Here is a 57,671-nt window from a genome sequence, read left to right on the forward strand (position 1 = left end):
TTGAGTTAATTTCATTTTCTATGTCATCCAATGATTGTGACAATCCTTCATTTTTGTATGTATTCGTAATAACGATACGGAAAAATAAATATAGTTCATCTACATCATTCAAATTCGGTCTTCTAACTGCAACGTTAGTCATGAATTCAATCTCCAATCCTCATTATGCCATTGTCAATACAACACTTTATATAATCTATTCATCATTATTCTGCAAAAACCTGCATAAATCCAACAGTATAGAAAGCTCAGTATAAATATTAATAAAATAATTTTCATGTCCATAGTTGTATGAACAGCAGGACCAAGTACCGGAAAACGGAAAACATCGAGAACAATCATAATACCAATAATTAGACAAGTTGCTGAAAAGGAAACAATCCAAATTCTCCTCTTTAATTTTAAAAAGGATACTCCTAAGGCTAGACCTAATAAGCCTGTAGTAAAAGGAAAGACAATTAGTTCACTTGGCTCAATAATAAATAATAGAAAAATAGTAAGAATATAAGAAAGTATTCCCTCACGAATAGAATAGAAAATAGCAAAAAAAATCGGTAATGTCGAAAATGGACTAATGAGCAAACCTATACCAGGAACTAGGTTTCCTGCTGCTTGAAACATGGTGGCTAATGTACTCATCAAAGCTGTAAGTACTAACTTATTCGCAAGGGACAATTTTCTTTTATGAACAAAGCTCGTATCATGTTCTATCATCAGTTGATACCAATAACGTACAAACCAATTCATCAATATCTCCCCCTAAAGATGCCTCATTCATTACTTTCTATATTATTCATACACTAGTGGTTTATGAGCTGCTTTCTACTTGTTATGAATTACTATATAATAAAAGAAAAGGCTTTTAGGGGGATAAATTGTGCGTTTTGAAACAAAATAAATTCCTTGGATTATTAAACTACGAGTGTGTATCGTATCAGGGAATAATTTCAAAAATGGTACCTTTATTAAAATCAGTTACTTTCATAGAACCGTAAACTCCTAAATATAATTTAGTTTGATTCAAATTTGTTCCTAAACTCATATAATAAGCTGCTTGCGTACCAAAATCATAATTGGTTTCAATAGCATGAAAGTCAGCATGTTTACCGTCTGTACCTGCTCTAGTATAGGCTAAAACACCCTTAATTGGAGACTGAGATTCTCCTTTCTTGGCAAAGTCAGTAAAAACAACGCTACCTGTTAAATTTGGAATTGCATTTCCCATATATGGCTGAACTCCTGTAAGTGAAGTTCCTCCAAACTTATCTGTTCTAGAATCTTTATGAAAATAACTAAGTAGAGGCAGAATACGCTTCACTGAAGTTTGTATTGTTTCATCATAATAAACTATTGTTCTCTCATCCAAAGTCTGATTCTCAGAACAATGTCGTATAAAAGAAGTAGGTAAATCCCCTTCCCATCCTCGCCACCCAAAATTGATAACCCCATCTTGATTGGGAGTTAACCTCATAAAATGCATTTGAACAAGTTCTGTAACCAATATAGGTTTATATTGAATAAATGAAAAAATAGACTCTACAATATCTTGTCCGACATTTCCGGCGTATTTGATATATTGATTATAAAACCTTTGAAATGAAATGCCGGTTATATTACGTACTCCTTTTGCAATTACTGTAAGTGTTTCTTGTATAGATAAAGGGAGTTCATTAAAGCGTGTAACTACAGGAGGGTTATTTATAAATGTATTTTTACTTACATCGATTTCAATTATTTTACCTGCTATTTCTAAATCATCTTGGCTTAAATTAAATGGATCATAACCTGATCCGCCATCTCCATTTGTAAAAACAAGTTTTCCAGTCTCAGGTGAAAAGTTTAAACTATTGACTCCGTTATGATTAAAAAATGGTCTTCTTACATTCAGTAATGTTCGTCGCTTTTGAGCTTGACCATTAGATTGTAAAGTCCATTCTTCTACTGTATCAATGTGATCATATTGCGTATTTCTATTAATCCACTTTAAATTTAACGTTTTAGGGTCACAAGGATTCGGTTTAAATTGCTCAGAAAATGCACCTGGTCCTTGAGTTCCAGCTACTGAATAATGAAGATAAAATAACCCATTTTGATAAAATTGTGGATGGAACGCAAGTCCAAGCAATCCGCGTTCATCATAACCGCTACTAGAAACACCTTCTTCAAATGTACCTAATTTAATAATAAGGTGACGAATATCTAAAAATATCTTTATAACTCCATTCCCTATGTAAAAAATCTCTCCTAATTGGGTTGCGATAAATAGTCTTTCGGTCGATTCGCCTGGAAGTATTGTTGTTTTCAATACGGTTGGTAAATTTATATTATGAACAATGGGTCGTAAACTAACTTTAACTTTTGTCAATTAACTGTACACCCCTTTTTCTTCTTTTTATAGAAGAATATGATTAGAGTAGTTCTGTTAGTATCAAATAAGTCGTATTCCTTTTTATTACAATTTTGTATATAATATAATTATAAATAATATGGGGGACGAACTATGATAATCGTACTACAAATCATCTTACCACTAATTTTCGCAGTCTATTTATTTACCCTCTATCATAACGGGACGTATGGATCAGCTTCATTCATTTTAGCAGTCATGATAGGAATTTTCGGTTTAGAGAATATCTTTCAATATGCTAGTCTAACAAATCATGCTATTTATCCATATTGGGGCAGTTTGAAGGCTGTTGTTATCGTTTTATCAGTCGTATTTCTATTTAAAAAAGGTGGTTTAACAAGGAAATATTGATTTTTAATGCGTTACATATTTTCTTGTTAAATTGCTTTTATTTTATAAAAGCAGAAATATTTATGTAAAAACACGAAGGGATGTGTTACATATGTCTATAAATATTATTTCAATAGTATCTATCATAATATGGATTTTGTTAATTATAGAACTTATAAAACCTTCAAAAGAACAGAATGGACGAAAAATAGTAACTTTAGTAACTGCTGGTTCCGCATCAACACTTATTTTGACGGTTTCATTTATTCAAAATATCCCGTTTTGGAATTGATAGTGATATAACTAACAAAAATATGTATAAATAAAAAGATTAGGATTCACTCCTAATCTTTTTATTTTTTGAGGTAACACCACATGCCCAGCAAGCTAAGGTCTTGGAGTAGCCCCTAAACAAAATTTGAAATTTTTCTAAAGTTATTTATGTGAATTTAACTCGTTTTCAGGAACATATGTGGTCCTTTTACAATTTGAATTTCTTTTTAAGCTTCTTATATTTTCTATACGAACGTCTAACAATGTTTAACATAAAATACGGTACTTTAATAGGGAAAGGCAATTTATATATGAAAGGAAAATAAAAGGTGAAATATGCCTTTTCTAGGTCTCTCCACTTACTATCTTCTTTTGTTTTTAAGAAATCAGATACATCGACTACATATCCCCTTCCTTTTTCCATCATCACATTTTTCCCGTGAACATCACAAGGAGTTAACCCTTGTTCCCTCGCATACTCTAAAGCCTCATTAATATCAAGTATTACTTGCTTAGGAATTTTAATCCCCTTATGAATAGCATCGTATAAGGTAATTTCTTTTAAACGTTTCAATACTATGAAATTTTCTCCTTTATATATAAGCTTTGAATAAGAAGGATGATTTCCGATTCTTCGGTATACTTCTGACTCTTTTTCAATTCCTTCTCCTTCTCGCACGTAAACTTTCACTACCCAATCTTTGTATTCTTTGTGCATGAATACTGCGGCATAATTACCTGTTCCTAAACACTTCCAAAGTCTAGGAATATCTTTAACTACTACAGGCTCGAATTCATCCTCACTTCTGATACTTACCTCTTTTAATAATTCGTCATTTATCAATCCCACAAAACTATTTATACTCATCATTCCCACTCCGGTTTTGCTAAAAGGGGGCCCACCCACATTTTAACGAAAATATACACTAAGCGAATTTTAGCATAAAACGAGTCATTTTTCTTCTTAAAATAAAAAGCTAACTCGTTTTATTTAAACTGTTGAATACTTAATATTTATTCCGTTATTCATAGCCAAAAACCGTACAATATAAAAATATTTCTAATTATTTTCATTTTTTCAGAGTCAACTGTATAGGGATTTTCTTAGTACAAGTTCTCTTCGTTCATTACCCATGCCAAATCTATAAAACATTGTTTAGAAGTGTAGCAAGGGTTTGTTAATGGTTCAATTCTTCTTCCACAACTATTTTTGTTAGCAAAAACTTTTATTGTTTTAATAGTCTTTTGTTTAATTCCCACAATGCTGTTTTATTGCTATCCCATTTCAAAAGCGTTACTGCTTCCTCAAAGCATAACCATTTATAATTAAAGTGTTCTTTAGATAATGATATGTTTTTTGTAGGGACTTTAACTCCAAAAGAAAATTCTTTTATTACATAAACCTCTTCTCCCCAAAGGAATCCTCCAACTACATCCTCTACTGGTAGCGAAGACACAGAATCTAATTGTATATATGGACATTCTCTTGTAATACCAGCCTCTTCAAACGCTTCCCGTTTTGCTGATTCAATAGGAATCTCACCGTCTTCTCCGCCACCAGCTATTCCTTGCCAATAACCATAATCACTTCGGTTAAAAATGGCATATTGAATAGAATCGGCAGTTTTTATATAAGGAAATATCAATACTTGATATGGCGCTCTCATTACTTAACCTCCTCTCGAAAATAAGTTTTAAATCAATATGAATAAAGAGCCGCCATCACAATTCTACATTATTAATGCAGGTTTATAATGTCGGCCCTCTATTTTTAAATAATTTTATTTTTCATAAACAGGCTTACTCTTAATAGAGGAAAAACTACTTATTCTCTGTCGAATTTGTTTAGCATGGTTTTTCATAAATGTTAGCAGTACTCCATATTATTCAATTGCGCCAGCAACGTCATAATCATTTAAATCTAATTCAATCGGTTGTCCGAGCGCTAGTTTAGCAAGTTCCGCTCCTAAGTATGGACCAGCTGTTAAACCCGAAGCCCCTAATCCATTCGCAACGAGAATTCCTTCAAATTTAGGTAGTGGTCCGATAACAGGTAAGAATCCTGGTGTGAATGGTCTGAATCCAACTCTCGTTTCAAGCATTGTAGCATTTTCTAAGCCAGGTGCAACTGCTAATGCCTTATGGAATACTTCATGTAAACCACCTGCTGTTACACGATGATCGAAACCAGTATCATTCTCATGTGTTGCACCAATTACGACATGACCATTGTCAAACGTTAAAATATATTGATCGTTTGGTGGCATAACAACTGGCATATTTTCTGTTGCTGTATTTTCAATTTGCAGATGAACAATTTGTCCTTTTTGGAATGTAACTAAGAAATTAATTCCTAATGGTTTCAAGATTTCATTCGCCCATGCGCCTGCAGTTACAATAACCTTTTCCGCTAAAATTGTTTCATCGTTTACTGTAACTCCCGTAATATGATTTCCTTCACGGACTAATATAGCATCGCCTTTTATGAAAGTTGCACCATGTTTTTTCGCAGCACTTATTAATGCATTGCGTAATAATCTTCCATTTACTCGTGCAGCACCACTAATATGAACAGAACTATATTCGTCTGATAATGCTGGGAATAATTTTTTTGTTTCTTCAGCTGATAAGCGAGTTATTTCACCAATCTCCGGGGCATCTTCACGTCGTTTATAAGCTCGCTCTTCCATTTGATCTAACTTTTTCTCGTCAGTATGTAAACTAATTGCACCTACACGATTATATCCTGTGTCAGTTTCACCGTCTTCTTCTAATTGCTGAATTAACGAAGAATAGTAACGTGCACCGCCTTTAACGATTTTATACCATGCTTTATTACGGCGCTGTGATAGCCATGGACATACAATACCTGCTCCTGCATCGGTTGCTTGCCCTAATTGTTGGCGATCCACGATAGTAACATTCGCACCTGCCTTAGCAAGATGATAAGCAGTAGACGCTCCTAAAATTCCTGATCCAACTACAATATACGATTTCATTTCAAACACCTTTTCTCTTTTGCTAATTATATAAATATAAGAACATTCCTTAGTATAATGGAAGGAATGCTTTTTTCAATGTACTCATCACAATTAATTGTTGCAGCATTGTGACTTCCTTAATCATTATTTTTTCTTCTTACGGAATAATTCAATTGTTTTGTAGCCTTGTGAAAGGATTTCTATCATTTTCTCTAGACGTTTTTCACGTGTTTTTTCTTGTTTCACAGAAAAAAGATTACGTGCCCAATCTTTTTGGTATCCAGGCGTTAAACTTTGATAAAACTTAAGTTCATTCGGATGATTAGCTAATAATGCTTCAACATCTTTAATTCGATCTGCATAATCGGCAACACATTGACTCATAGCAGATGTTTTTGTTGTTTTTTTCTTTTCACGTTTTAAACCAACAACAGTAAAGACTTCATCCATACTTACCATTCGTGCAAATTTAATATCGCTTTCTCCCACATAACCATCTTCTCCAACGTTTAATGCCGGAAACATCTCATCACGGTGAATAAACGTACTATAACGAGCATTACCTTTTTTCGGATATGCGAAGAATACGTAACCTTTTTCAATTAGTAATTCTTCATTACTAATAATAAAATTCGTTTGTTTCACCATTTCATCAAGCGTTTCTACAAATATAAAGATAGCATCGTGTTCTTTTGAGAATGCAGTTTCTTTACCTGTAAAAATGTCATAATCACTTGGTTCGTTAATAACGACCATATTTGTATACTTATTAAGTTTCAATTTATCAATAACTGACATAATAATCTTCCTTTACATTCAAAATTCATTGTACATACTTTTTCGTACTGTTCTAGTGTATTATATGTATTAAGAAAATCAAACTTTAAATCGTATTATTCTGCTGCAAAAGAACATAATTCTTTACTAGATGGGGTGGTTTTATGCCATATGTAATCCGAGATGAAGGGCTAGTTTTACAAGGGGATGATGGAAAAGAACCAATTTTTCATACATATGAAGAAGCTGAGGAAACATTAAAAACATTAACTATACCGCAGTTTCCGAAACATATTAGAAGAAAACCATTTACACCAAAAATAATAAAGATAGCCGCTTCTGAATAAGAACCGGCTATCTTTATTATTCATAACTTAATAGCAAATAAAGTATATAAAAACTCTTTATATTGATCTTCTGTAATTTCACGCTTAGTTTTTTCCCCATGAATAATTTCGGTTAAACTTGTATTCGTTAATGAAATATGGCCAGAGTTCGTCAACTTTACTGCAATTGGTCCTTTATTAAAAATAGACTTCTCATCTTCTATCACTCTTCTTTGAACATCATTTACTACTATCTCATCAATAATATGTTTATAAAAAGCATGACAAACTTTCCATTCTCCAGCAGCATCTATTCTTTCTAAAACATAATTTCCTTTATTCGTATCTTTCCGTCTCACCCGGTACGAACCATTTTTTGAAGAAACCGACTCGCCAGTAAAAGGTACAGGAACAAGAGGTACTAACGAAGCTATACCTACATCAATTAAATACTGTACATTATCATAAGTTAAAATAATTGTTATATGGCCATCCTCAAGTGCCCATGCATTTATATCGTTTTTATAAACCGTACCTAATGCCAGTTGTACATCATAGCCACAGTCTCTTAAGAAATAGTAAAAAAGAGTATTTAATTCGTAGCAAAGTCCACCACGGGAACTAGTTAAAATTTTCTCTCGTAAGTTTTCCAGAGAGATTTGATTCGTATTTCGTGCTATAACATCTAAATTCTCAAATGGTATAGTATGCGCAAACGAAAAGAGTATGGTAGGTAATTCTTCAAACGTTACATCACTACGTTTTTTAAGATTTAATCTTGTGAAAAGCTGATCTTGTAAACTTGTCATATTTAGCACCCCTTAAAAATTTATAGGTTTAAATAATATATGCTGATTGTAAATTTTAAGGGGCACTGTAACAATGTACATTTCATTTAACTGTACCGGTACAAAAATTACGATTCACATAGGAGGTGTCATTACACATGTTTTTTGTAATCACTTCTTTTTGGGGCAAATCAAAAGCTACGAATATAAATTTAATAGTTTATCTATAGGCAAATTATTACTATCACTTAAATCAACAAAATATTGAAGTTGCCACGTTTGGCTCTTTTTAGCTTGATTACTAACAGTGGTATCCCAAACAGGATAAATTCTCATTGCCATTTTCCCTGTTTGACTTTGTGTTCTCAATATTTTTTCTTTAAGAAGAATCTCTTTAGGAAAAATAAATTGCCCTAGTTTATTATCAGCAATACAAGTGATTACTAATAAATCAGGAGCAGCTTCATAAGAGAAAGCTCTATTTCGCATATTTTCATCTTTCTCCCAAAAAGAAACAAATTGACCAATTTTATTAGGTGTAACTTTTGATTTTCTAAAACGAATGGTTTTGTTATTTAAGTGGAATAAACATCCGGCATATTCTGCGTTTTGCTTTTCTTCTTTTAGATTCGTAATCATTAAGTTGTTAGGTTTGTAAACTATATTATTTAAATTTTGGATTATATTATTAAAATTGTTCAAAAAAACTCCCCCTTTATTCATCTCTTAGTTTACCACAAACATCAGTTCTTCTATATCGTATATAATTATGAACTAACTGAAATGGGGGAATTTAGCAGGATATAATTATTACTTTAATGTACTTAGTTTTTCAATTGCTTGTTGTTCAGTTGCTAAGTAAAAAATGTCATTTCCTTTATTACATTCATAAATAAAATCTTTTAAGCTTTTACTAGTATACATAGAGAAATCTCCAACAATAGCAATCTTTACCTTATAGTTTATAAACTTTTGAAGGATATCGCCCGCAAGCCGTGTTTTTAGGTCAAAGAAATCTTCACTTATTAAAGATTTATGGATAATAATATGTTTCGCATCTACCTCATTTTGAACTGTTGCCATAGTATCTAATGCAGACTGAACATCCGATATTAATACCTTATCGTTTCTAATGACCGCAATATTGATTCCATCGATTACTAATTTCTTTATTTCCATAGTCCTCCCCCTTTATAATTTACACAGTATGAGTAAAATTGTTTTACAAAACTTCGTATTAATCATAGATTAAATTAGCCACAGCTATTAAAATGGCCTCTATTTTTTGTTGTAAATATCTATTTTTTATTACTAATACGGTCAATGAAATTAATGATAGTTTCTCTTTTTTTGTATTTTTAAATATATATATATGGAATTACTTTTACTTGTTATAAAAATATTGTGGAGTAACATAACTTAACAAACTATCCAAAGTGTTAATCTCGGCATACGGTTGTATTTTGGTAGTATTCTTGATCTTCTGAGGGTTAAACCACACACCTTTTATATTTACATTTTGAGGACCAGCAATATCCTTTTCTAAGTCATCCCCAACAAATAAAGTATTTTCCGGTTGTAAATTTAACTTATTTAATGCTAGTTCGAATATACGTTTATCAGGTTTACTAAATCCCACTTCTTCAGAAATAATGATTGTTTCAAAATACCTATTTAAATTCGTGTTAAATATTTTAGCTTTTTGCCTCTGAGTTGAGCCATTTGTTATAATTCCAACTTTAAAGTGCTTCTTTATTTGATTTAAGAAATGAATAGTATTTTGGTCTATTGAAAAACATCTAGGGAAATTATTATTCCAAAAATCTTGGATGTAATTGCGTGGCAATCTATACTTCGGCGTGAATTCATCAAACAATGATTCTAAAACTGTCGTTTTATTACTTATGCCATATTCTCTTTTATCGTATTCTTTGAATTTCTGTAACATGTTGCTTTTAGCCGCACCATCTACATTTTCATAACACTTTTCTAAAACAATTAAAAATAATGCCTCTACTGCTTTATCCCTATCAAGTAATGTATCATCTAAATCAAACAGCATCGCTTTATAACCCATCAAATCATTTCACAACCTTTCTAAATCTCTCCAAGTTTGTACCTTTAAACTTTTGGTTTAGCAAGAACATTGTTATGTAGTGATTAACGATTAAATAGAAACTAGATGAAAGAAATCCAAAGTTCTCGGCGCACACTCTAGTATTACAGTAGCTTCTTCTATATTGAAATTCCCTTTCCTCTTTTGGTAAAGAAGCAAAAGTATATTTTCACAAATTTTAAGAAGCTACATACAATTCACATTAGTATACATTAGTTTTTCGTAAATATTAATCGTACATCAATTCATACGATAAGTTTTTTAAAACAATTATTTCTCCATAAAAAAGTAATATAGCTAATAATATTTTTTAGTAGTAAACGTCCTATGAAGTTTACTACTGTATCTCCACATAAACTCCAGATAGTACGGCTATAATGACTACCAGAGGTGATATTATGAAAAACTATCATATTCTCGTGGTAGAGGACGATCAAGAAATTCAGGAATTAATTAAACAATTTTTAATGACACAGCATTATACAGTGGTAGTCGCTTCAGATGGACTAGAGGGTATGACACAATTTAATAAGCAATCATTTGATTTAATTCTTCTAGATGTCATGATGCCCAATCTTAATGGGTTTGAAGTTTCTAAAATGATTCGAAGTCAGTCAAACGTACCAATTATTATGCTAACTGCGTTGGAAGAAGAGGAAGATCAAATGAAAGGATTCGACCTTGGGATCGATGATTATATAACAAAGCCCTTTTCATTTCATGTTTTGATTAGACGAGTCGAAGCTGTACTTAGAAGAAGTTATGATAAAAATGTAAATAATCATTTGATATTTAAAGAAGTGCGTATCGATGTGGATGCATATAGAGTATATGTAAATGACGTTGAAATTATATTAACGACAAAAGAGTTTGAAATTCTACAACTACTATTTCAAAATGAGAGAAAAGTACTTACAAGAGAAAATATCGTAGAGAAGGTTTGGGGGTACGATTATTTTGGAGAAACACGAATAATTGATACACATATTAAAAATCTACGTAAAAAATTAGCTATCCCTTATATTAAAACAATAAAGGGTATTGGTTATAAAATTGATGAATAGTATTGTGAAACTCATGAAGATGAAGCAAATTACTTACAAACTCTTTATGACTACATCTCTCATTTTGTTATCCTTTGCAGTATTGATTTATTTAACTTTATACTTCTTTCTCCCTACGTTTTATGAGCAATATAAAACAGATCAACTTCAAACAGGGATAAACGAAATCATTGATAAATCTAAAAATCTTACGTTTCAAAATGCGATACCACTTTTTGATGAATACGCAAAAAAAAATAATGCGATGCTTTATCTTCAAAATAAAGAAGGAGTAATTATTTACTCTCCTTCATTTTCTTTTATTCAAAGTGGTACGCAAAAAACAGTAGTTACTAAAGCAACACGATTCGAGAATGCAAGTACCCTTAGCAATTCATATAACGCTACGAAACCAATTCAATTTCAAGATGGTAGTTTAACGCTTGTAGTGTTTGCTACATTTCAACCGATTGATGAAGCTTCACAGGTTTTAGTACGCTTTCTCCCCTATATTAGTATCATTGTGCTCGTTATTGGTATAGGGAGTGCTTATTTTTATTCCAGGTTTATTACAAAGCCACTTATTTATATTAATGAAGGTGCACAAAAGATGGCAAATTTAGATTTCTCCGAAAAAATTGAGGTTCGCTCTACAGATGAGTTAGGAGAATTATCTAATAGTTTGAATGACATGTCTATTAACTTGCAACAAGCTATGTTTGATTTAAAAAAAGCAAATGAACAATTAAAAAATGATATTGAAAAAGAAAGAGAAATAGAAACAAAACGCAGAGAGTTTTTTGCGATTGTAGCACATGAATTAAAGTCCCCTCTTACTGTAATGAAAGGATACTTAGAAGGAATGATATACAATATTGGCCCTTATCAAAATCGCGATCAATATTTAAAGAAGAATCATCAAATTATTGAAAGTATGGAACAATTAGTTCGTGAAATTTTAAGCGTATCGAAATTAGAACAACACACCTTCAAACTAAAAGTAGAGAAAGTTAATCTTTCAAAATTAATAGGGACAATTACAAAAGATCTCGAATTTTTTGCTTCTCAAAAAAACATCGAAATAATAAAAGAAATTGACTTTGGCCTTGCTATTTATACAGATTGTGCCCTTTTAGAAAAAGCATGTAAAAATATTGTCCATAATGCGGTTATGTATTCACCACATAATGAAAAAGTCTATATAAAGTTAAGTGAGGATTCTAAACAAAGTCAAATCGAAATGCAAATTATAAATACAGGTGTCAATATTAAAGATGAAGAGATACAACAAATTTTCAAACCATTTTATCGAATTGAAAAATCAAGGAATCGAAATACTGGAGGAAATGGTTTGGGGCTATATATTGTTAAACAAATTCTTGAAACGCTAGATATAAAGTATTCAATAAAAAATATGGAACATAGTGTACAATTTTGCATGAGTATTCCATTATCTAAACACAAAAACAAACAAACTCTCCTTTAAATAGGACGAGTTTGTTTGTTTTTGTGGTAAGTATAAACTTATTAACAGGCTTTTCGTTTAATGATATATATTGCTTCTTAAATGGTAATTATCATAAGTGGTGACAAACTGTATTCAATTTACATATTTATCTTTTACTATAACAGCAAAAACGAAATTCCGCTTAGCAGCAAATTAGATTCTCTTATTTGAGATGCATTTCATCTATGAAACTGAAAAGGAAGATGAAAAATGCATATTTCCCTCCATTTTTCAGATTAATTTAAAATTCTTTTATGGTAAGCTATATGTAAAGATTAAACATAAAACATAAAGGATGATTCGTATGCAAATAAGAGCACAAGTAAGTGAATATAACTCCTATTATGCAACGTATACCAACTTGGTATCAGACGGAAATATCATACATATTCTAGAACAACAAATGAAGGAAACGAATCTCTTATTAAAGGAAATTTCTGATAGTGAGGGACTTTTCCGGTATGCTCCTACTAAATGGAGTATAAAAGAAGTAATGGGTCATATAGCAGATACAGAACGGATTATGGCGTATCGATTGCTATCAATCGCTCGAGGCGAGACAGCAGAACTTCCAGGCTATAATGATGATATGTATGTTCTTAGAGCTGCTTTTGATAAGCAATCTATGCAAGATCTTCTTGAGAATTTAATAGTTGTTCGCCAATCTACCCTGTATTTACTTAGAAGCTTAGATAAAGAAGCTTGGTCACAAAGAGGAAATGCGAATAATTCTGAAGTTACAGTTCGTGCATTAGCATACATCATTGCTGGTCATGAGCTTCATCATCTTCAAATTATAAAAGAACGTTACCTTGGTTCTGATTTATATCCAGCAACTTAACATTTGAAGAAAATGAGTCCTATTTATGTAGGGCTCTTTTTCAGTATTTATAACGGATTAGTGCTTAGAACCATGGTGATTAAATGCATTTATTTATAAAGTCCACCACATAATATATATGCTATCCCCTTTTATTCTGTACATGAATTTCTTTAGGTTGATATACTACAAACTCAATATATCTGGAAAGGTGATGATATTATGTATGAACAGCAAAATAATAGAGATAGAGATCAAAAAATGATGTTTTCTATGCAGGGAGTTCCCTCAAATAAAATTAACATGAATCAATTACCTAAATGGATTAGAATTTTTGGCTATTGTGTGTTTGGTTGGATAATAGTATTTAGTTTAATTATGATTGTAGGTTTAATTCTGCAATAACTATGTGTGATTATCCCATGATATAGGTAACCAATTATAATAAAAAGAACTTGTAGAATATCATACAAGTTCTTTTTCAAATATTATTAAAACGGGAACAACAAACTATTTTAACATTCAGTACAGGGAGACCATTTTGGTTATGGCTTGATTTTATTATAAATCAAATATAAGCTTTTGAAAGAGATAGATTTTGAAAATTATGTGAATTGAACAGTTATGATGTTTATATTAGATTTCATTTACGACCAACTTCTTCTTACTTAAATACACTGCACGATCTGATTTTTTAGCAACCTCCTGTGAGTGCGTCACAACAATAATGCATTTATTCTCTTTATGTGCAAGTTCTTGAAACAGTTCTATTATATCCATTGCGGTTTCTTCGTCGAGGTTTCCTGTCGGCTCATCTGCAATTAGTAAATCAACATTACACGATAGTGCTCGAGCAATTGCTACACGCTGTTGTTGTCCACCGCTTAGTTGCAGGACGTTTCGTTTCGCTTCAAGTTCTGTGAGTCCTACCCTCTCTAATAATTCTAATGCTCTTGCTGTTTTATTTTGCACTTTAACACCTGTAATTTCCATTGCTGTTAAGACGTTTTGAAGAGCGGTCATATAGGTAATTAAGTTATAAGATTGGAAAATTACAGATACATTTTGATTACGGTATCGATCCAAACCAATTTTTCTAATATCTTTGCCATTATACAGTACATAACCATTTTTAGGGACATCCAGTCCACAACCTAAACTTAGAGTTGTGGTTTTACCAGATCCAGATGGTCCTAAAATCGTGTAGAAATGTCCTTTTTGAAAAGAAAAGTTAACATTATCTAGTATCGCTACATTTTTTCCATTACTTTCATAATAATAATCCAAATTTTTAAACTGTAAAATCGTCTCCATATCGATCCTCCTCATTCATCTTTTAAAAGAATTTGTTTTGGGTTTAAACGTAGAATAGATAATGCTGGAAGAAGCGTTGCTATTATAGCAATAGCTAGTCCAATTCCACCCATTTTCCCTACATCTTCTCCTGTTACACTTACATCAATTTTATCAATCGGATCTTCTTTTTGATTTTGTAGAGTACCACCAGATCCAGCCATCATTACAGTACCATGTTGCGAGGTATCTGTTTCTTCGCTTGCAGTAGCTATTTCATTCGAAAGTAAATTATCCCCGATATATTGAGAAACTTTAGCTCCTGTTGTTATGGATAATCCAAATGCTAAAATAGCGACACATACTACTTCTACTACGAACTGTGCCATCAGTTTCCACTTTTTCTCTCCAATGGACAATAGAATTCCCATTTCTTTACGACGTCCTTTAATTGATAGCATAATGATTAATCCTAAAATAATCGCACCTGCAATCGATACAATATAAATAATCATTTGAGAAGTCGAAGAGATATTTTCGATAGGACCAATCATTTGCTTGTACAATGAATCATGCGCATCTAATTTATAATAATTAAAATCAATATTAGATTTTTTTGCTTCTTTTTTAAATGCATCAATATATTGTGGGTCATTCAAGAAATACACGACTTGAACACTACTTATACCTTGATCCACTTCTAATTTTTTCATAGTTGAATGTGGCATATATAGTTTATTAGCCGGATCCATTATAGGAGGAGCCTGTTGACTCATTGCTTGCTCATTGGTTTCGTAAATACCGATAATTTCAACCTCAAGGGTTTCCTTCTTATCCCCTGATTGTACTTTAACTTTGTCTCCTACTTTCAAATTGTTTAATTCCGCTAATCGTTTTTCCATTAAAGCTACATTCTGATTCTTCATTTGCTCTGTAATTGGTTTTCCATCAATGATTTTACTTTTTCCGTTTTTAAAGCTTTCTTGTAATGCAGTCTTGCGGACTCCCTCAATCATAAAAGAAGCATTCATATCTATTTCTGTACCAGAGCTTGAACCGCCTCGCACAGCCGCTATTCCCGCTTTACCTTTACCTTCTTCTCCTTCTGAAGCTCCTACTAGTTTAAGTCCATCAGAAATACCGAAAGTGTTAGCTATGTAATTATAGTCTTTTACATACTTGGACTTCGCTAATTGTTCTGTTTCTTTTGTATCGAGCTGCGGCGGACTTGGCATTTCTCCAGTTTCCTTAGCTTTTTGACCTAATTTGTCGAAATCAAGACCTAAAGTAACATCTGCACCAAGTTTTTTTCTCGCAGCATCCGCTGCTTTTTTTGACGCATTTTGGATTGTAAAACCTGAAAGAACCAAATTTGTAACAATCAGAAAAACTGCCATCAAAATTAATGATGTTCCTATCCTTTTTTTCATACTGAGAATTGCTCGTTTCATAAAATTCATTTTTTCTTACCTCCTTGATATCTTGTATTCTATATAGGTTATCTAGAGTTTATATGGAGCTAATCGGTAGTTTAACTAGAGATATAAGGAGTTTATGTGTAGTTATTTACCTGTTTCAGAAAAGCTAGAACACAAATTCAAAAACGCAGCCGTTTTTGAATATTGGTAAGGAGTTATTCCGTTTAATAAATTTATATAAAAGAAAAGGTTAAGATTAATTTAATGTATGTAGCACAAAAAATATTTACTGTGTAATTTCTATACAATAAATATAGAGAAACCTATTTGGATATCTATAATAGGGATTTTAATATAGTTACTGTATCTCATACAAATCACGTCACTTTAAAAGGTGCATCTTTTAATACGAAAATAAGCAATTTAATATTCTCTTATATGAATAATAATATTAAATTGCTTTTTAGATTTTAGTATAATTTATTTATAGTTTTATTTTATTGCAAGCTTTATAATATGATATGCAAATTTATCACCTACTATTAGGAAAAGAGAATATTTTATAATTAATTTACACCATAAATTTTGTCCATGTTTTACACAATATGTATTTTGGAGGAGGTTAATTTGATTTTTTCAAAACTCATTGATCGGTACGCCTTATATGATTTACACAAAAAAAGAAGTGTAGCGTTTCAGTATACTTCCCTTTCTAACACTTCATTAAATATAAAGGACATAGAATCTTTTTATAAAGTAAAACCATCACATATTCATTTTGACATTAAGCATTCAAAACAGGAAAAGGAATACATGGCTGGGCAATTCAAATATAAAAGCTCAGTTCAATCCGGTGATTCACGCAACGACTCTGTAACTGGGGAATTATTCTTACATAAAAATGAAAATGCACCTCATGTTATCTTTGTTCACGGTTGGAGAATGGATTCTAACGAACGTGTGAAAAGAATATTCCACGATCATATGACCAGCCTGAAGTGGAATATGTATTATTTCACTCTACCCTATCATTTTGAAAGAAAACCCGATCAATCCTTTTTCAGTGGAGAGTATATGGTAAGTGCAAATATTGAACGAACAGTACAAGCAACTAGACAAGCGGTAGCTGATTTACGAGCTTTGATTAAATGGATTAAAGCAAATAAAAATGGTCCCCTGATTCTAATAGGAATTAGTTTAGGTGGATTTATTACTAACTTAACCTCTCTTGTTGAAGAAGAAATTGATGTGTTAGCATCCATTTTCTATGCAAATCGACTCTCTTATTCAATTTGGAATACAACTCCAGGTAAATTTATTAGAGAAGACTTGGAACATCATGGTGTAACGTATGATGATTTAATAGATTATTGGAAAATCACTGAACCGAGTCAAGCATTACCAAAAGTAAAAAAAGAAAATATTTTATTAATTTCAGGTAAGCACGATCTATATGTGCATTCTGAGGATACAGACTACTTGTGGAAATCTTGGGAAAGGCCTACACGATATATTTATACATGTGGGCATGCCGGGATAGTTCTTAAACGTAAAAAAATTGCAACTGATACTATTAATTTTATTCAGAATCGATTGAACTCCCCACATTTATCCAATGACAGGTCTTAAATTGTGAGATTACTAAGTAAGGGGTAGTACCAACATTCGTACACTAAGATTCTTTCAACATAAAGATTGTTGATAACTTGTACGTGTCAGTATGCTGGTGTTACTTTAAATACAAAGAGCATGTTTTAAACAAATGATAATAACATGCTCTAAACTTATCTATTTATTTTTATTTCTTACAGATATCTATAGATAATATTGAAACATCCCATGTATTAAAAAGTGTTCCCTGCAGTGCTTTTATGTATCGATCTGCTGACTTCTGAACAGCAAGGTCCACATGCTTTGACACGACTCGATGAAAAGCATTATAAATACGGTTGAATGGTAGCCCTTATACTATATCCGTCAGCTATTTTACTTTACTAGCAGTGGATGTAGATAACTGTACATGAAACTCACTCACTGACAGTTGGCAATCACTTGAAAAATATCACCTGTTAGCAAAATGTCTTAATATAATTTCCACCTTTCCAGTGTAAAACAGTTCTTCCTTTAAAATGACCTCCAAGACGATTTAATGTAATGACATTTGTTAATTCAAAAGACTCACATACTTGTATACTCAAAATCCCTTTGATTTGTTTTTTGATGGTAAAACATGTTTCTCTACTCTTTCATATAGAGTAAGCAACTTCTTGATAGAAGAAAATTTCGGTACTAACCAATACGAAAATAACGCTGAAACACATCCTATTAAAGCCCCTATTGCAACATCAAAAGGATAATGAACTCCTACCCAAATACGAGAGATCGCTACACAAAATGCAAGTATAAGCCATAACCACCCAATCTTTTTACGAACAAGCCAAAATGAAAAACAAATCGAAAAAAAGAGAATCGTATGGTCACTAGGAAATGAATTATCTATAGCATGATTGACAAGTTTATTAACATCAGGCAATACTGCAAACGGTTGATAATTCAAATGAAATTTCCCTGCTATTTTCCCGATTACCTCAGCAATTACAAAAGCAACCAGCGCTTGAATAACCATCATTCTACTTTTTCTGGACCCAGTAAACCAATAAGCTAAAATAATTAAAGCAAAAATATATACCATATATTCTGCCAAAAATACCACGGCTGAGTTTAGGAATGAATATTGTTTACCTAAATCATTAATTGCTCGAAATATATCAATATTAAATTGAGAAAAAGACATTTCAAATCCCTCCTTTTTAGTAAGGTGTTTTACTGATTTCCATATACTTTCATTACATAAATAGTTTTGGTTATTGTATCTATCTAAAAATATCAACCTCTTATGACATCACTTTCTTCTTTTTCACTTTAATAAAAAAAGAAAAAGGAAAACATCGAACTTTCTTACAAACATTCATGCATTCTTACATTTTTGTCATTTTCTTGTCATTTTGTAAATAGGTTCATCGTCTTGCCTTTTGCTACTTTCAAGAACTCTTATATCTACAATTATGGAAACCCTAATTTCACATGAAAAAGAGAAGAACCTTGGTGAGTTCTTCTCTTTTTGTTTATTGAATTGTAATATAATTACAGTATGTGAAATTATATTATTTTAACTTTAAAACAAATGAACTTAATGCAGGAACTTTAATTTTATTGTCATGGACAACATAAAGTGGTTTACTTCCCGCCTGCTTCCCGTCTACTAGTACTTTCCAAGGCCCTTTCGATGGAAGTGTTATTTCAACCGCTTCTCTATTTGCATTGTGAGCCACTGTAAAGTATTCATGTTTATTCCCCTCTATTATATAAGCTACAGTATTTTTTGGAGCATCAATAAATGATACGTGTGTTTTTATTTGCTCTGCAGATGTCATTCGAAAAGCTGAGTACTTTTTGCGTAATTCTATTAAACCCTTCATATAATCTACTTCATTATTAAACGTTGCACGGCGCAGCCAATCCATCTGGTTAATTGAGTCTGGAGATTTGTAACTATTATGATCACCGTATTTCGTCCGCATAAACTCTTGCCCTGCATGTAAAAATGGAATTCCTTGTGATGTTAATAAAATCGAAGAAGACAATTTGTGCATTTGTGTTCGCACTTCATCGCTGTCACCTGGATTAGTTAACTCAAGTTTATCCCATAATGTATGATTGTCATGTGCTTCCACATAAGTTAGCACCTGCTCTGGATCTTGATAGGTAGACGAATTTGTATCGTAGTCAATACCTGCCGTAATACCTTTTTTAATACGATCTTCCATGTTTTCCTTTCCATTTATAAAACCATTTTCTTTTTCCTCAAATACACTACCTTTTAACCCATCACGTATATTATCGTTAAAATGAGCAATCCCTTTCATTTTCTCTGCATTTTTTTGATTTGCTTTCAACTCAGCTGCAAGAGGTGTATTTAAATCCCAGCCTTCTCCATGCAGTATAATAGAAGGGTCAATTTGATTCACAGCTTTACGTATTTCATTCATCGTTTCATAATCATGAATACCCATTAAATCAAAACGGAATCCATCTAAATTGTATTCTTTTGCCCAATATGTGACGGACTCTACCATAAACTTCCTCATCATTTTTCTTTCTGAAGCAGTATCATTTCCTACACCGGTTCCATTTGCAAATGTTCCATCTTCATTGTAACGATAATAATAACCTGGAACTAACTTATGGAAATTAGATTCAGCAGCGTTATACATATGGTTATATACTACATCCATCACCACTCGAAGATTATTATCATGTAGTGTTTGAACCATTTGCTTTAATTCAGTTATTCGCACAGTCGGCTCATAAGGATTTGTAGAATAGGAGCCTTCTGGAACGTTGAAATTTTTAGGATCATATCCCCAGTTATATTGTGGTTCATTTAAAGTCTCTTCATTTACAGAAGCATAATCAAATATCGGTAAAAACTGAACGTGAGTAACACCAAGATCCTTTATATGATCAAGTCCTGTTTTTACACCTTCTGGCCCTTTTGTTCCTTTTTCTGTTACACCTAAATACTTCCCTTTCTGTTTAATACCACTTTCAGGTTGAATGGAAAGATCGCGTACATGTAACTCATAAATAATAGCATCTTCCGGATTTTTAAATTTTGGCTTTTTGTTTGCTTTCCATTTTTTCGGATTTGTTTCTTCTAAATTAACGACTGCACCTTTATCCCCATTTACAGAAGCAGCACGCACATATGGATCAACCGCTTCAGTCCACTTATCACCAATTTTGACCTTATACGTATAAAAGAGCCCTTTTTGGTTCCCTTTTAGTTCTGCTGTCCAAGTTCCCTTTTCACCTTGTTGCATGTTTATTTCAGTACCTATTTTATCGTTCCATTTTTTATATGTAACTAACTTCGCTTCGCTTGCAGTAGGAGCCCATAAACGGAACTTTGTATGTTGCGGAGTATATGTATTTCCTAAATCGTTACCACCATAATAAAATAAATTATCAAATTCTTCGCTACGAATGACTTTACCAATTTCAGTATTCGTATCAGCTAAGTTTTCTATTTTAACTTTGTATGTTTGTTTTAAATCAATTTTCTGTTCCGTAATTATTTTGACCTTATTAGTAATATCGCCACTGTTTATATCATAAGGAGTAATATTCTTAATTTTAATGCCTTCAATTTCAATTTTCTTTTCCTTAATATGAAACGGGACATTAGTCGTTACAGTAATTTCATGGAAACTATCAATAGTTGCTTTTTGAATTGAGAGATCCGATGAAGGCTTAGAGTTATATACTTTTTCATCACCCGAAAGGATCCATACTTCAGCACGACCGTCCTTTATATTTTCAATCCAACGATCCCCACCATCTTTTTCCCATTCATTTGTTCGAACTATAAATCCTACACGATTATAGTCACCGTCTATTTTTATCTTAGCGTATTTTCCAAATTCATCTTCACCAGTAAATTGATAAGATGTACCATTTGCATTTTCTCCCCATAACCAAAGATTCCAGTCTTTTGTATTTCCAAGCTTTTCTTTGTAATGAATGATAATTTCAGTTGTTTTCGAATTTGAAACTGCCTTCACACTCTGAAAGGAGAAAACAGATGATAACATAACGATTAAAGTAAGTAATAAAACTGTTTTGTTAATTAATCTTTTTGTAATTTGCATCACATACACCCTTTCTTCAAATATTACTAACGATTTATTATGCTTACACTGAATAACACTGCTTAAATTAATCTAGAAATCTCTTTTACTTCACCTCCATATCGGCTATTTTCACGTATGTATTTCAATGACCTTTTAATACGAAAACGTTTGCATTAGTACTTAAAAAAATAGATTTGTTTATGCCTTCATATATTTGTAAATACTAAAAGATCAGGGAAAACATTTTAAAGCAATCGTTTGTTATCGCTTTCATTTTATAGACTTTCTATCAAGAGGTCAATATATTATTAATTTTCTGTTTTTATATATTTTAAACCTTATTTATTTGTCACAACTTCTTACAGATAAAGTGCCTCATTATTGCTTAGTCAGTTTATTTTCAACGATACATTGCCACGTAAAAAACAGCTAATATCCTTAAAATGACATTAGCTGTTTTTTATAATGTATTAATATATGAATGATAACTATATTTCTAAATTACTTAATTTTTGCTGCATCAAATGCTTTTTGAACTGCTTGAACTTCAGCTGTATTCGCACCATATTTATTAGTTGCCACTCGAATACATGCTGATCTCAATTCTTTGAAATTAGAAGTCATGTTTAACTCATCTGTATTTGCATAATAGAAAATATCAAACATTTTATCTTCACCAATTCCTTTAACAGTTACTCCGTTATGAGTTCCGCCTTTTGCAATCAGATACGCAACTTTATTAATAATACTTGAATTAAAATGAACACCGCCTTGATCCCATCCATTAAAATCGTTAAATTCACTGTAATCATCTGGATAAGGCACTCCAAGTGAAGATGGAACAGAAGCTGGGTTTTCCATATCACGGAAAACAGATCCCGTTTGTTCTCCCATTGTCCAGTTAAAGTTTCCATTATTTACGTATTTCTCAATAGATGTTCCCATAATATCAGATAGCGCCTCATTAATCGCACCGGATTCCCCGTAATATTCAAGATTAGATTCGCTAGAAGTAACAGCATGTGTAAATTCATGTCCAGCTACGTCATATGCTTTAACAATAGGATCGCCATATACAAGCATACTTCCATTATTAGCACTTAATGCATTCTGCCAATTTTTCGGATCATTCGTCTCTTCAGAATCCCAAGCGTGTACAACTGAAACTACCTTTTGTCCCTTATTATCAAAGCTATTACGCTTGTATTTATCTTTATAAAAATCAAATACTTTTGTTGCTAAGTAATGAGCACTTACTGCTTTTGGATCGTTAAATGTTGCCGAAGTACTTGTCGCTAATGTACCAGGATAATAGCTTTCTTCTTTAGTAATATCTCTGTAATTCACATCATATGTTTCAATGCCTTGCCCTCTTGTATAATCAGCAAGAGCATATTTGCCATTACTTTGTTTAGAGATACCAAATGAACGATTAATACCTAAATCATCTTTTCCTGTTCCGGTTAATGATGTAAGACTGCTTTGTTTACTTTTCTTTAAAGCTCCAACTAGTTTTTCACTTGCTTTTAAGTTAGATTCTTTTACCATATTTTTTAACATATCACCATTTTGTGCATTTACTAAATAAGTACCAGAAACATAGTTTGGTGTTGCAGCTTCGAAGGTAACTTGGTATGCATTGCTAGCTTGTCCATTATTTTCATCAACAAAAATAACCTCTTTAACTTCTGGCTCAGAAATAAACTTGATATCGTTCCCGTATTTCGTATAAATATATTGTTTTGCTTCATCTTTTGATAGATTAATAGTTTTTTTCAATTCTTCTTGTTTTAAATTTTGCGCGCTATCGCCTGAAACACTTTTAATAACACCCTTATTATCTACGTGTGCAGTTAATTGATGTCCATATACTTCTTTTCCTTCGTATGTTTGCTGCATACGCACAAGTGTAGTTCCATCATACGAACCACGTTTTTGAAGGACTTTATAATCTACTCCTGCTTCTCCATTGACTTGTTTTTGGGACAGAGCTTGTTCTGTTTTCTCCTTAAGTGCATCCTTTACTACATTTTCTGGTGCCTTTTGTGACGGCTGTGTAAGTTCACCCGAACGGAACGATTCCTCCTGAATTTGAACTTGTAGTTGATCTGTTTCCTCTGCATGACCTACCCCGTATGGTGCCACAGCTGTTAAAGCTAATCCTGTTGTTAATGCTACCTTAGTTAATGTCTTTTTGTTTTTCATTATTTCACCTCGTATAATTTTTGAAATAGAAAGCTTGTACAAAGTATACTGTCTATTAATGTCTAAAAAAAGAGAAAATACACAATTTATGTAACATTATGCAAAATTACATAAATTGTTGTCAATATTATAAATAATGAACGGAACACATATGTACATTAATTTGAATAAAAGAGAGTCCTTATAGGTGCTCACCCAATTGGTTAGTTATTAATTATCTATATTCATTGTAATAAAAGTATACTTACCTCTAAATAACAACATAAAAACCCACTCTTTACTATTGTAAGAGTGGGTTTAATGTTATTAAAATAACAATTACTATAAGAAATTTTATAATTTATATTTTTTTAGTAATCCTACTAAGTTTTTTGTAAAATTCACCTTTTGTCTTTACATGATTAAACTGATTTGGATTAATATTTGCTTTTTGTGAGAGTAATATAATCTCTTCTTTTGAAATTGAGTCTTTCGTATTTATAGATGCTATATTTGTGTATTTTCCGTCTTCTGTTTTTGGAATTTCTAAAATCCCTTTATTCACAAGATCAACTACCGCCTTATGCTCTGAAGAATGTAAATCTACACCAGTAATTTTCCAATTATGCATAACTTTTGGTGTGTATACACCGTTCTTTACCTCTTTTAAATATGTAATAGCAAGGTTACGAATGGTTCCGCCTGTTTCTCCAAATGCATTCTCTTGTTTAGATGACCAAATTTGTTCAAACTTACGCCCCTCTAAAGCTCCACCTTTTGCCTGAAGAGCCTCCATTCTATATGCATTCATTCCCAACGTCATAACATCGCTCATTTTGATTGGTTTGTTTGTACGAATAGAGCGTAAATTTGTAATTCTGCTTCCATATGGTTTTGTTAAGTCAATTTCGTATTTTACGCCTCCAAAGAAATCGTTCGTACTGTATTTAGATGCACGGCGGGTTTTATCAAAGCTAACGGTTACATCTCCGACACGAGATGAGTTAAAATATCCTGCTGCCCATTCCATATAGTCTTTTAAATCTTTTCCAGAAATCTTATATACTGTAATTTCTCCCAAGGCATATTGGTAATTGTACGCAATATCTTTTTTCTTAATAGGGCCTGTATCTAAACGGGCATAATCATTATCAATTTGATGGGCTACTACATCTGCTTTACTGTAGTAGAGCATAACTTCATGAAAGAAATCTGATAAAGGTGTTTCTTGAATCTGAACACTTGGAATACCCTTTATTTCATTTTCAGGAACAAGATTTCTACCCTTTAATTGAGCGACTACAACATTTGCATCTCCTCTCGCATATTCGTGAAAAGGTGTTAATGTTTCTTCAAGTGTAGGATCGGATAATATCGTTGTCCCATCAGCATTTTTTACAGGTATAGCGGTAGCAGTTTTATTTTTTAAAGCCAACTTCCCATCTTGCTTTGTAAAAGTAAGGTCAATACGTGAAATATGTGTTCCATATTTATCTGGTTCTGTAATAATTACGCCATTTACAACTTCTTTTTTTACAAGTTTATGCATATGAGCCGCAAAAATAGCACTTAGTTCCGGACAAGCATTTGCAATATCTTGAACACCAGTACCAGGGATACCATTCTCATTTTCTAGTCCCATATGCATAACTCCTACCATTACATCTACTTTACCTTCTAATTCCTTAATTGCCTTTTTCGTCTCTTCTACCGGATTTTTCACCACTAAACCATTTAAGTGATCTGTCCCTTTTTCAAAATCACTAATCATTGGTGTATTCATACCAATAATCCCAACTTTAATTCCACCTTTTTCTACAATTGTATATGCAGGAAGAAAGCGCTCTCCATTTTCCTTATAAATATTTCCTGCTAACGTTTTTCCCTTATATTGCTCACTAACTTTTTTCAATGTATCTAATCCAAAGTTGAATTCATGATTTCCAAATGCCCAGGCATCATATCCCATTGTATTCATCGCTACCATCATTGGCGATTGTGGCTTATCGTTGAATAATTCTACTGAGTTTCCTTGAATTGTATCCCCGGCATCTACTAATATGGTATTTGGATTTTCTTGACGGACCTTCTTTATAACCGTATAAAGCTGCGTCAAACTTCCACTCATATTTGCTCCATCAAGCGCATAATCCCAAGGCATAAATCTACCATGAATATCTGCAGTACCTAACAATGTAATATTAACTTCAGATTCCTCAGCCTTAGAGATAGATGGTTTGACTATTACTGCCGTTCCAAGCAGTAATAAAATTACAAAGTAACATACATAGTTCTTCCATTTCATTTTTTGCATAATAATAATATTTCTCCCCTTTTTGTACTTTCATAAAGTTGCTTGAACTTTAAAAATGTAACTTATTATTCAGGAAACTTCAACTACAAAAGATAATTTTGAAGGTGGTTCTGTTGCAAAAATAAAGAGAATAAATTGCATACATCCCCTAACAGAATTGTATTTTATCGTTTTCTGACAGAATACTCCTTCCTTAAGCGTGTGAAGTGTACTTTCAAAATAAGAACATATCATTTATCATTATTTCAATTTATTAAAACGTGCATATACAATATGTTATGATGATTAATTTTTTGAAAGTGTTTTTATTTCCTTCTAAATAAAAACACTTTCAAAAAAATAACCCCGCTCTTCATTTAAGACGGGGTTACACTTATACAGAAAATCGGATAGTTTCATATTTTCTTAAGCTTATTGGTCACTTTCAACTAATTTCATTCTATTTTTGTTTTCTTCTGAATCAATATGAATCAACCGTTTCCCCTGTTTATAATACGTATCAATAAATAGGGAATAATTTTTACTTTTCAATTTCACAAAGCAATTTTATCTCTTTTATTTGTGAAATATGACGCTGTTCATGTAAATAGATCAATTCTATCCACTGATCAAGGGATAATTCTCCAAGAGCTGGATGCATCACTGATTTTTTCGCTAATATAGACTCATCTTCTATTGTACTCAGGAAACGCATCAATTCTTTTCTTGATTCGTTTAGCATATTGAGCATTTGCTCCACTTCAAATGGTTCTATACTTGGTTCAATCATTTCTGGAGCTATAAACTTTTTCGTTCTATCTAATAAAATAGTGTGAATTTCTTTACGCTCATTTTGGGTACTATCTAACTTTTTTAACCCTGAGGAAATAACTGTTATCACTCTCTCATCTAATAAAACTAAATGATGACAAACTTGTGCAATACTCCATTTATCCTTATCTGGTTTCCTATTAAATTGAGCATCACTCAACAAAGTAATTTCCTCAAATAATTGATCTCTCGTTTCATAAAACTTGTCATTTACAAATGTATCCATGTGGATTCTCCTTTCATTGCAACCTACATACTTAAATTTCTACGCTAGAGATATTATCTTCAAAAAAAGTTTTTCTTTCACTACTATTCCAATTTTATTTTAAAGCCACAAATGAACTTATTTGTTTTTTTATATCTTTTTAATTGGCACAAATAAATCAACCTTTAACTTTCCGTCTAGATCTTCAGCAACATTATTTAAGCAAAACTCTAAATTATCTCTATCATAATCTGCATCATACTCACTATTTGGTAGCCACTCTACATACATGTATTGATACGCTTCACTTAATTTATGAGGTTCATCATAGAACTGGTATAGACCATATGTACCTCCATCTAATTTTTTAAATTGCACATCATGATACTTTTCTTTATCGAAGTTTTCAGGAATCGTAACACATGCATCATGCCGGCACTTATGACTTGCAACAAGTTCAGGATTATCCAATGATATTCCGATAAATGATTGCTCTGGTGGATACAGTTTATTTTCAATTGACCAATTCAGTAACTTTCCCCAGTGATCTTGCGGTTCAAAGTAGCTACCAGTTCGTCTTATATACGCTACTTCTAATGGTGGTAATTTTTTTATAACAACTTTCATTTATATCTTCTCCCCTATAAATATGTACACTGTTTAATTAGCTTTCTTTAACATTTATTCCTTCTTAAATAAAAAGAATTCTCTAATCATATAAAGTGAAACTTTAATCAGCGGGAGATGAATTTGAATTGAAATATAATTGATTACTATTACTACTAAAGTAGTATGTACTTTCATACTTTTATTTGATTTTACATTCTTTTTAAATCGATATATTAATTGTAAGAAAATAAAAAGGTGGAGGATTTTAATTGATTAAAGGAATATACGAAGCGCATTTACCAGTGAGTAATTTACAACAATCTATTGAATTTTATGAAAAACTAGGGCTGAAGTTAGCCTGGAGCGATGAATCAACAGCATTCTTTTGGATTGAGGAAGGGAAAAGTTGGCTAGGATTATGGGCGGGCTCTGAATACGAAACAAAATATCATCCTTCTTTACGTCATATTGCATTTAGAGTTTCCTATGAGGATTTAAAAGAATCATTACATTGGTTACACTCACTTCAAATTAAAGCTGTTCCGTTTGGGAGTAATGAATCTATTGAACCCTTTGTCCGTCCACATCAAGGTAATGCATCTGTTTATTTTATTGATCCAGATGGTAATAGCTTAGAACTTATTTGTCATATTGTTGTACCTAACGCACTAAAACATATAACTGATAAATTATCCTTTAAAGATTGGGAGACGCTATTAGCTGACACATTTGAATGAATACTAGTTATAAATCATAATGGCTCGCTTTTATTTTTATAACATGTATAACAATCTTGAATAATAATGTCCTATCAATTTATCATTAAATAAATGTAAAAAATGACCCTATTTATTCATTTTTAATGCGTATGTATGTACATTTGTTAATTTATTCGATATATTATGGGTATTGAATGATTACGTAAAGTGTAAAGGTCGCTTATATAACACCTTATATTTTTATATCCGTGAAAACTACAAAGTGTATGAAAATCCATTTGTCAAATGAATTTAGTGCGGAAGGAGGTTTGTGGTTACTTCATAGGGTATAATAATCAGTTTTTTACTGATAAAAATATAGGAGGCGACATAATGTTTCGTACGATTTCAAATTTCATGAGAGTAGCTGAGATAAGAAGGAAAATCCTTTTTACACTAGCGATGTTAATCGTTTTTCGAATTGGCACGTTTATTCCAGTTCCTCATACTAACGCAGAGGTATTAAAAGTACAAGATCAAGCTAACGTTCTAGGTATGTTAAACGTATTTGGCGGAGGAGCATTGCAACACTTCTCAATCTTTGCTGTAGGTATTACACCATATATTACAGCTTCCATCATAGTACAGTTACTACAAATGGATGTTATACCTAAATTTTCGGAATGGGCAAAGCAAGGAGAAATGGGCCGTAAGAAATCAGCTCAATTCACTCGATACTTTACAATCATTCTCGCATTCATACAGGCCATCGGAATGTCTTATGGCTTTAATAATATAGCAGGTGGACAATTAATAACAGATCAAAGCTGGACTACATACTTATTTATTGCGACAGTTTTAACTGCAGGTACTGCATTTTTACTTTGGTTAGGCGAACAAATTACCGCTAACGGAGTTGGTAATGGTATTTCGATGATTATCTTCGCAGGTCTCGTTGCCGCGATTCCAAATGTTGCAAATCAAATTTATTTACAACAATTCCAAAATGCTGGCGATCAGCTATTTATGCACATAATAAAAATTGTTTTAATTGGACTCGTAATTTTAGCGATAGTTGTTGGTGTTATTTACATTCAACAAGCTGTACGTAAAATACCGATCCAATATGCAAAAGCTGTTTCAGGAAACAATCAATATCAAGGAGCAAAAAACACTCATTTACCGCTTAAAGTAAATAGTGCTGGTGTTATACCAGTTATCTTTGCTTCTGCATTTTTAATGACGCCGCGTACAATTGCGCAGCTCTTCCCTGATTCAAGCGTATCAAAATGGTTAGTTGCAAATCTTGATTTCGCACATCCAATTGGAATGACACTTTATGTCGGTCTTATCGTTGCTTTCACATACTTCTACGCATTTATTCAAGTAAATCCTGAACAAATGGCTGAGAATTTGAAAAAGCAAAATGGATATGTTCCTGGTATTCGTCCTGGTAAAGCAACTGAACAATATGTAACTAAAATTTTATACCGTTTAACATTTATCGGTGCAATTTTCTTAGGTGCTATTTCTATATTACCGCTCGTATTCACGAAAATTGCTACGTTACCACCTTCTGCTCAAATTGGTGGTACAAGCTTACTTATCATTGTCGGTGTAGCACTAGAAACTATGAAGACGTTAGAAAGCCAGCTTGTAAAACGTCATTATAAAGGCTTTATTAAAAAAGTGAATTAATTATCAAAAACACAGTTGGTTATTTTTCCAACTGTGTTTTTGATTTTATCAGTCCTGTAATATACAGGGCTGTTGCTTTATTAAACTACATCTCCTTCTCTAATAACCGCCCTTTTTTGAAATAAGTCCGTAGCGTTGAACGATTGGCCAAAAATACACCAATCAATATAAGACAAGCCCCCATTCCCATTGTAGGATTTAAAGGCTCTCCTAAAATGATATATCCCACAATTATTGCAATTAATGGTGATACATATAACCACGTCGATGGAAATACTGGGTTTGTTTTTGATAAGAGCCAGTAATATAATCCGTGTCCACCGATCGATCCGATAAATATGAGATATAAAATAGGCCATTGTACACTCCATGAAGTTAATACAGTTACATTTGGTTGTTCTACAATAATAGATGCGATTAGTAGTAAAATCCCTCCATAAAACATTTGAATTCCGTTAATAAGAAATGGTGATACATTTGATAAATCTGAAAGTATTTCTTTTGAACGAATAGAGCCTATTCCGTAAAATAGCTCCCCTATAACTAAAACAATACAAGCAATACTCCATATGAAACTTACTTGTTGATGCATTCCTGGTAAAGAAACAAATATAACACCTATTAGTGCAATAACTAAAGCAACGAGTTGTTCCTTTTGTAATTTCTCCCTATTCCTCTTTGCTTGTATTAATAAAATCATCATTGGTCCCGTAGCAGAAAGAACAGCAGCTAATCCCGAAGAAATATATTGTTCTGACCAATATAAACTTGCGAATGTCATAAATGTTAAACAAAATCCAGCATACATAATACGTTTTGAAAATATATGTGGCATAATTTCTTTTCGCTTTAATTTAAAAATAATCATAAGGATTATACCCGCTAAAAAGAAACGAATTCCTGCTGAAAACAACGGTGGCGCTCCTGCTTCAATTCCAATTTTAATCGTTAAAAATGTTGTCCCGAAAATAATACATACTAAAATGTAATTAAAAATGACCATTTTACTTCCTCCTTTTTACTCTTAAAATGAGTATAGAGGCTATGGTGTATAACAGTGTATCGGTACATATAACAGTTACTTCAAGTTGTAGTTGATTCCCTATATATTTTTCGCTTTAATTAAATTAAAAAGAAAAATAGGTGAACCTATGAAGATTGTATTGCGTAAAGAATCAAACATACCGTATTACAAGCAAATATATATGCAAATTGTTGAAAGAGTACAAAGTGGTATGCTTTCACATGGTGAATCCCTTCCTTCTTTACGTTGTATGGCCACAGATTTACAAATCAATGTATTAACTGTTCGTAAAGCTTATAAACAGTTAGAAACGAAAGGGTATATACGCATCGAACAAGGAAAAGGTGCTTACATATATAAACGTGTAAAGAAAGATTTCAAACCGATACCGTATAAATGGCAACAATCAAGATCTATTAATGTTATGCGTTCTCAATATGCAATGAATAAACACCGTAAATATTATGATTTTTCACAAGCAATTCTGTATCCCCGTCTGTTACCGAATCCATTTTTGGCAGACGAAATGCATAAATTGCTGGATAAAAATCCGATGTTGTTAGCAACTTATGGGCCAGTTCAAGGCGATTATGAATTGCGAGTTGAAATAGCAAATTACTTAAATGAACACCAGAAATTAGTGACGGACCCATCTCAATTATTAATTACAAGCGGAGCACAACAAGGAATTGATTTAATTGCTCAAACATTATTAAAACCTGGAGATACTGTATTAGTAGAAAGTCCGTGTTACAGTGCCGCGCTTGATGTTTTCATCAATAAAGGTGTTCAAATCATTCCTGTTTCTCTTGATAATCATGGAGTTCGCTCCGACTTAATTGATGATATTTGTCAAAGTAAAAATCCCGTTTTATTGTATACGAATCCGACCTTCCAAAACCCGACAGGTACAGTAATGAGTAAAGAACGAAGAATGGAACTTATAGAACTAGCGGGGCTATATCAATTTTTTATCATTGAAGATGATTCTTTCGGAGAAATATATTTTGAAGATGCTGTAGTACCACCTCCAATCAAAAGTTTTGATAAGGATGGCCACGTAATATATATAAAAGGATTTAGTAAAACGTTAGCACCAGGATTGCGTATTGCAGCACTTATTGCCGATGGCCCTATTTTTGAGTGGCTATATGCAGTGAAAGGTTCAATGGATATCGGTAGTCCTTTATTAACACAAAAGGCACTTCTACCGTTTTTACGTGCGGAACGTATGAAAAATCATTTAGAAAAATTACGAACAGCTTTACAAATGAGACGTGATTTAACAATTGATATATTATCGCCATTAAAAGAACTAAACTTTGAAATACCAAATGGCGGTTTTAATTTATGGGTGACACTGCCTGATTCGATAGATCCCTTTACCTTATTACAAAAAGCAAATGAAGTAGATGTCTCTTTTTTACCAGGAACAGCTTGTCTATTAAATTACGAAACAAATGATAACCAATTAAGAATTAGCTATTCAATGTTAAACGAGAAAGATATGGAAATTGGATTAGAGAAATTACACGATACAATACGAAACAGTATTTATTAGAAGTAATATCACAATAGCCAACAATAAATAATACCTGCAAATGAAAATGTATAGTATGGGATATTATTTATTGTTGAGCTTTTTCGTTATTCAAATCTAGTTACTCTATAAGCTGTAATCTTGATTATCATTCCACTTTAACTACAATCTTTCCTCTAACATGTTGTCCTTCACTCAAAATATGAGCTTCTCGAACTCCTGCTTCATTAAATGGCACCACTTTACTTATGATTGGTTTGATTTTCCCGTTTACAATTAAAGCTGATAATTCTTCTAATTGTTTTCCATTTGGTTTTAGCCATAAAAATCCTGATTTTATTCCTTCTACTTTTTGTAGTGGTTCATGAACAATGGAAACTAGAACACCACCAGGTTTAATAATTCGAAAACTTTTTTCTTGCACTTCGCCACCTATTGTATCTAACACAATATCAAAATCTGATACTAGTTCTTCAAATTTATCTTTTTTATAATCAATAACGAGATCCGCTCCTAAAGACTGTAAAAATTCTTTATTTTTTCTACTAGCAGTCGTGGCAACAAAAGCTCCAAATGATTTTGCGATTTGGATTGCCAAACTTCCAACGCCACCAGCTCCAGCATGAATGAATACACGGTCATTTTCTTTTATTTTTGCGTAATCTACAAGACTTTGCCACGCTGTAAGTCCTGCAAGAGGAATAGAAGCTGCTTCTTCGTAACTAATATTATTAGGCATATGTGATACTAAATCTAATTGTACTGCAATGAATTCAGCATAAGATCCGCTTCCTATATTTTCAGGTTTCGTAAACACTTTATCTCCTATATTGAAACACTCTACATCTTCTCCAACTTCTTCAATAACTCCAGCTACATCTAATCCTAAAGTGATTGGAAATGAAAAGCGTAACTGTTCTTGTAAGTCCCCTTTTCTTATTTTCCAATCAACTGGATTAACAGATGTTGCATGAATACGTATTAATACCTCATTATTCTTAACAACCGGTTTTAAAACTTGTCTTTCTTTTAATTCTTCAACACTGCCATATCGATCAATAACAATTGCTTTCATTTCCTCTCCTCCTTGCTGTTTATTTTAATAACATACAATTATTTCTCAAAATTTTTTGCCTTGAATTACCATATACTTATTTTTGGGGGTAATTATGCAAAAAGCATTATAAAGTAAAACTTTAATCATTCCTCACCAATCGGGCTCTTACTGCCCGGCAAATAGCGGGATGAATTTCAAAAAGAATCTTACACACATCTTAGAATTATTCAAAACTGTATTATTAATTAAATTCAAAAGAAATGGGGCTAACTTTATGAGTGAAAAGATATTTAAAATAAACGGTATTGATATATGTACAGAAAGCTTCGGTAACTCTAATGATCCCGCTATTTTATTAATTATGGGAGCTACTTGTTCAATGATATATTGGGATGAAGAATTTTGTGAACAGTTGGCGAACACAGGAAAATTTGTTATTCGCTTTGATAATCGCGATGTTGGACGCTCTGTTACATATGAACCTGGCACTTCAAATTATTCAGTAACAGATATGGCTGAAGATGCAATCGGGGTATTAGACGCTTATCATATTGATAAAGCCCATCTTTTTGGTATGTCATTAGGTGGTATGATTGCTCAAATTGCCGCTGTAAAACATCCCGAAAGAATTTTGACGCTAACTTTACTAGCGACTAGTGTAATAGGATCTGATAATAATACTCGCGATTTACCCCCAATGGATGAAAGGATTTTAACACATCATGTAAAGAGCGCAAGTATTGATTGGACAAATAAAAATGATGTGGCAGAGTATTTAGTTTCAGGATCTCGTCTATTATGTGGATCAGAACGAATATTTGATGAAAATAGAGTTTATACACAAGTAAAACAAGAAATAGAACGCGCAAACAATTTATTAAGTATGTTTAATCACGCTTTACTTCAAGGTGATGATGCATATGAAGGTGTACTTCACTCCATACAAGCACTAACATTGGTTATTCATGGAACAGACGATACAGCACTCCCATTTGAACATGGCCTCGCACTAATTGATGAAATTCCAAGCTCAGTACTATTAACTCTTAAAGGGGCAGGTCATGAAAATCATCCAAATGATTGGGAAAGCATAATTACTGCGGTTTCTAAACATACATCTGAAATTTAGACAAACAAATAATTAACAGAAGGGGGCACAAATTGTATTGTGCCCCCTTCCATTTACAAACAAAAACCCATCACTGTATTCGTATGTATAGTGATGGGACTTCTTATATTTTTCTATGTTTAAAAAAATGGACAATCTAATTGATCAACAGATTCCCATAATTTTTTTTTTGCATTTTCGGTGGATGTATTTGCTTCTAGTGTCATGTTTTTAAAAGGGTTTACTTCGACTTTTAATAAGGATGAAGGCTCCACATATAATGAGAAAACATGGCTGCTTGGTAAAGCTTTTGAAACGTCAATATCTCCTACTTGTTTAAATAATTGCTGCGCAGCAAAAAAGAAGAAATTAGTTGGATTTGATTGTTTATTCAGCCACGCAAGCATTTCAGGTGATACCGATTTATGAATATTGATTTTTACTCGATCACCACGTTTATATCGCCTAGATCGCATACTTCCACCAACTAACTTATCGTTAAGTTTGTAAATCCTAACTCTTTTTGCTTATGCTCTCTATATTTTGGCGAACAAGTATAAACTAATAATCCTCGTGCATTTGTAAATAACGGATTATCTACAAAGATTACATTTTTGAGTCGTCCTTTTTGCTTTAAAATCATTTTTAAACTGTTTTTAATAATTACTGCACCCCCGCCATAAATAAACACGTATGGATCGTCTTTCATATCATCAATTTTATTTATAATATCTGTTGCAACACGTGCTGCTAAACCTAATAGCGCTGGCTGTGATTCCTCAACTAATAAGGTATTTCTCGGATGCTTATCATTTAAATAAATTTGATTGAATTCTGTAATACTATCAATCGTCTTAGTTGGATACTTCCGGTTCCATCTCGTAATGATTTGTAGTAACGTCTCTTTTACACCATAAGATAAACCTTTACTTAGTTGCGGACGGAAATTTACCCCTAATGAAACGACTTCTTCTGTCGTCCCTGCACCAATATCAAAAGAGAGTAGAGTTTTATCTACAAAATCAATTTCAGAAACTTGATTTTGCTCACATTCTATTTTATGTTTCACAACATTTCCTTCTTCATCGTATACAATGCCCCACGTCCCAGAAGCACCCTCAGGCAGGCATTTACAATACTCAATTGAAACATTAATTGTCACATCGCGTCCGTTCGGATAATGGAAAATAACCTTATGATTTCCCATATAACGTTTTGCATTTTCAGCAGCTATTTCTTGTGTAATAAGCTGCATAGGAAGAGCGACAGATAAATCATAACGAATATTAATATGGCTAGAAGTTGGACTTTGACGCATAGCGCTTACCGCCAAACCTGATAGTATTGTAATAACCATTAACTCATCCGTTGACTTATTTGATTTCTTCTCTACCTCAGTACCTTTTAATTGATCTTGAATGACTTTTTCTCCAACGATGTATCGTACATTATTTAGCATTAACGATGGCGAACTTATAGTCACATCAATGTGGTTTTCTAATTCAGATAATGAAACATCTACCTCATCTAAGAGTCCTGTCGGCTCACCTATATATAAAGAATAAATACTCGGAATAAAAATAGGGTCTTGCCCTTTCACCATTAACTTCAAACCGTTGTTTCCTGCATCTGCACCAGCTTTTAAAAGTATAGACATAACTACCCCCTAAATTAATCTGACATCCCTTCCAAATATATGCGAGCCCATTCTTTTACATTCAAATGTATTGTAATTTTTTATTTATCATAAAACCAAAATATTGCATACTTACATATTATATGTAAAAAGTATTTGACATGATACTTTTCCAATTTTATACTTATATTTGTAAAGAGTTTTTTACAATCGAGGGGGGGCGATTATTTATTGAATACTAAAAAAACTATTTTTATAATCATTGTTTTAGCATTAATTGCAATACTAGTACATGGCACATATAAATACATCACTGAAGGTTCTATTTTGGGTGGTACGATTTTTGCTATCTCGTTAATACTTAGTAATTTAATTAATCACATTACTTGGGGAGATCCCCACGGTGTGTCAGAAGAAAGTCAAGATGAAATGGGCCAACAAATTACATATAAAAGCTTTAAAATTGCGTATTTTGTGCTTGTAGTTGTAATGTTCCTTTTATTAATCTTCTCCGAAGGATTTTCTATGGGGGCTAATTTAGATGGAGTAAAAAACCTCCCCCTGTTCATCGCAATTTGCTCTTCATTCTTTATTTATCCTATTGTCGAACTCATAGTTGCAAAACAATATAAGTAAAAAGATGAGGTTTTCTACATGTAGAAAACCTCATCTTTTTATATTTACATACTCTCTACAATTGCTTTTAATTTATTCACAGTCCGCCAATTCCTAACTGTAGCTGGTGTATGTAACTTCTGAAACTGGTTCATTAATTTAGAATTTCGAATGCTATTTTTGAAAAATAAATAAACGACCTTCTCATCTATATAGCAATCTTCAAGTTCACTTTTAAATGTAAGCAATTGACTACTCTCTTCTTCAGAAAGTACATTAGCTAAAAAAGCAATATGAACACTTTCTCCTTCTAACAATGAATGAACTTCATATGGACATTGTTTAATAATATTTATAAATTCATCATGTGTTCTTAGCATGACTGGAACATCGAAATCAAATTCTTTTTTTATTTCAGATTGTATTTGGTCCTTTAGAAAGTTTATACCTTCCTCAGATTCGAACACAATATTACCACTTTGTATATATGTTTTCACTTGTTTTAACCCTATTGATTCAAACACTCGTTTTAAATCAGCCATTTTGATTACTTTATGGCCACCGACATTGATTCCTCTTAGTAATGCAATATAAAATGTCATATTATCCCCCCACAGTAAAATGAACTTATCAATTGAATCGGTTTTCCCACTCATATTTCTCGGATATTTGTTTTAATTCTTCTAACATATCATGAATAGATAATACCTCAAATAAAATAATAGATTCACTTGAAAAATGGTGATGATAATGATTTGGTTTATAATCTTTTAAATCATTTTTATAACTCCAAGTTGGGATGTTAAAAAAAATCACAAACTAACACTGTAAGAAAAACTGCAATCCCAGTTTTAATCACTCTTCCTCCAACGATATTCCATTTTCTATCTTGATTCATTTTTTATATCCTTCATTCCTGTTTCATTTTATATACATATATTATATATTGTTAAAATAAAAAAACCTACTACTTGAATATTTAAGAGTAAGTTTTCTATCTCATTATTTCATTATAGGTAAATGCATTATTATTTGTTGGCCAATTGGTCCCATTCTTCTAAAACCTTTATCTTGGAAACCAACTTTTGCATATAAATTTTGTGCAGGAATATTTCTTTCATTCACAGCAAGTACAACTTCATTTTTTATTGGAAAATAACGTTTTACAAACTCTTCTAATAATAACAATGACTTTTTAGCGAATCCTTTTCTTTGTCTATTGTGATTAATAGAAAATGACGTTAAAAGTAAAGCATCCTCATTATCTGTGAACTCCTTTACTCTATCTCCCGTTTCCAATGCGAAAAGACCCACCGGTACCCCATTGTGATCTAAAATAACAATCACATTTTTTGTATAATCACTTTTTGCTTTCTCCAGTAATGCGCTTGGATCTGATGTAAACTGAACTTGTTCACTTGGTAAAGTAAATGTTTGTATAACTTCTTTATATTTCTCCTTATACGGAGCTAATTGAATTTCCCCTGTGTGTATGTTCATGCTAAACTCTCCCATTTTTTAGCTTATTAACTTATACCTTGCTGTGCTTTTGAATGCACTCTTCCATCTAAAAAGGTAATTTCAACAAATGAATTTGGATCGTTCCCTTTCCAAGCAAAAATTTGTTTAATTTGTGTAGAATGCTCTACCCCTTCTTCTATAAGTAAATCTCCTTCAAAACCAATTAAATCTTTCACTTCTGTATAAGTCATTCCTTCATTTATACTCGAGAAATGATTTATATTGATAGACTCTTTCTGTTGCCTTTCCATCACAGTAGAAGAAGTTGCTGTTTGGTTTTTCACTTCTTTTCTCTGTTCACACGCTGTCATACTGAAACCTAAGCATAAACTAAACAATATACATGCGCTTTTTTTCATCATAACAGTTGTCCCTCCCATGATAATTAAACCATATATTCCCTTAAAAATAAACTGAATATTTAATATTATATTTAAAAACCTCGTACAATTAAGTACGAGGCTAATTTCATTTATTCAAATGATTATTTGATTGATCATCCTGTTCTTTTCTTAACTCTTGTTCTTCATCTTTTGGTAATTGTTTATCATTATCTTTAATTGGATTCGTTTCTCTATTTTCTATCATATCATTTGGAACTTGTGGCATTACTCGGCCCACAATAGCGGCTAATTCATCTAGTATACCTTCACCTGTTTTTCCTTTTTTAATTTGCTTTCCGATTTGTTTGAGGCGTTCATACGTATCAACATCTGCTACAACGACTGCATTAGCACCGTCAGGGTCATTTTTTAAACTTTCTGCAACAGAGTATTTAATTGATTCAACTCGAGTTCGATCAAGTTTTGCTTTTACATCAATACCTACAATAGCATATTTTCCAACAACGACCGCTGTTGCATCATTCACACCTGGCACACTTGCTGCTAAAGATGCTAAATGATCTGCTGCTTTTTCATTTGGCTTATTTGATTTATTCGTATAATTAACATTTTTCATTGAAACATTTTTTTGTTCCGGCTTTTCGTTTGGATTGTCTTTTTTTCCAATACTGCATCCAGTTATAACGAAGCAAAGCATCAATATATATATTAGAGTTTTCATTATTTTCACCACTTCACTATTAAGGTTTAATCATAAATTTTTTCAACAGCTTGCATTTTCTTTACCTTTTCCTCGGCCCCGCTATTAGCATTAATGAATATTTGGTACGTATCTTTTCCTAAAGTGCCTACAAATTCATAGCAAAGCACTTCATTATGCAAATCATTGACTACTAAAGCTTTACGTTCTTCCATGACTTTTACATCCGGATTGATTTTCTTTCTTGCTTCTGCTGCAGTTAGCTTTGCCGATGGAACTGTTCGCTTTTGATGTGACGCTAAGTATTCTTTTGCGGAGAACCCAACGATAGAACCATCATCTAAAGCAATTTTCATTTGGATTGCTTCTGGATAAATTCGTACTCCATTTTCATTTACTACATACGTAAATACACCAACATTATCATATTGAGAGCTATCATAAAGCTCCATATTATTAAACTTATGGTCCTTTAAAAATTTCAAACCTTTACTACCTGCATCGTTTAAACTAACTTTCTGTTCTTTAATTTCGCGGTTATTCATAACCCAAATTGGATATCCGCCTTTTCCGGTAATATCCATATAGAACTCATTGTTCGTTGCTTCATCTTTAATTTTCACACTATAGAAGGATTCTTTCGCACCTTTTCCGCTTTTCTCAACATCTACTTTTTCATTTCCTTTTAAATTCAAAAACGATTTGGCAATTTTCGCCGCTTCATCTTTAGAAATTGCCTTTCCTTCCGCTTCAAATCCACCTTTTTTATTTTTTTGCGCACTTGTAAAGGTCGGTCCGAAGTTTGTAGAAGAATATGATGTTACGTTTTTCTCTACAGTTTTCAATCCATCAATAATTGTGTTATCTGCTGGATCGCGATTTGATGCAAGTGCCATTTCTACATCCATCCAGCGTAAATTATTTTTCAAAACAAGATGTTGTACTTTTCTTAGTTCATCTTGTATATTTCCTGCATTTGAATATAAAGTTTGTAGCGTTTTATATTCTTGCTCATTTAACGGCTCTTTTTCTAAATCACGAATGGCTGCACGGTAACTGAAATCACCGATATTCGCTAAAAATTCTTCCGTTTTATTAAATGGCATTAATGTTAAAGGTAGTTGTCCTACATCTGAGCGAGCTTCAGATGTTAAACGCCATACATCCGCTAATGCAGGTGATAAAGATGATCGTGAATTCATCGCAAGTGTTGTGCCAATTTTATCGTGTAATAAATCGACTTCGTATGCTAAATCATGGAATGCACGTTGATAGCTATTTTCCGCTCGAATTAAAACCGCATTTTTCTCTTGGTGCTCTTTATAGCCCCAATAGCCTGTTCCTACTACACCGACTGTTAATAATACAATGATAATACCTCGTAACATTGTCCCACCTCCGCTCTATTTACAGAAAATATGTTTACCGATTTTTTTAATTTGTGGACGAGTCCAAATCCATTTACTAGTCGCAGTATCTGGATTGAAATAATATAAAGCATTTCCTGTTGGATCCCATCCGTTAATCGCATCTAAAACTGCTTTTTTTGCTGTTTCATTTGGTGTTAAATATATTTGTCCATCGGCTACCGCTGTAAATGCTCTAGGTTCAAAGATTACACCTGAAACAGTATTTGGGAATGACGCACTTGTAACACGGTTCAAAATAACAGCAGCTACTGCAACTTGTCCTAAATACGGTTCACCACGTGATTCTCCGTATACTGCGTTTGCCATCAGCTGAATATCATTTTGAGAATAACCGTTCGGAACATTTGTCCCTTTATTTTGAGGTGGTTTATTCTCTTGTGCAGTGCCACCACTATTTCCTTTATTCGTTGTCGTTCCTTTATTAGCAGTTGATTTGTCATACTTCGTTGCCTTCACGAGCATTTGCTTCGTTTTAGCTCCAGCTAAACCATCAACGGGTAATCCAAATTTCTCTTGAAAATTCCGAAGTGCCCAATATGTACCCCATCCGAAAACACCATCTACTTTTCCCGTATAAAATCCGTTATATTTTAAACGAGATTGCAGTTCAATGACATCTTCGCCCGATGCTCCTCTTTGAATGACTTGATTAGAAAATGCTTCTACATTCTTTAGTTGTATACTACTGATCATTAAAGACAGTCCTATGAACGCAAGTAAAACCGCTATTTTAAACATAACTTTTTGGCGCATAATTTTCCCTCCTTAATTATGTAAATGATTTCTTGGTTATGTTTTGTAAAAGCCTCGCTTTTATGTAAAGAAGACAAAAAAATCCAAACTAATATCGTAGAAAGAAAATGTAAACAATATAAAAAAAGGATAAAAGGAGTTCATCATGAAGAATTTGTTAAAGCGTGTCGCACTCGTCCTTCTGTTCCTAACAACATGTTCAAATGTATATACAAGCTCATCAATTGTTCATGCGCAGCCGCCGTATGCAAAATGGGGTAAGCTTGCTGTAGAGAAAACGAAAGAAAAGTACCCAAAAGCAGAGATTATTGATTACCTTCATATAGGTAGAAAACCAAAAACCGTTCAAATAACAGTTGAAAAATTCAAATTGTGGCTACGTGAAGACGGAAAAGAATATGGTGTTTTTGTTGATGTGGAATTTGAAACGAAGACGGAGAAATTTATTAAAATGTCGTTTCAGAAGACGAGTAGATAAAATGAAAGAAACCCGGCTATTTAGATTCATAACAGCCGGGTTTCTTTCATTTCTAAAATTCTTTTCTAAAATATCGATTCCCTAAAAATCTTACCAATATACAAATAGTGCCAATTACAACTGCTATCCCTATACTGTATAAAAGTACTCTACCATATCCACCTATTCTCGGATCTAAAAATGGATAAGGATACCAATTCACGATTGGACCACGAATTAAGCTATATACAACGTAAAAAAACGGGAATAAGAGCCAACTTGAAGCTTGTTTCCAAGTGATTTTCTTATTTGGTGGATTTAATATCCAATCTAAAAGCATAGCAATTGGCATGATATAATGTAACACCGTATTTACCCATGGTATTGCCGTTTGAAGTGATTCTTCTAACCCTCTTAATAATAAAAAATAAATGAGTCCAGTCGTAAGTATGTATACCGTTGCTGCACCACGAAGTATACCAAACTGTTCTGATCGACCAAATGTAGCTGTTCCGATACTACTTAAAAGGAGAATACATGCAACTAAAATGTTACTTTCGATCGTGAAGAAACTAAAAAAGTTAACTGGATTGAACGGTTTCACTTGTGCCCGTATTATAAATTGCGTAATGATTGCACTAAATGCTAGAAGGCTTAAACATAGTCTAAATAAAGATAAAATTTTTTCATCCTTCATACATTCCCTCCTTTTCTTATATATAATTAGAATTTCCCTGTACATGCTCAATAAATAATTTTAACGGAACGAGCCCACGTTTTGGCATATGACTACTTATAATAGATACTACTTCTAATTGAGGAATGATAACGATGTATTGTCCGCCGTATCCCATAGCGAAATATATACAATACGGTATGTGAAATCTTTCGTTATGTAATACCCACCAGTGATATCCATATGCGCCGACATGTTCATATGTTTCAAATTGCGCCCTACTTGACTCTTTTAACCATTTCGCTGATACAATTTCTTTTTCATTCCAATATCCATTTTGCAAACATAATTTTCCTAATTTTAATAAATCGGTAGATTTCATTTTCATACCGAAGCCACCTACATATATACCCTGCGGATCTTGTTGCCACTCGTATTCGTTAATTTTTAATGGATCAAATAAATATTTCTTTGCAAACCGCTCTGTCGACATTCCAGTAGCTTCTTGAATAATATAGCTCAGTAAATGAGAAGAACCTGAATTATAATTCATTTTTGTAGCAGGTTCTTCAATTATTGGCTTTTCTAATATGTACTGTACCCAGTTCTCTGATTCTACAAAGTCATTTGGGAATACTACTCCATTCCCAAACTCTTTCCAGTCCTCACCAGTAGTCATTGTTAATAAGTGATATAGCGTTAAATCATGTTTTTCCCCAGGTACATTTTCAATCCACTCTGTAATTGATGTATGTATATCATTTATATAGCCCTTATCAATTGCAATACCAATTAATAAAGATACGATACTTTTTGTAATCGAATTTATTTTATATAAGTTATTTGCACATTCGGGTGTTTTATAATACTCAGTTGTTAATTCCCCTTTTTGATAAACAAGAAATGTATTCACTTTTTTCTTTTCGAATTTATTTTCTAGTTGCTTGAAATCCAAAAACTTTACCTCCATTTAAATAGTTACTCCATTTATTATATCTTGTTCCTTCATTTTAAACATAATTGTGCTCAAATAAAAATAAACCTGTCAGCCATAATGAACTGACAGGTTTATTTTTATAATTTCGTACGAACATTCCAAAGCTCTGGGAAGAATTGTTGATCAAGTACTCGCTTTAAATAAGAAACACCGGAGGATCCACCTGTACCCATTTTATGTCCAATAATTCTTTCTACTGTTTTCATATGACGGAAACGCCATTGTTGTAGCCAGTCTTCAATATCAATCAATTTTTCAGCAAGCTGATATAAATTCCAATATTTTTTCACATCCGCATACACTTCCAACCATGCTGCTTCTACTGTTGCATCTTCTTCATAAGGCTGCGTAATATCACGGTTTAATACATCTTTATGAATAGGGAATCCTTCTTTTACTAATGCTTGAATCGCGACATCATATAGACTTGGTGCATGTAGCGCTTTATGAAGTCGTGCATGTAATTCTGGATCCTTTTCATAAATTTTTAATGCGTGTGGCGTTTTATAGCCAAGTGCATACTCAATCATACGATATTGATACGATTGAAAACCTGAAGCTTGACCGAGTGAATCACGAAACTCAATATATTCTGATGGTGTTAATGTCGCAAGAATATCCCAAGATTGAATAATTTGAGACTGAATTTTTGATACACGTGCTAACATTTTAAAAGCTGGTTGTAATTTATCTTGTTTAATAGATTCAATCGCCGCATTTAGCTCATGTAAAATGAGCTTCATCCAAAGCTCACTTGCTTGGTGAATAACGATAAATAACATTTCATCATGATGGTCCGATAATCTTTTTTGAGAAGATAGTAAACTATCTAATTGTAAATACTCCCCATACGTCATATTCTCTTTAAAATCCGTATGAATCCCTTTTTCCATAATTACTTTTTCATTTTCTTTCATATTAGCCAAACGCCCCTTTTATATGATTCTACTTATATTGGTCTAATAACGGCTCGAACTGGACTTCCATCTGCATCAGTTAATGCAAGTGGTAATGCAATAAGTTCATAATCACCGTCTGCTACATGATCTAGTACGACATTTTCTAAAATATGAATTCCATGTTTAAATAATTGATGATGCGCTGCTAATTCTTTATCATCTAGCGGATCAACTGATGGTACATCTACTCCGATTAAACGAATACCTTTCTCTGAAAGAAACGACGCTATGTCTGCACGTAAATGAGGGATCACCTCTGGAAATTCTTCAGCTTTTCCATGTGAAGATGTACGTAATAATAATCGTTCTACACCTTCTAAATGAAAGCTTTCTAATTCCTTTTTCCCGATGCTTTCAAGATTAGAAACGTCAATAATCCGTGCTGGGCCAACATAAACTTGAACATCTAAATCCAATACTTTCTTTCCATCATTATCAAAATGAAATGGTGCATCAATATGAGTGCCTGTATGAATACTCATCGTTAACTTTCCGACATTTACTGAGCCACTTTCTTCTTTTGACCATGAAACTTCATACGAGAACGGTGTGTCTCCTGGCCACGTTGCAATATTATTATTTAGCGGTTGTGAAATATCAATCCACTCTGATGTTTTCATATTTATGCCACAACCTCTCGCTTATTTTCAAACTGCTTATACTCTTCATTTTTCATAATTTTCTTTAATATTTGTACAGATTTCCACACTTCTTCGTATGTGTTATATAAAGCGACCGGCGCAAGTCTCACCCCATTTGGCGCTCTAAAATCTGGAATTACTCCATTTGCTTTTAGTGCTTTACATATACGTGCTGCTTCTGCATGCTCTAAATAAATGTGCCCGCCTCGTTTTTCATCCTCTAATGGATTTCCAATTATAAATTCGAAATCTTTTAATTCATGTCCAATTAAATTCAGCATGTATCTCGTAATATGTAAAGATTTCTCACGTAAACGTTCAATACCAGCATCTTTGAAAATTTCAAGTGAACCAATTAATGGTGCTGTACTTAAAACGTGCGGTGTACCAATTTGATAAGCACCTGCATGATCAGCAGCTGTTAATGTATGCTCCATATCAAACTGCTTATCTTTTCTAGAACTAAACCATCCAGACAACCCTGGTAGTCTATTAAAATGTTTATTATTCACATAAATTCCTGCAACGCCACCCGGTCCTGCATTTAAATATTTATAATTGCACCAAACAGCAAAATCGACATCCCAATCTTTGAAATGATGCGGAATAGATCCTATTGAATGGCATAAATCAAATCCGATATGAATGCCGCGTTTATGAGCTTCCGTTGTTAAACGTTTCATATCCAGAATTTGACCACTTCTATATAAAACAGAAGGTAATAAAATTAAAGCGATATCATCTTCCATCGCATAAATAATATCTTCTTCAGAAAGTGTTCTACCATCTCGGCTTTTCACTCTTACTAAATGCTCCTCTGGATCTAATCCTTTTAAACGAATTTGACTTTGAAGTGCATAAATATCTGATGGGAAAGTTAATTCATCCGCAAGTATTTTTGTACGTATTCCTTTTGGTTCGTAAAACGTCGCAATAACTTGGTGTATATTTGTAGTTGTAGAACCGGTTACAATAGTTTCTTCCGGTAAAGCACCAATAAGAGGGGCTGTAAGTTTACCTAATTTCTCTGAAAGGAAAAACCACGGGTGCTCACCTTCTGTCCAGCCGTCAATGCCATACTCTTTCCACGAATCTAGCAACGTAAGTAATGATTTCTCTGCTCTTTTTGAAAGTAGCCCTAATGAGTTTCCATCTAAATATATAGTACCTTCTTTTTTATAGAATTCAGTTTGAAAATCTTTCAGTTCATCATGTTTATCACATTCAAGCGCATACTCATAAGTTGGTTGAAATGGTTCTTTATACATGGTGTCACCTTCTCTTAATTTTCTTTTTATTCTAACTAATTGAAATATATCACCTTAATTGATACAACGTCAATGATATTATGTCAGTTGACTTTATATATGAACTTCTTTTACAATACAGTTATATTTTCAGATATTTCAGTATAAAGAGGTGATTCTTTGAAAAACTCTACTCTTTCATCAAGAAAACACCGCTCCTTAGAAACGAAGAAGAAACTATTACACTCTGGTTACACTATTTTTATAAATAATGGATTTCAAAAAACGACAATTACACAAATTATTAAACATGCAGAAACTGGTTATGGAACAGCATATGTATACTTCAAAAACAAAGATGATCTCCTAATTAGTTTAATGGAAGATGTTATGAATCAATTTTATAATATTGCTGAGCGCTCTTTTTCTCCACAAACAAAAGAGGAAGCACGTATAATGATCCAAAATCAAGTTAGAGCATTCCTGCAATTAGCAGATGCAGAACGCGCTATTTTGCAAGTTGTAGAGGAAGCGATAGGATTATCAAGAGAAATACGGCAAAAATGGGATGAGATTCGGGAACGTTTTATAACAAGTATTAAACAGGATATTACTTACTCTCAAGAAAGTGGATTAGCACAACCTAATTTAAATAAAGAGATTGTAGCACGCGGTTGGTTCGCGATGAATGAATCGTTTCTTTGGACTATTACGCAAAATGATAAAAAGATTAACTTAGAGGAAATTGTGTATACGTTAACGGAGATGTATACGACCGGGTTATATAAATAACACACCTTCAATAAGTAAGGTGTGTTATTTTACATCTATAAAAATATATTATCTGGGTATGGTAGCGCTAAAGTAGGCTTTTCAGAAAATGAGAAATATTGTAGTTTTAAAGATTCACCATCTATCGATTTCAGTTTTCCACTAGTAATTTCACATTCAAACACAACAACAATATATTCTACTTGATCGCCATTCGGATATATATGACGGAACCTTTCCCCTCCAAATACCCCTTTTTGTTTTTTTACTTGCACTTTCAAACCCGTTTCTTCCCACACTTCACGAACTACCGCTTCTTCTGGAGTTTCTCCAGGCTCAATTGCTCCAGCTGGCAAACTCCAGTATTCCCCGCCAGGATATTGAAACAAAATATCTCCCTGCCCATTCTTTATAACAGCAGCTACACTCGGTATTAGAATTAGTTCATGGCCTAATTGCTCACGGATTTTTTTATAATATAGCGACATCGACATATAATTCTCTCCCACTCCAATAATAAACAACTGTATTTTCTGACACCTATTGTATAATAATACCAATAGCAATTTCTATATAGAAAGGATAAGAAAATTACTCCCCTTTATATCTGCTACACTAGATAATTTATACAGTTCTAAACCTCGCGTTTTCCATTCTTGTGAATCTTGTTTAATTATCTTTTTAAAATATTTTAGTAGTGGCCATAAAGCATACTCCTTATGATCTACATAACTAACAACATCCCATTTTAACTTTTCATTAATTTCACTCATAAGTTCGGGTATTACTACTTCACCATATTTTTTTAAACATTCATGAGTTTCTTCGTAATTTTAAAATAAAGTTTGATTAAAAATATCGTGTTAACCCGTATTCTATGGTAAATAAAAAGAATCCATTTTGAAAAAGATTGATCAAAATGGATTCTTATCCAGCAGGTTTATGTTTTGGTTTTATAAAAAAGTTTGATCATTTTCTATCAATGAAAACAATTAATTGACTATTTTTATTATGAAAAGGTCGGAGCAGGAAATTCATCAATTTTGATACGAAGTAAACTATAAGGTTTCTGTCGTAAGTCTTTTCCATAATGAAATCTAGGCTGTCGATGTAATTGGTTCACAATGACATACAAATATTGATCCGGACCAATTGAAAAAGTATCCGGCCACAAAATTCTCGGATCATGTGCAATAGTTTCCATTATGCCATTTGGCAATATCTTACGGATACTGTTGTTTTCATAATCTCCAGCATAAACAGTTCCCTTTGCATCAGTGATCATTCCATCAGACGCACCTTTTTCTCCCCAATACTCCACATGATAAGGTAAATTCATGTCCGATATCGTTCTGTCTCTCAGGGCTTCTGTTGAGATCGAGAACAAATGCCGACTGGTTAGTGGAGCAAAAAATAATATCTTTCCATCGGGAGAAATCGCAAGACTATCAGACGCCAACCTAAATGGAGAAGTTGAACCGTCTTTGTTTCGATTCATTAAAATTTGACCTTCTACTTTCGGTAAAAAATAGGGATCGGGTGAAGTTGAATTTGCTCCATTTAACCGTCTAAACGCGTTTCCATTTGATAAATCTACGACGATAATAGCTCCTGGTCCTCTCGAAGAAGAATCCGTTATATAGGCATAACCTGCTTTTCCAACACGAAAATCAAAACGGACATCATTCAGATAAGTTGTAGGCAGGACAACATCTTCTGTAAAGGTATATACTTTTCTTATTGTATTGGTTTCTAAATCAACAGCGACTAATTTTGCTCCCCCTTTAATAGGTTCAGAAAAATTGGGTGCCGCTGTATCTAATATCCAAAGCGTTCCCCTTCCATCAGCAACTACACTTTGGACACTGATGAAAGTCATTGGGATATTCTCGGGGTTAGCCAAATTGGTTTGTAAATTAGGATAAGGCTGCAATTTATCCTCAAAAATTTCCGCCACCGTAAATTTAACATCGTCTCCCCATTTCGGAAAGCAAATGAAAATACGACCGGTTTCTGAAACAGTAACACCTGTAGGCATAGCCCCATAAAATGCATAAACTAGTTCTAAATTACCGAAATATTTTTCACTAGGTAACATAGGTTTCATAATATCCTCCTCAAGCATTCAAACGGGATATCTCCTATATATGATTTATATTTTTTCTAGTGCATGTTTCTTAATAAGTTTTTCTATACGAAAAGATGATTGAATTGATTGTTTTCGAAATTTAATAAGTCTGTCAGAAGAAAGGAAGCATTTTAATTTAAAGGTCTCCAGATGAAGTAGAATTCAATTAGCAGGTAGCGAAGTTCAATATTCCCGAATCAACGTTAAGCTGGTATAAAAAATGGGGAAATTTCCCCATTTAAATTTGTGAAAAAATGTACTTAAGCTAAACTGCCCGTTAGTTTAAGTGTAACACTTCACAAACAATATTTTGAGTATTCTTATTATTCCTGTTTCCTCAACAATCTGGCCCTTTAATTGAACAATAAAATAAAGGTGAGTACATATTAGTCATGTATAATATGCGCTCACCTTTATTTTTTTAGGATTTTTAGCTTTTAGGTCTTGATAATAATTTTTAGTGGTTTTATTAACAATTTATATTTAGTAAATGTGCTTTTCATGAATTTGATATAAGTCAAAAGAATTTCCTGTCCAATATAACTACGTATGTTAGCCCACTTCTTCTTTATTCAGTCTACTGACAATTCCAACTATAAATTTATATTCAATCCTCCCCTTCTTAATCTTTTTAAATCCTTCTTTCGTATCAAAAATTAAACACGTTTTCCGAAACCACATTCGTACATATAGTGACTCAAAATAAATAGGTTTTATAATTCCTCGTTCTTCAAATTCAGTTCCATCTTTATTTTCGGTTTCTGTTCGAACGAACCACCTATTCCCGATTCCAATTTCAATGTACTTCACACACTAACCCCCATTAGGAAATTTCCCTTCTAACAATTCTATTATTTCCCCGGTAAGCGCACATTCCGACAGAACATGAGCCCACAAAGAAAAAGTAGATTACAAAAATCTACTTTATAACTTATATTTTTGCATTCGTTTATAAAATGTACTACGGGGTACATCTAATAGTTTTGCAGCTAATGAAACATTTCCGTTTGTCTTTTGTAATGCTTCAATCATGCTATCACGCTGTATTTTTTCGCGAAAATTCAATGTATGTTCGGTTTTATTTTCAACTTGTAACTCAAGTTGTTGTTGATTTCCCATCATTGTTTGTATCAAAAAAGCGACTTGTTTTTCGCATATTTCCCGTCCTTGCGACAAAATGTAAATGCGTTCTAATGCATTTACTAGTTCTCGAATATTTCCGGGCCATGTATGTTGTAAAAATTGATTACAAATACTCTTCGGAAATACAACATTCCAATTCTTCCGTTCGCAAAAGTGTTGTATAAAATATGGAATATCCTCTTTTCTTTCTATTAACGATGGAACATATAGTGGATAAACATGTAAACGATAATATAAATCTTGACGGAATTTCCCTTCTTCTACTAACCTTAGTAAATCTTTATGTGTGGCAGTAATAATACGAATATTTACTGGTACCTCTTTTGAACTTCCTATTGGAGTTATTGTACGTTCTTGTAAAACACGCAATAATGCTACTTGCATCTCTGGTGGTACTTCACCAATTTCATCTAAAAATAATGTTCCTCCATTCGCTTGTTCAAATTTCCCTTTATACCCTTGACGTCGCGCACCTGTAAACGCACCTTCAGCATAACCGAACAATTCACTTTCCATTAATTCTTTAGGCAAAGAACCACAATTAACAGCTATAAAGGGCCCGTCTTTTCTTGGACTATTTTCATGAATCGCTCTCGCGACATATTCCTTTCCTACTCCTGTCTCACCACATACATACACACTAGCATCAGTCGGTGAAACAAGCTTAATTTCTTCTAGTGTGTGTTGAAATGCTTTGCTTGTCCCGGTAACTCCTGGAAAAGTAATTCCTTTTATAAATGTGAAAGCAGAATATGTATTCATTTGTTTGTTTTCCTTTAAATACATACATTTCCCGATCATTCTTTCATTACTATATACTGGTATTTCTAATTTAGTTTCCAATCCATGGTGCACTAAATCTTCAAGTTTCATTCTTGACCAATTAGTTACTCGTTCCCGAACGCTCTTACTCGCAGAAACGATAACATCACGATGATTACAAATAACTACTTGTTCATCACTATCAATGACATCTAAAAAACGATGGATTAAGTGTAATTCATTTTGATGAACTCTTATGCTACATTCACGTTCAATCGCATGTGCAATTGAAGTTACCATACCGAGCATATATGGATGCGAAAATTCAATTGGACAGGAGAAATCTAAAATACCAATTAATTTCCCGTCATCGTTATGAATGGGAGCAGCCGCACAACTCCAGCTATGAGATACCACGGAGTAATGTTCAGTACCACTTATCATAATAGCTTCTTCAATTTCTAGCGCTGTTCCTATTGCGTTTGTCCCCACAGCTGCTTCCGTCCATTTTACACCTTCAATAAAATTAATATGTTTCGCTCGCTTTAACGTTTGTTTATTTCCACTTAAGGATAGGACATAACCATCTGGATCGATTAATAATGCCATCATTTGTAGTTCATCAATGGTTTTTCTCATATTTTGTATTTGGGGTAATGCTATATCAAGGAAAATTTCACTCTTTTTCTTTTGTTCTCGAAAAATATTAGAAGACAAAACTTTCTGACCTTTATTCATGTGAGGATTAACATTAGCCTGTTTACATCGATGCCATGACTCTGAAATTCTTTCATTTATACGGTTCGAATCAAGAACACCTTCATTAACAAACTTTTTCCATGTATGTAAGTAAAACGGTGAAGCTAACATTGTATCATCTCCCTTTTAATTGTTTTGGAGATTTATAAAACATACTTTTATTATAAAACTGAATAAAAGCGTTTTCAATACAACTAGCAATACGACACAAATATGTTAATAATTTGAATATCCTAATGCACTTCTTTATTCTTTTTTAGTAGCACTATATTTTGTATAATGGACGCAAACAAAATACATAACCAAAACCACTTTTGTGGATTACCATTTATAAAGAAAACAATCACGGCTATTGCAAATAAAATAGCGGATGCTAAACTAAAATATAATTTTGTTTTAATTTCTATTATCCCTCACCCCTCTGTTACTTTACAGTACATACTAACTCTTCATTTTTCATCTCTACTATGTACTCCTGTAAAACATATTCTTTCCCGCCATGGTTTTCATACCATTCATGTATTCCTTTAATATGCCTCTCGTCACTTCTAATTTTCGATTCTATTTCATTATACTGTTCATAACTATCATATTCCCATATGGCAAATACTTCAGACGTACCATTCTTATTATCTTTCATCCAGCGTCCTATTAGCCTAGAACCATGCTTTAATTGATTAGGTAAGTTGGTATTATTGAAATGATCATTAAATACTTCTATAAATTCATTTTTCACTACATAGTACTTCCTTCTGTAAAACATACTTCTTCACCTCTTTCATGAAAAGTATTAGTAAATCTTCCCATCAATACCGTATTATAATACTTTCCATCCGATAGTCTTTTGTCATTTTTCAAAATGCCTTCTACTTCAAAACCTAATTTTTTATAAAGATGAATAGCTTTCTCGTTTGTCTCTAATACTTGTAAAGATATTTTATTTACTGCATTTTCGTCAGCCCATTTAATAGATTGTTGTAATAGGCTCTTCCCCATTCTATATCCCCAAAACTCTTTTAAAATGCAAACGCCAAACTCCACTTTATGAGATAATCTCTTAAAATTTGATCCTTCACATCTTGAAAATCCAACGATTCGATTGTGCACTTCTGCAACTAAAAAGAGATTCTTAGTCTCTTCACTATCTGTTTTTATTATTTTTTGAAACCCTAGGTCATCTATAAATCCCTCTCCAGCATCTCTATCCATATTTTCAGTTTCTCCATCAATCTGAACTCTAATTTTCGATAACTGCTCAGCATCTTTCTCAGCTGCAGAACGAATTGTATAAGTTAATCCATTTATATAAAACTCTTGCTCTTTTACAATCATGTCAAACTCCTTTCAAATGAATATAATGGTGCTATTACAACTTGTTTACCTTGTTTCTCAAAGTCCTGAACAGTTTCTTTACTAGCCTCTTCGTCAGTTATAATAATGTCAATTTCTTTTAGAGACTCTCCTCTTATAAAACAATCTATTCCAAGTTTATTATGCGGAACTAAACAAATATTTCTTCTAGCAATTTCACTTACTCTTTTACTAAAATAAGCAACTTCAGGTGTTGCAGTACTAATACCTTGTAATGAAATGCCTCCACCTGTGGAGAAATAAAGATCAATAGAAAATCTACTTATCAATTCAGAGGCAAGTGTATCAGTAATATTCCCTGAAGGTTTTACTTTTCCGCCAATTAAATACGTATCAATATTCTTATATTCTCGTAGATAACCAGCTATTTCTATAGAATTCGTAATAACCGTAAATGATACTTCCGGTAAATATTTCAGCATCGCATTATGAACGGGAGCCCCGCCAATAAAAATTGAATCACCTTCTTGTATATAAGATACCGCAACTCTTGCAATTGTGTCCTCATATATTGAGCTATCACTATAACGTTTAGTTGGTTCCGCAGCTAAGTTTCTCACTCGCGTAAGTTCAATTGCACCTCCGTGCGTTCTTTTTAATAAACCATCCTTTTCCATAATAGACAAATCTCTTCTTATAGAATCAATAGACATATCAAATCTTTCCGCAAGATCCTTTGCTATTACTCTTCCATCTGTATTAAGTCGTTCTAAAATTTTCTCTCGACGTTCTTCAGTAAACATGTTATCACCACCGTTATTGAAGGTTCAGAAACTTAAACTTTATTTTAATTATATGCATGCCTCTTCCGTTTTACAATATTTTCAATTCTTATTTATTCCGTTTTATACAGTCTTCTCCCTCTTTCTATCCTGTTAACTTGACAACCAAATAAATGTATATCTGTATATTACGCAAAAACACTTCCATTTACCTTCCTATTGATGTAAAATTATTCCTATGTTTTACTTTTTAATACAGAAAGGGATTACTATGAAATCATTAATCAAAACGACATGTACAGCATTATTATTTACTGGAATATTAACAGGATGTAATAGCAATACTACATCAAAACAAGAAAAGAGCGCTCTCGAAAAGAATGCAATGCACTATGGAGAAATAGTTAAAAACGAATACTATAGAGCGACAGTTGAGAATGCAAAGTTTGAAAAAATAGACAAAGAGCGGCGCCTTACTACTCGTGTTATGATTAATAATGTTCGAGACGATGGACAAACTATTGATCTTTCGGAAATAAAATATTTCATACAAGATGAAAAAACTGGTGAGAAATATGAAGGTGAAGCTCATCCGATAGATGACGAGCACTATAAAAATGTTCCACACGAGTTCTCTTTAACTACTGACGTTGTATTTGAACTGAAAACTTCACCAAAAGATTTAAATAATATGTATTTATACATAGATAGCAAAGCAGCGCCGTTAACAGATACATATTGGAAGCTTGATAATTTAGTATCTAAATAGAAAGACCAGTCTTACATGACTGGTCTTTTACATTCATACATTTAACTTTCATTAACACTTATATTCATTTTCTAATAACAACTTGAATAACATCAGCTAAACCAGTGTGCCCTTTCCCTTCAATTCGCTCTTGTTCGCCATTAAAGAAATGAATTACCTTATGTTCTTCACACCAAGTAAGGATATCAATTGGATCATACAGCATATCAACATCTTTTGGTCCACCAGTACCATAGTTTATTTGTTTTTTTGAGTAAACTTCAAACATAATTAAACCACCAGGCTTTATCGTTTGTATCATTTTACCTAATATCATTTTTTTATAATCATCATGAAAATGTCCAAATACCATAATTGCTGCATCATATTCATTTTCTGGCAAACTATCAGCTAATAAATCTACTTTTTTTGTATGCACGTTTACGTTATGCTTCTCTGCCAATTTTTTTGTCTTCTCTAATCCATCTTCCGAATAATCAATAGCTGTTACTTCGTTCCCTTGTCTTGCTAGAAATACAGCATTTCTACCTTCTCCCTCCGCGAAAGCTATTACTTTATTGTGATTTGCTAAACGAAATGCTTGTTCTTTAATAAATGTATTAGGTTCTTCCCCGTAAAAATATTCATCTGATTTATATCGATCATTCCAAAATTTAGTCATCATCTTCTCTCCTTCTTCATATCATTTTCTAACTACAATTAAAGATATCAAAGAGTCTTTTTATCCTTAATTAATTTAAAAATAAAAGCAGATTAAAAATCCACTTTTATTTTTTTCGCAAGAGCTACGATTTTTTGATTTCGTAACTCTTCTTCCATTTTCTCTTCTGCTGCAAGCATTACTTCATTAATTAAACATCCCGGTTTGTCATGTAAACAACATTCAAACAATGATGTTTTACCTTCAATTGCATGTATAATATCTAAAAATGAAATATCTTCCCAATTCTTACTAAGCGAGTAACCGCCCTTTGGACCAGATGATGAATGTATCATCCCTTCCTTCGTCAACTTAGTTAGTATTTTAGACAAGTACGTTGGTGAAACATTTTGCATTTCTGCTAATTGGTGAACACTAACTAACTTATTTGGTGTAGCCTTTGCCAGAAAAAGTATTGTATGAAGAGCATAATTTGTAGCTTTAGAATATTTCATAGTACAGCCCCTATTGTAGACTTCATGTATCTACAATAACTTTATTTTTTTATTATGTCAAACGTTTGTAATGCTCCATAAAAAATTATTTATTCACAAGTAATACATCTGTCGCACAAATCGTCACTTCTCTAAATGGACAGTCAAATAAAACACCTAGTTCAAAACCATCTTCAGTAAGAGCTATTTCATGATATAACCACCAAGCATTTTCAAAGTTTTCCGGCATAGAACAATTTGTTACTCCTATAAAGGTTACTTCAAGTTTATCAAATTCACTAAAAGTACCACTGCAATCTAATACGATAGACAAAGTATCTTCTGATTCTCTCTTTATTACTTTAATTACACTATCGTGTAGTGATGTCTTGTGTAACTGAGCGACATTTGACGGAAGTTTTTTCTCAATGGAATTAAAATATTCTACGTATGATTGATCTAATTGTGCCATTCTTTTCTCATAATCTGTTGTCCACTCTTGCATACGTTTTTTCAGTTCACCTGATGGATATTCTGAATTAATTGTGATGTTTTGTATAATTGAGTATATCGATTCAGGAAGGAATTTTAATAAATCTATTTTCCTTTCCTCTATTTCTTCCTTTAAACTTTGTATATCCATTTCCGACCATTCTTTTATAGACTCTATAAAACTTACAAATTCTAAAACTTGCATTTTTTTATACCATTCTCTTGTAAAATATTTCAATGACACCTCTCCTAAAATATCTTTACATCCAGTAAAAGCAATACATCCACTTATTATATCATTCCAATAACCATTTTTTCTAAAGAAATAATGTAAAAATGTAAATATTCCGCCTATTATTTCTAAAACTTCAGAATATTTACAAAAGTATAAAATTAGAATACATTTTAGCTGTACAAGATTCACCTGTACAAAAATTCAAACAAAAAGGGATGGTTATATGTTGAAGAAATTAGTAGCAGGGACATTAGTAGCGGGTTTTGCACTAACTGGAGGACTAGGTGCGGTAAGTGCTGAAGAAAAAAGTAACACAATTAAGTCATTTGATTATTTAAAAGTGGATGAACAAAATGTTAATTCATTTGCAAAATTAAGTGATCAGGATAA

61 protein-coding genes (2 of these 61 cut by a window edge) are annotated in these 57,671 nt (G+C 32.7%); 17 read left to right on the plus strand and 44 right to left on the minus strand.

The genetic code is table 11. The features are described 5' to 3' along the window. From GD442_RS12665 to GD442_RS12675, 3 genes are all read right to left on the minus strand, one after another. A protein-coding gene (locus GD442_RS12665) for a GNAT family N-acetyltransferase (RefSeq protein ID WP_000185966.1) crosses the window boundary here: on the minus strand, positions 1-142 show its 5' end (the start). 422 nt of this gene lie to the left of the window's left edge; 142 of the gene's 564 nt are visible here — the first part of the coding sequence; the start codon lies at positions 140-142; its stop codon lies beyond the left edge, outside the window. A 32-nt stretch (positions 143-174) separates the two neighbouring features. After that, a complete protein-coding gene (locus GD442_RS12670) occupies positions 175-747 on the minus strand; it encodes a YybS family protein (protein WP_001103999.1) in 573 nt (190 codons plus the stop codon). Positions 748-934: 187 nt separating this feature from the next. Continuing rightward, positions 935-2,365 carry a PQQ-dependent sugar dehydrogenase gene (locus tag GD442_RS12675; protein ID WP_000169989.1) on the minus strand — a complete coding sequence of 477 codons (1,431 nt, stop codon included), beginning with the start codon at positions 2,363-2,365 and terminating at the stop codon, positions 935-937. A gap of 135 nt (positions 2,366-2,500) precedes the next feature. On the opposite strand from GD442_RS12675, the gene GD442_RS12680 reads away from it, so the two are divergent. Next, a complete protein-coding gene (locus GD442_RS12680; protein ID WP_000587698.1) occupies positions 2,501-2,758 on the plus strand; it encodes a hypothetical protein in 258 nt (85 codons plus the stop codon). A gap of 91 nt (positions 2,759-2,849) precedes the next feature. After that, a complete protein-coding gene (locus GD442_RS12685) occupies positions 2,850-3,029 on the plus strand; it encodes a hypothetical protein (protein WP_000026313.1) in 180 nt (59 codons plus the stop codon). 189 nt (positions 3,030-3,218) lie between these two features. Here the strand turns inward: GD442_RS12685 and GD442_RS12690 are convergent, their stop codons facing one another. The 4 genes from GD442_RS12690 to GD442_RS12705 all read right to left on the minus strand — a co-directional run bounded on the left by GD442_RS12690 (position 3,219) and on the right by GD442_RS12705 (position 6,789). Continuing rightward, positions 3,219-3,887 (minus strand): protein kinase family protein, encoded by a 669-nt coding sequence (locus GD442_RS12690; protein WP_002041240.1) that lies wholly within the window; start codon positions 3,885-3,887, stop codon positions 3,219-3,221. A gap of 349 nt (positions 3,888-4,236) precedes the next feature. Beyond that, a complete protein-coding gene (locus tag GD442_RS12695) occupies positions 4,237-4,677 on the minus strand; it encodes an NUDIX hydrolase (RefSeq protein ID WP_001202586.1) in 441 nt (146 codons plus the stop codon). Positions 4,678-4,893: 216 nt separating this feature from the next. Continuing rightward, on the minus strand, positions 4,894-6,009 hold the full coding sequence (locus GD442_RS12700) for an NAD(P)/FAD-dependent oxidoreductase (protein WP_000844380.1): 1,116 nt from the start codon (positions 6,007-6,009) through the stop codon (positions 4,894-4,896). 126 nt (positions 6,010-6,135) lie between these two features. Continuing rightward, entirely contained in the window at positions 6,136-6,789 is a 654-nt protein-coding gene (locus GD442_RS12705; RefSeq protein WP_000110844.1) for a YdeI/OmpD-associated family protein, read from the minus strand. 143 nt (positions 6,790-6,932) lie between these two features. Between GD442_RS12705 and GD442_RS12710 the strand changes: the two genes are divergently transcribed. Continuing rightward, complete coding sequence (locus tag GD442_RS12710) at positions 6,933-7,115, plus strand: hypothetical protein (protein ID WP_001147158.1); 183 nt, start codon at positions 6,933-6,935, stop codon at positions 7,113-7,115. 20 nt (positions 7,116-7,135) lie between these two features. On the opposite strand, the gene GD442_RS12715 is transcribed toward GD442_RS12710, so the two are convergent. The 4 genes from GD442_RS12715 to GD442_RS12730 form a co-directional block, all read right to left on the minus strand. After that, positions 7,136-7,903: an arylamine N-acetyltransferase family protein gene (locus tag GD442_RS12715; RefSeq protein ID WP_000202757.1), complete on the minus strand. Its 768-nt coding sequence runs from the start codon at positions 7,901-7,903 to the stop codon at positions 7,136-7,138. A 177-nt stretch (positions 7,904-8,080) separates the two neighbouring features. Next, the gene (locus GD442_RS12720) at positions 8,081-8,584 is read right to left on the minus strand and encodes a MepB family protein (RefSeq protein WP_001058863.1); all 504 of its coding nucleotides are present in this window, start codon (positions 8,582-8,584) and stop codon (positions 8,081-8,083) included. Positions 8,585-8,692: 108 nt separating this feature from the next. Then, the gene (locus GD442_RS12725; RefSeq protein ID WP_074555078.1) at positions 8,693-9,061 is read right to left on the minus strand and encodes a DUF4180 domain-containing protein; all 369 of its coding nucleotides are present in this window, start codon (positions 9,059-9,061) and stop codon (positions 8,693-8,695) included. Positions 9,062-9,266: 205 nt separating this feature from the next. After that, positions 9,267-9,959, minus strand: coding sequence for an HAD family hydrolase (locus tag GD442_RS12730; RefSeq protein ID WP_000540709.1), 693 nt, complete (start codon positions 9,957-9,959; stop codon positions 9,267-9,269). 437 nt (positions 9,960-10,396) lie between these two features. Between GD442_RS12730 and GD442_RS12735 the strand changes: the two genes are divergently transcribed. The 4 genes from GD442_RS12735 to GD442_RS12750 all read left to right on the plus strand — a co-directional run bounded on the left by GD442_RS12735 (position 10,397) and on the right by GD442_RS12750 (position 13,773). Continuing rightward, a complete protein-coding gene (locus GD442_RS12735) occupies positions 10,397-11,062 on the plus strand; it encodes a response regulator transcription factor (RefSeq protein WP_000800727.1) in 666 nt (221 codons plus the stop codon). A gap of 13 nt (positions 11,063-11,075) precedes the next feature. Further along, positions 11,076-12,527 carry a sensor histidine kinase gene (locus GD442_RS12740; RefSeq protein WP_086400952.1) on the plus strand — a complete coding sequence of 484 codons (1,452 nt, stop codon included), beginning with the start codon at positions 11,076-11,078 and terminating at the stop codon, positions 12,525-12,527. A 325-nt stretch (positions 12,528-12,852) separates the two neighbouring features. Beyond that, positions 12,853-13,389, plus strand: a complete 537-nt coding sequence (locus GD442_RS12745; RefSeq protein WP_001167023.1) for a DinB family protein — start codon at positions 12,853-12,855, stop codon at positions 13,387-13,389. A gap of 201 nt (positions 13,390-13,590) precedes the next feature. Next, positions 13,591-13,773: a hypothetical protein gene (locus GD442_RS12750; RefSeq protein ID WP_000273230.1), complete on the plus strand. Its 183-nt coding sequence runs from the start codon at positions 13,591-13,593 to the stop codon at positions 13,771-13,773. Between the two features lie 231 nt (positions 13,774-14,004). Here the strand turns inward: GD442_RS12750 and GD442_RS12755 are convergent, their stop codons facing one another. Both GD442_RS12755 and GD442_RS12760 read right to left on the minus strand, forming a co-directional pair. Continuing rightward, the gene (locus tag GD442_RS12755) at positions 14,005-14,682 is read right to left on the minus strand and encodes an ABC transporter ATP-binding protein (RefSeq protein WP_000447853.1); all 678 of its coding nucleotides are present in this window, start codon (positions 14,680-14,682) and stop codon (positions 14,005-14,007) included. 11 nt (positions 14,683-14,693) lie between these two features. After that, positions 14,694-16,121 (minus strand): ABC transporter permease, encoded by a 1,428-nt coding sequence (locus GD442_RS12760; RefSeq protein WP_001010223.1) that lies wholly within the window; start codon positions 16,119-16,121, stop codon positions 14,694-14,696. A gap of 585 nt (positions 16,122-16,706) precedes the next feature. Here GD442_RS12760 and GD442_RS12765 point away from each other — a divergent pair. Then, positions 16,707-17,708 carry an alpha/beta hydrolase gene (locus tag GD442_RS12765; protein WP_000577717.1) on the plus strand — a complete coding sequence of 334 codons (1,002 nt, stop codon included), beginning with the start codon at positions 16,707-16,709 and terminating at the stop codon, positions 17,706-17,708. Between the two features lie 565 nt (positions 17,709-18,273). On the opposite strand, the gene GD442_RS12770 is transcribed toward GD442_RS12765, so the two are convergent. From GD442_RS12770 to GD442_RS12795, 6 genes are all read right to left on the minus strand, one after another. Continuing rightward, complete coding sequence (locus tag GD442_RS12770; protein WP_000010592.1) at positions 18,274-18,873, minus strand: undecaprenyl-diphosphatase; 600 nt, start codon at positions 18,871-18,873, stop codon at positions 18,274-18,276. 370 nt (positions 18,874-19,243) lie between these two features. Further along, entirely contained in the window at positions 19,244-21,790 is a 2,547-nt protein-coding gene (gene pulA / locus GD442_RS12775; RefSeq protein ID WP_071740719.1) for a type I pullulanase, read from the minus strand. A 483-nt stretch (positions 21,791-22,273) separates the two neighbouring features. After that, positions 22,274-23,977 (minus strand): M4 family metallopeptidase, encoded by a 1,704-nt coding sequence (locus GD442_RS12780; protein ID WP_000791448.1) that lies wholly within the window; start codon positions 23,975-23,977, stop codon positions 22,274-22,276. Between the two features lie 340 nt (positions 23,978-24,317). After that, positions 24,318-26,270 (minus strand): bifunctional metallophosphatase/5'-nucleotidase, encoded by a 1,953-nt coding sequence (locus tag GD442_RS12785; protein WP_159365102.1) that lies wholly within the window; start codon positions 26,268-26,270, stop codon positions 24,318-24,320. Between the two features lie 520 nt (positions 26,271-26,790). Beyond that, positions 26,791-27,306 carry a DinB family protein gene (locus GD442_RS12790; RefSeq protein WP_000379366.1) on the minus strand — a complete coding sequence of 172 codons (516 nt, stop codon included), beginning with the start codon at positions 27,304-27,306 and terminating at the stop codon, positions 26,791-26,793. A gap of 129 nt (positions 27,307-27,435) precedes the next feature. Continuing rightward, entirely contained in the window at positions 27,436-27,912 is a 477-nt protein-coding gene (locus GD442_RS12795) for an AraC family transcriptional regulator (protein ID WP_000869612.1), read from the minus strand. Between the two features lie 251 nt (positions 27,913-28,163). Between GD442_RS12795 and GD442_RS12800 the strand changes: the two genes are divergently transcribed. Both GD442_RS12800 and secY read left to right on the plus strand, forming a co-directional pair. Further along, on the plus strand, positions 28,164-28,631 hold the full coding sequence (locus GD442_RS12800) for a VOC family protein (RefSeq protein WP_000589640.1): 468 nt from the start codon (positions 28,164-28,166) through the stop codon (positions 28,629-28,631). A gap of 354 nt (positions 28,632-28,985) precedes the next feature. After that, entirely contained in the window at positions 28,986-30,290 is a 1,305-nt protein-coding gene (secY, locus tag GD442_RS12805) for a preprotein translocase subunit SecY (protein WP_000490135.1), read from the plus strand. A gap of 85 nt (positions 30,291-30,375) precedes the next feature. Here secY and GD442_RS12810 read toward each other — a convergent pair whose 3' ends face one another. Beyond that, the gene (locus GD442_RS12810; protein WP_000234337.1) at positions 30,376-31,293 is read right to left on the minus strand and encodes a DMT family transporter; all 918 of its coding nucleotides are present in this window, start codon (positions 31,291-31,293) and stop codon (positions 30,376-30,378) included. Between the two features lie 148 nt (positions 31,294-31,441). Between GD442_RS12810 and pdxR the strand changes: the two genes are divergently transcribed. Continuing rightward, positions 31,442-32,875 carry a MocR-like pyridoxine biosynthesis transcription factor PdxR gene (pdxR, locus tag GD442_RS12815; RefSeq protein WP_000706781.1) on the plus strand — a complete coding sequence of 478 codons (1,434 nt, stop codon included), beginning with the start codon at positions 31,442-31,444 and terminating at the stop codon, positions 32,873-32,875. Positions 32,876-33,002: 127 nt separating this feature from the next. Here pdxR and GD442_RS12820 read toward each other — a convergent pair whose 3' ends face one another. Then, the gene (locus GD442_RS12820; RefSeq protein ID WP_000644577.1) at positions 33,003-33,929 is read right to left on the minus strand and encodes an NADP-dependent oxidoreductase; all 927 of its coding nucleotides are present in this window, start codon (positions 33,927-33,929) and stop codon (positions 33,003-33,005) included. Positions 33,930-34,185: 256 nt separating this feature from the next. Here GD442_RS12820 and mleBCA point away from each other — a divergent pair, with 256 nt between their 5' ends. After that, entirely contained in the window at positions 34,186-35,040 is an 855-nt protein-coding gene (gene mleBCA, locus GD442_RS12825; protein ID WP_001290784.1) for a BCA family alpha/beta fold macrolide esterase, read from the plus strand. A 119-nt stretch (positions 35,041-35,159) separates the two neighbouring features. Here mleBCA and GD442_RS12830 read toward each other — a convergent pair whose 3' ends face one another. Both GD442_RS12830 and GD442_RS12835 read right to left on the minus strand, forming a co-directional pair. Then, positions 35,160-35,495: a hypothetical protein gene (locus tag GD442_RS12830; RefSeq protein ID WP_001257761.1), complete on the minus strand. Its 336-nt coding sequence runs from the start codon at positions 35,493-35,495 to the stop codon at positions 35,160-35,162. Positions 35,496-35,506: 11 nt separating this feature from the next. After that, positions 35,507-36,676: a ParM/StbA family protein gene (locus GD442_RS12835; RefSeq protein ID WP_000025622.1), complete on the minus strand. Its 1,170-nt coding sequence runs from the start codon at positions 36,674-36,676 to the stop codon at positions 35,507-35,509. Between the two features lie 210 nt (positions 36,677-36,886). Between GD442_RS12835 and GD442_RS12840 the strand changes: the two genes are divergently transcribed. After that, positions 36,887-37,291: a hypothetical protein gene (locus GD442_RS12840; RefSeq protein WP_001093141.1), complete on the plus strand. Its 405-nt coding sequence runs from the start codon at positions 36,887-36,889 to the stop codon at positions 37,289-37,291. A gap of 44 nt (positions 37,292-37,335) precedes the next feature. Here GD442_RS12840 and GD442_RS12845 read toward each other — a convergent pair whose 3' ends face one another. From GD442_RS12845 to sleB, 6 genes are all read right to left on the minus strand, one after another. Continuing rightward, the gene (locus GD442_RS12845; RefSeq protein ID WP_000145145.1) at positions 37,336-37,872 is read right to left on the minus strand and encodes a DUF1697 domain-containing protein; all 537 of its coding nucleotides are present in this window, start codon (positions 37,870-37,872) and stop codon (positions 37,336-37,338) included. Between the two features lie 400 nt (positions 37,873-38,272). Further along, entirely contained in the window at positions 38,273-38,785 is a 513-nt protein-coding gene (locus GD442_RS12855; protein WP_002025890.1) for a GNAT family N-acetyltransferase, read from the minus strand. Between the two features lie 11 nt (positions 38,786-38,796). Then, positions 38,797-39,153, minus strand: coding sequence for a hypothetical protein (locus GD442_RS12860; RefSeq protein WP_000976446.1), 357 nt, complete (start codon positions 39,151-39,153; stop codon positions 38,797-38,799). Positions 39,154-39,259: 106 nt separating this feature from the next. Beyond that, positions 39,260-39,856: a YhcN/YlaJ family sporulation lipoprotein gene (locus GD442_RS12865; RefSeq protein ID WP_000854053.1), complete on the minus strand. Its 597-nt coding sequence runs from the start codon at positions 39,854-39,856 to the stop codon at positions 39,260-39,262. Positions 39,857-39,882: 26 nt separating this feature from the next. Continuing rightward, complete coding sequence (gene ypeB / locus GD442_RS12870) at positions 39,883-41,223, minus strand: germination protein YpeB (RefSeq protein WP_000943727.1); 1,341 nt, start codon at positions 41,221-41,223, stop codon at positions 39,883-39,885. A gap of 15 nt (positions 41,224-41,238) precedes the next feature. Continuing rightward, entirely contained in the window at positions 41,239-42,018 is a 780-nt protein-coding gene (gene sleB / locus GD442_RS12875) for a spore cortex-lytic enzyme (RefSeq protein ID WP_001249306.1), read from the minus strand. A 145-nt stretch (positions 42,019-42,163) separates the two neighbouring features. Here sleB and GD442_RS12880 point away from each other — a divergent pair, with 145 nt between their 5' ends. After that, positions 42,164-42,496, plus strand: coding sequence for a YqzG/YhdC family protein (locus GD442_RS12880; RefSeq protein WP_000793376.1), 333 nt, complete (start codon positions 42,164-42,166; stop codon positions 42,494-42,496). A gap of 52 nt (positions 42,497-42,548) precedes the next feature. Here the strand turns inward: GD442_RS12880 and GD442_RS12885 are convergent, their stop codons facing one another. The 5 genes from GD442_RS12885 to kynU form a co-directional block, all read right to left on the minus strand. After that, on the minus strand, positions 42,549-43,172 hold the full coding sequence (locus GD442_RS12885; RefSeq protein ID WP_000650955.1) for a Pr6Pr family membrane protein: 624 nt from the start codon (positions 43,170-43,172) through the stop codon (positions 42,549-42,551). A gap of 16 nt (positions 43,173-43,188) precedes the next feature. After that, entirely contained in the window at positions 43,189-44,106 is a 918-nt protein-coding gene (locus GD442_RS12890) for a serine hydrolase domain-containing protein (protein ID WP_000346251.1), read from the minus strand. A gap of 119 nt (positions 44,107-44,225) precedes the next feature. Further along, positions 44,226-45,065 (minus strand): tryptophan 2,3-dioxygenase, encoded by an 840-nt coding sequence (gene kynA, locus GD442_RS12895; RefSeq protein WP_000661957.1) that lies wholly within the window; start codon positions 45,063-45,065, stop codon positions 44,226-44,228. 32 nt (positions 45,066-45,097) lie between these two features. Further along, positions 45,098-45,727 (minus strand): arylformamidase, encoded by a 630-nt coding sequence (gene kynB, locus GD442_RS12900; protein ID WP_000858074.1) that lies wholly within the window; start codon positions 45,725-45,727, stop codon positions 45,098-45,100. Between the two features lie 2 nt (positions 45,728-45,729). Then, entirely contained in the window at positions 45,730-47,016 is a 1,287-nt protein-coding gene (kynU, locus tag GD442_RS12905; RefSeq protein WP_000276301.1) for a kynureninase, read from the minus strand. Between the two features lie 159 nt (positions 47,017-47,175). Here kynU and GD442_RS12910 point away from each other — a divergent pair, with 159 nt between their 5' ends. Beyond that, positions 47,176-47,787 (plus strand): TetR/AcrR family transcriptional regulator, encoded by a 612-nt coding sequence (locus GD442_RS12910; protein WP_000798536.1) that lies wholly within the window; start codon positions 47,176-47,178, stop codon positions 47,785-47,787. 35 nt (positions 47,788-47,822) lie between these two features. Here the strand turns inward: GD442_RS12910 and GD442_RS12915 are convergent, their stop codons facing one another. From GD442_RS12915 to GD442_RS12945, 7 genes are all read right to left on the minus strand, one after another. Continuing rightward, positions 47,823-48,260, minus strand: a complete 438-nt coding sequence (locus tag GD442_RS12915) for an NUDIX hydrolase (RefSeq protein ID WP_000062938.1) — start codon at positions 48,258-48,260, stop codon at positions 47,823-47,825. 515 nt (positions 48,261-48,775) lie between these two features. Further along, the gene (locus GD442_RS12920; protein ID WP_000803864.1) at positions 48,776-49,873 is read right to left on the minus strand and encodes an L-dopachrome tautomerase-related protein; all 1,098 of its coding nucleotides are present in this window, start codon (positions 49,871-49,873) and stop codon (positions 48,776-48,778) included. 573 nt (positions 49,874-50,446) lie between these two features. Continuing rightward, on the minus strand, positions 50,447-50,704 hold the full coding sequence (locus tag GD442_RS12925; protein ID WP_000873846.1) for a DUF3977 family protein: 258 nt from the start codon (positions 50,702-50,704) through the stop codon (positions 50,447-50,449). Between the two features lie 114 nt (positions 50,705-50,818). After that, positions 50,819-52,669: a sigma-54-dependent Fis family transcriptional regulator gene (locus GD442_RS12930; protein ID WP_000881429.1), complete on the minus strand. Its 1,851-nt coding sequence runs from the start codon at positions 52,667-52,669 to the stop codon at positions 50,819-50,821. A 313-nt stretch (positions 52,670-52,982) separates the two neighbouring features. Next, the gene (locus tag GD442_RS12935; RefSeq protein WP_000499992.1) at positions 52,983-53,321 is read right to left on the minus strand and encodes an NIPSNAP family protein; all 339 of its coding nucleotides are present in this window, start codon (positions 53,319-53,321) and stop codon (positions 52,983-52,985) included. Further along, positions 53,294-53,890: a GNAT family N-acetyltransferase gene (locus GD442_RS12940; RefSeq protein ID WP_000635680.1), complete on the minus strand. Its 597-nt coding sequence runs from the start codon at positions 53,888-53,890 to the stop codon at positions 53,294-53,296. Before GD442_RS12940 ends, GD442_RS12935 begins: the two co-directional genes overlap by 28 nt. Beyond that, positions 53,887-54,672 (minus strand): DeoR/GlpR family DNA-binding transcription regulator, encoded by a 786-nt coding sequence (locus GD442_RS12945; RefSeq protein ID WP_000493652.1) that lies wholly within the window; start codon positions 54,670-54,672, stop codon positions 53,887-53,889. The genes GD442_RS12940 and GD442_RS12945 overlap by 4 nt, the downstream gene beginning before the upstream one ends. Positions 54,673-54,922: 250 nt before the next feature. Between GD442_RS12945 and GD442_RS12950 the strand changes: the two genes are divergently transcribed. Further along, the gene (locus GD442_RS12950) at positions 54,923-55,420 is read left to right on the plus strand and encodes a hypothetical protein (RefSeq protein WP_000838466.1); all 498 of its coding nucleotides are present in this window, start codon (positions 54,923-54,925) and stop codon (positions 55,418-55,420) included. A 64-nt stretch (positions 55,421-55,484) separates the two neighbouring features. Here GD442_RS12950 and GD442_RS12955 read toward each other — a convergent pair whose 3' ends face one another. The 3 genes from GD442_RS12955 to GD442_RS12965 all read right to left on the minus strand — a co-directional run bounded on the left by GD442_RS12955 (position 55,485) and on the right by GD442_RS12965 (position 57,284). After that, entirely contained in the window at positions 55,485-56,084 is a 600-nt protein-coding gene (locus GD442_RS12955) for a class I SAM-dependent methyltransferase (RefSeq protein ID WP_002041261.1), read from the minus strand. 89 nt (positions 56,085-56,173) lie between these two features. Continuing rightward, on the minus strand, positions 56,174-56,575 hold the full coding sequence (locus tag GD442_RS12960) for an Rrf2 family transcriptional regulator (protein ID WP_000877641.1): 402 nt from the start codon (positions 56,573-56,575) through the stop codon (positions 56,174-56,176). 85 nt (positions 56,576-56,660) lie between these two features. Next, on the minus strand, positions 56,661-57,284 hold the full coding sequence (locus GD442_RS12965; protein ID WP_000873453.1) for a DUF4085 domain-containing protein: 624 nt from the start codon (positions 57,282-57,284) through the stop codon (positions 56,661-56,663). Positions 57,285-57,504: 220 nt separating this feature from the next. Here GD442_RS12965 and GD442_RS12970 point away from each other — a divergent pair, with 220 nt between their 5' ends. After that, positions 57,505-57,671, plus strand: partial view of a hypothetical protein gene (locus tag GD442_RS12970; RefSeq protein WP_000914438.1) — the start only. Its footprint extends 427 nt past the window's final position; 167 of the gene's 594 nt are visible here — the first part of the coding sequence; its start codon is at positions 57,505-57,507; its stop codon lies off the right edge, out of view.

It is taken from the genome of Bacillus sp. A260, assembly GCF_009861435.1.
Taxonomy (GTDB): Bacteria; Bacillota; Bacilli; order Bacillales; family Bacillaceae_G; genus Bacillus_A; species Bacillus_A cereus.

Excerpts from the sequence above, each read along its gene's own strand:
- GD442_RS12670 (WP_001103999.1), bottom strand. The coding sequence starts at position 747 with ATGAATTGGTTTGTACGTTATTGGTATCAACTGATGATAGAACATGAT.
- GD442_RS12680 (WP_000587698.1), top strand. The coding sequence starts at position 2,501 with ATGATAATCGTACTACAAATCATCTTACCACTAATTTTCGCAGTCTAT.
- GD442_RS12685 (WP_000026313.1), top strand. The coding sequence starts at position 2,850 with ATGTCTATAAATATTATTTCAATAGTATCTATCATAATATGGATTTTG.
- GD442_RS12695 (WP_001202586.1), bottom strand. The coding sequence starts at position 4,677 with ATGAGAGCGCCATATCAAGTATTGATATTTCCTTATATAAAAACTGCC.
- GD442_RS12700 (WP_000844380.1), bottom strand. The coding sequence starts at position 6,009 with ATGAAATCGTATATTGTAGTTGGATCAGGAATTTTAGGAGCGTCTACT.
- GD442_RS12705 (WP_000110844.1), bottom strand. The coding sequence starts at position 6,789 with ATGTCAGTTATTGATAAATTGAAACTTAATAAGTATACAAATATGGTC.
- GD442_RS12710 (WP_001147158.1), top strand. The coding sequence starts at position 6,933 with ATGCCATATGTAATCCGAGATGAAGGGCTAGTTTTACAAGGGGATGAT.
- GD442_RS12715 (WP_000202757.1), bottom strand. The coding sequence starts at position 7,903 with ATGACAAGTTTACAAGATCAGCTTTTCACAAGATTAAATCTTAAAAAA.
- GD442_RS12725 (WP_074555078.1), bottom strand. The coding sequence starts at position 9,061 with ATGGAAATAAAGAAATTAGTAATCGATGGAATCAATATTGCGGTCATT.
- GD442_RS12730 (WP_000540709.1), bottom strand. The coding sequence starts at position 9,959 with ATGGGTTATAAAGCGATGCTGTTTGATTTAGATGATACATTACTTGAT.
- GD442_RS12735 (WP_000800727.1), top strand. The coding sequence starts at position 10,397 with ATGAAAAACTATCATATTCTCGTGGTAGAGGACGATCAAGAAATTCAG.
- GD442_RS12740 (WP_086400952.1), top strand. The coding sequence starts at position 11,076 with ATGAAGATGAAGCAAATTACTTACAAACTCTTTATGACTACATCTCTC.
- GD442_RS12745 (WP_001167023.1), top strand. The coding sequence starts at position 12,853 with ATGCAAATAAGAGCACAAGTAAGTGAATATAACTCCTATTATGCAACG.
- GD442_RS12750 (WP_000273230.1), top strand. The coding sequence starts at position 13,591 with ATGTATGAACAGCAAAATAATAGAGATAGAGATCAAAAAATGATGTTT.
- GD442_RS12755 (WP_000447853.1), bottom strand. The coding sequence starts at position 14,682 with ATGGAGACGATTTTACAGTTTAAAAATTTGGATTATTATTATGAAAGT.
- GD442_RS12760 (WP_001010223.1), bottom strand. The coding sequence starts at position 16,121 with ATGAATTTTATGAAACGAGCAATTCTCAGTATGAAAAAAAGGATAGGA.
- GD442_RS12770 (WP_000010592.1), bottom strand. The coding sequence starts at position 18,873 with ATGTCTTTTTCTCAATTTAATATTGATATATTTCGAGCAATTAATGAT.
- pulA (WP_071740719.1), bottom strand. The coding sequence starts at position 21,790 with ATGCAAATTACAAAAAGATTAATTAACAAAACAGTTTTATTACTTACT.
- GD442_RS12780 (WP_000791448.1), bottom strand. The coding sequence starts at position 23,977 with ATGAAAAACAAAAAGACATTAACTAAGGTAGCATTAACAACAGGATTA.
- GD442_RS12785 (WP_159365102.1), bottom strand. The coding sequence starts at position 26,270 with ATGCAAAAAATGAAATGGAAGAACTATGTATGTTACTTTGTAATTTTA.
- GD442_RS12790 (WP_000379366.1), bottom strand. The coding sequence starts at position 27,306 with ATGGATACATTTGTAAATGACAAGTTTTATGAAACGAGAGATCAATTA.
- GD442_RS12795 (WP_000869612.1), bottom strand. The coding sequence starts at position 27,912 with ATGAAAGTTGTTATAAAAAAATTACCACCATTAGAAGTAGCGTATATA.
- secY (WP_000490135.1), top strand. The coding sequence starts at position 28,986 with ATGTTTCGTACGATTTCAAATTTCATGAGAGTAGCTGAGATAAGAAGG.
- GD442_RS12810 (WP_000234337.1), bottom strand. The coding sequence starts at position 31,293 with ATGGTCATTTTTAATTACATTTTAGTATGTATTATTTTCGGGACAACA.
- pdxR (WP_000706781.1), top strand. The coding sequence starts at position 31,442 with ATGAAGATTGTATTGCGTAAAGAATCAAACATACCGTATTACAAGCAA.
- GD442_RS12820 (WP_000644577.1), bottom strand. The coding sequence starts at position 33,929 with ATGAAAGCAATTGTTATTGATCGATATGGCAGTGTTGAAGAATTAAAA.
- mleBCA (WP_001290784.1), top strand. The coding sequence starts at position 34,186 with ATGAGTGAAAAGATATTTAAAATAAACGGTATTGATATATGTACAGAA.
- GD442_RS12830 (WP_001257761.1), bottom strand. The coding sequence starts at position 35,495 with ATGCGATCTAGGCGATATAAACGTGGTGATCGAGTAAAAATCAATATT.
- GD442_RS12835 (WP_000025622.1), bottom strand. The coding sequence starts at position 36,676 with ATGTCTATACTTTTAAAAGCTGGTGCAGATGCAGGAAACAACGGTTTG.
- GD442_RS12845 (WP_000145145.1), bottom strand. The coding sequence starts at position 37,872 with ATGACATTTTATATTGCATTACTAAGAGGAATCAATGTCGGTGGCCAT.
- GD442_RS12855 (WP_002025890.1), bottom strand. The coding sequence starts at position 38,785 with ATGGGAGAGTTTAGCATGAACATACACACAGGGGAAATTCAATTAGCT.
- GD442_RS12860 (WP_000976446.1), bottom strand. The coding sequence starts at position 39,153 with ATGATGAAAAAAAGCGCATGTATATTGTTTAGTTTATGCTTAGGTTTC.
- GD442_RS12865 (WP_000854053.1), bottom strand. The coding sequence starts at position 39,856 with ATGAAAACTCTAATATATATATTGATGCTTTGCTTCGTTATAACTGGA.
- ypeB (WP_000943727.1), bottom strand. The coding sequence starts at position 41,223 with ATGTTACGAGGTATTATCATTGTATTATTAACAGTCGGTGTAGTAGGA.
- sleB (WP_001249306.1), bottom strand. The coding sequence starts at position 42,018 with ATGCGCCAAAAAGTTATGTTTAAAATAGCGGTTTTACTTGCGTTCATA.
- GD442_RS12880 (WP_000793376.1), top strand. The coding sequence starts at position 42,164 with ATGAAGAATTTGTTAAAGCGTGTCGCACTCGTCCTTCTGTTCCTAACA.
- GD442_RS12885 (WP_000650955.1), bottom strand. The coding sequence starts at position 43,172 with ATGAAGGATGAAAAAATTTTATCTTTATTTAGACTATGTTTAAGCCTT.
- kynA (WP_000661957.1), bottom strand. The coding sequence starts at position 45,065 with ATGAAAGAAAATGAAAAAGTAATTATGGAAAAAGGGATTCATACGGAT.
- kynB (WP_000858074.1), bottom strand. The coding sequence starts at position 45,727 with ATGAAAACATCAGAGTGGATTGATATTTCACAACCGCTAAATAATAAT.
- kynU (WP_000276301.1), bottom strand. The coding sequence starts at position 47,016 with ATGTATAAAGAACCATTTCAACCAACTTATGAGTATGCGCTTGAATGT.
- GD442_RS12915 (WP_000062938.1), bottom strand. The coding sequence starts at position 48,260 with ATGTCGATGTCGCTATATTATAAAAAAATCCGTGAGCAATTAGGCCAT.
- GD442_RS12920 (WP_000803864.1), bottom strand. The coding sequence starts at position 49,873 with ATGAAACCTATGTTACCTAGTGAAAAATATTTCGGTAATTTAGAACTA.
- GD442_RS12930 (WP_000881429.1), bottom strand. The coding sequence starts at position 52,669 with ATGTTAGCTTCACCGTTTTACTTACATACATGGAAAAAGTTTGTTAAT.
- GD442_RS12935 (WP_000499992.1), bottom strand. The coding sequence starts at position 53,321 with ATGTTTTACAGAAGGAAGTACTATGTAGTGAAAAATGAATTTATAGAA.
- GD442_RS12940 (WP_000635680.1), bottom strand. The coding sequence starts at position 53,890 with ATGATTGTAAAAGAGCAAGAGTTTTATATAAATGGATTAACTTATACA.
- GD442_RS12945 (WP_000493652.1), bottom strand. The coding sequence starts at position 54,672 with ATGTTTACTGAAGAACGTCGAGAGAAAATTTTAGAACGACTTAATACA.
- GD442_RS12950 (WP_000838466.1), top strand. The coding sequence starts at position 54,923 with ATGAAATCATTAATCAAAACGACATGTACAGCATTATTATTTACTGGA.
- GD442_RS12955 (WP_002041261.1), bottom strand. The coding sequence starts at position 56,084 with ATGATGACTAAATTTTGGAATGATCGATATAAATCAGATGAATATTTT.
- GD442_RS12960 (WP_000877641.1), bottom strand. The coding sequence starts at position 56,575 with ATGAAATATTCTAAAGCTACAAATTATGCTCTTCATACAATACTTTTT.